Genomic DNA, 57671 nt, shown 5'->3' on the forward strand with positions numbered 1-57671 from the left:
GAAAAACCATCAATCAACACCACGGAAGTAATGGTCGGCACCACAAACATGGTGAGCACAAAAAACAAACTCCAGGTATTTTCATACTTAAAATCCTTGGTGAATTTCTCTGGCAATGCATATAATCCCAAAATAAGGCCTGCACTTACGGCCCAAATAATTCCTGCTATCATAATTTTTTCGTTTTAGTAAAGTGAATAGTTATTACCAGTCCAGCTTGAAAGTAGTCTGGCTGGTATAGGTCGTATTGGCTGGCGTGACTGCTCCTGGGGCATTTTCCAAGTTAGGCCCATTGGGGTAAGGGTGAGTTTCGCAACAAAACGCCCGAAATTTCCCAAAGCGGTCGCCATTTTCCCGTGCTAACTGGTCGGAAGTGTACATTCCTGTATAAAAAAGCATCCCCGGCTCCGTGGTAGACACGGTCAGCTTCCTACCCGAAGGTGCATGGGCAATTTCCGCCCTACGAGCCAAGTCCTTGGGCTCGCCAAAAGTAAAATAGTGCTCAAAACCATCCGGCAGATGTCTAAACACCTCATTCATAGGCACCCCATTGCTTATATCGAAAGAAAACCCTGAAACAGAAGCTACTTCCCCTACAGGCACATTAGTGGCATCTGGAACCAAATAATCTTGCGTTTGGATAGCTATCCGGTGGCCTTTGATATCTTCTTCAAAGCCTGAAAGGTTAAAATAAGTATGGTTGGTCAAGCCCAAAGGTGTATCCTTGTCAGGGGTAGCCTTATAAGTAATGGCCAGCTCCTGTTCTTCGGTCAAGTGAAAATGAACGGCAACATCTACGTTTCCAGGATAACCTTCTTCACCATCTTCTACCGCCAGCGATAACACCAGCAAATTACTGTCGGATTGGAGCTCCTTCTCTGACCATATTCTTTTATCAAAGCCCTTTACCCCACCATGAAGGTGATTGGAGCCATCATTGGTGGCTAGCTGGTAGGTCTTTCCCTCTAGGGTAAAAGCTCCATCCTTAATCCTGGAAGCATACCGGCCTACCGTGCTTCCAAAATAGGGGGAATTGGCCTTGTATTCATCACTAAAGTAACTTTCAAAGTTATCAAATCCACATGCCAGTTCTATCCTATTCTCTTCATTGGGTATGGAAATGGACGTCACCGTGGCGCCGTAAGTCATGATTTTTACTTGCATCCCACGGTTGTTTTCCAAGGTATATAGCCATACATCCTGACCTTCATATTGGCCAAATTTTTTCTTTGTGATCATTTGGGTTATTGGTTTGGTTTATAAAAATCAAAAAAAACAGCAACCCTTCTGCCCGAAAGCGTCTAGGCTGCTGACCCCTTAAACTAAATTTGTAAGGGCTTATCTCTAGCCTTAGTGACTGTACCTACCTCATAAGGTGACAGTTTACTCCAGTCAAACTCCACTCCAACCCCAGCTGCGTCTGGAGCTACGGCCATATGATTTTCAATGACCAATGGTCGCGTGGTATATTCATCAATTGGGAAACTGTGCACTTCTAGCCAACCACTGTTTTCTTGGGCTGACACTAAGCTCACATGTAGTTCCTGCATACCATGCGAGCAGGCAGGAATGTTGTAGTCCTTGGCAAGACGTGCTGCCCGTAACCAACCTGTCACTCCTCCACAATTGGATGCATCAGGCTGGATAAAACCCAGTTTTGACTGCTCCATTGCATATTCAAACTCATGAATGGTATGCAGGTTTTCCCCCATTGCCAAAGGGACGTTGGTAGCATCAGCTATCAGGCCATATCCTTTATAATCATCCGGGATGGTAGGTTCCTCAAACCAAAGGATATTGTATTGCTCAAAAGCATTGGAGGCCTTGATGGCCTTCTCCCGGCTCATCGAGTAATTGGCATCCACCATAAACGTAATATCTGGCCCAATAATCTCCCTCACGGCCTTGATCCGCTCTAGGTCTTCTTCCAGGTTTTCCCTACCTATTTTTATTTTCACTGCATTGAACCCCGCCTCCAAATAACTTTTCATATTATCAAGCAGCTTGGGAAGGGGAAACTGCAAGTCGATCCCCCCGCGATAGGCTTTGCATTTATTGTTATGGCCTCCCGCCATCTTCCACAGTGGGGATTCCGCTTGCTTTCCTTTTATATCCCAAAGGGCTATATCAATGGTAGAAATGGCAAAGGAAGCCACTCCCCCGCGGCCCACATAGTGGATATGCCACTCCATAAAATCATAGATCTTATCGATCTCCGTACCATCCATCCCCAGTAGTGCTGGCGCCAGATCATGGTCCACCATTGCTTTGATAGCGTGGCCTCCCTTGCCTCCTGTATAGCTATAGCCGGTTCCTACGCTTCCATCTTCCAGCTTGATCGTGGTGGTAATCAGCTCGAAATGGGTATGATCTCCGTGCTTGGCATCATTGAGCACTTCTGGCAGAGGTACTTGAAACAACCGACATGTAATATCTTTTATTTTACTCATCATCCTCAAACTTTGAATTTCACATAAAAGGTCTTTTTTTCCAGGTACTGCTCGAAACCGTACTTTCCATCCTCACCTCCTGTACCACTCAGTTTGTAACCATTATGGAAACCTTGGTGCTGCTCACCATGTCCCCTGTTTACATAGATTTCTCCAAACTCCAGTTCTTCGTTACATTTCATGATGGTGCTCATATCATTGGTGAAGACCATTGCTGCCAGCCCAAACTCACTGTCATTGGCATATCCCATCACTTGGTCAAAGTCCTTGAATTTTATCACCGGCAAAATAGGCCCAAATGATTCATCATGGACAATACCCATGTGCTGTTCTACATCTGTCAGCACAGTTGGCTCAAACCAATACCCCTTTTCAAACTGGGAGCCTTCTGGCCTTTTCCCCCCTAGGAGCAAGGTAGCACCTTCTGACACTGCCTCTTTCACTAGCTTCTCCATATTGGCCAATTCTTTGGCGTTCACTTTGGGACCCATCTCGGAATCGGGATCCATGGGATCACCTACCTTTATGGCCTTTACCTTATCCATAAACTTCTCCATGAAGGCGTCATAAATATTTTCATGCAAGTACAAACGCTCGTTACAGGTACAAACTTGACCACAGTTATCAAACCGTGAATGCAGCGCCGCATCCACTGCTGCATCGATGTCTGCATCTTCAAAAACGATAAACGGGGCTTTTCCACCAAGCTCCAACTGGACATGGGTAAGGTTTTCAGCAGCAGATTTGGCGATTTGCTGCCCCACGGGTGTACTTCCCGTCATGGTAACCATTTTGGTAATAGGATTGGCGACGAGGGCACCTCCCATCTCCCTTCCTGGACCGGTAATGATATTAAGGACACCAGCCGGCAAACCTACCTTGGAAGCTATATTCCCAAGCTCCAAGGTGGAAAGGGGCGTTTCGGTGGTTGGTTTTACTACGATGGTATTTCCGGCTACCAAAGCCGGCCCAATTTTCCGTCCAGCCAGTGCCAAGGGAAAATTCCAAGCCGTAATGGCCACTACCACACCTCGGGGAATCTTATGAATCCAGATGTGCTCATTCTCATTGTCCGAAGGCACCAAATCGCCTTCTATTCTACGGGCCCATTCGCAGGCATATTCTATAAATGAGGCGGTGACTTCCACTTCCATTTCTGCCACACCGATCAGCTTGCCCTGCTCCTTCACGATCAATTCAGAAAGCTCCTTTTTTCTGGCTTTTATTTCCGCAGCAAAGGCATACAGGTATTCAGCTCGCTGCCTGGCGGGGAGCTTTCGCCATGCCTTCTGCGCACTTTCAGCAGCTTCCAAAGCTCTTTGGGCGTCGTTGGCATCACCATCTTGGACAGTGGCCACCACCGTCTCATCCGATGGATTGATTACTTCGGCAGTTTTTCCAGAAGGGGTATTTACCCATTCTCCATTTATGTATAATTGATAATCTTGCATGTTATTTAGTTTAATGGTTGATTAAAAAACAACAATCACCGGCCCATCCAGCCGCCATCCACTAGCATGATACTTCCATGCATATAAGCTGCAGCTTCCGAACACAAAAATACCACTGGGCCTCCAAAATCCTCTGCTTCGCCCCACCGTCCCGCAGGTATTCTGGAGAGTATGGACTGGGACCGATCAGGGTCATTTCGTAAGGCTTCCGTATTATCGGTACTAATGTATCCAGGTGCAATGGCATTTACATTTACTCCTTTAGAGGCCCACTCATTGGCAAATGCCATGGTCAGCTGGCCGATCGCACCCTTGCTGGCAGCATAACCAGGAACAGTAATACCACCTTGAAAGGTCAGTAGTGACGCTGTGAATACCACTTTCCCGCTTCCTCTGGCCACCATTTCTCTCCCAAACTCCCTCGTCAGGATAAACTGGGCGTTCTGGTTCACTTCTATGACCTTGTCCCACATCTCATCTGGATGCTCGGCTGCTGGCTTACGCAAGATGGTTCCTGCATTGTTGATCAGTATATCTATTTGGGGATGGTCTTTTTTTACAGTTGAAATAAACTGGTAAAGGGACTCCCTATCCGAAAAATCACATTGATACGCAGAGAACTTACGTCCCCTATCTTTGATGGATTTCTCTACATTACTGCCCTCAAGTTCCAGGGAAGCACTTACGCCGACAATGTCCGCTCCGGCATCTGCCAAGGCCTCAGCCATCGCTTTGCCGATCCCTCGCTTACAGCCTGTTACCAAAGCTGTCTTCCCCTTTAGACTGAATTTATCTAAAACACTCATTCGTTCGTTGGTTTATTGGTTTATGTCAATTAGGTATTTCATCCCGGCAGGATTCTGGTCGATCTCATCGAAGATCTCCTGGATCTGTCCCAATCCTCCCACCTTGGTGATGAGTTTTTCGAATGGCACCGCTCCTGAAGCAGCGATATGAAGCGCTTCATCATAATCCTCTTCCTCATAAAGCCTGGCTCCAAGCAATTCAATTTCGGACCAGAAAAACTTAAACAGGTCAACTTCCCTTGGCCCGCCGCCATGTATGGCCACCATGACGATCCTTCCCCGGACATTGACCACTTCGGTCATCGCCTCCACGCCTGGCTTAGAGCCAGAAACCTCAAAGGCGCAGTCGATCATTTTCTCTTCTGTCAGATCAGAAATGGCTGTTTTCAGGTCTTGTTCGATTGGATTCACCACGGTAAAACCAAGCTCCCTCAGCATGCTGATTCGCTTTTCGTTTACTTCGGAAATAATTACATTGGCGCCCTTGTCTTTTAGCACATAGGCAATGAGTGTACCGATGGGACCTCCACCTATTACCAAGGTATTTTCTCCTTGCTTTACCCTACCGATTTTCACATCATGACAGGCCACTGACAAGGGCTCTATAAATGCGCCATGCTTCAAGCTAAGTCCTTCGGGAAGTTTATGAAGTGTATATGCTGGTACTACCCAGTTTTGCTGAAATGCCCCTGCACTATCTATTCCTATAAACTTCAGGTTTTTGCCGACATGCTTATGGCCTTTGTCAAATGGGTGATCTGCTCCGAATCTTAAGGGGCGTACCGCTACCTCATCACCGACCTTGATGTCCGAAACACCTTCACCAACTTCCGCCACAATCGCAGAAGCTTCATGGCCGATCACTTGGGGAGGCCCTACACGCTTGTCCATCACCCCGTGAAAGATGTGTACGTCGGTGCCGCAAACGCCACAGTACTGAACAGAAAGCCTTACTTCGCCTTTACCAGGACTATGTACTGGTGAATCTCCTAAAGTGAACTTTCCTTTTTCTTGATAAAATGCTGCTTTCATAATGTTTTCTACTCGTTCTGTTATTATAAACTAGGTTTAAATCACTCCTATCACTGCCACTGATCGCCATAATGCTAACACATATGTAGCGACACAGAGGCAAGGGAGGATATAATCAGGGATTAAAAGACTTTTTGGCATCGAAGCGCTTGATGACCTGCCAGTCTCCAGTAACGTATTCATGGGTAAGCCCCCATTTGAGCGCAGCCACTGGGCCAGTTTCGAAATCCAAGGATTGATCCAGTCCGGCAGCTTCAGGCCCACCTTTTATATGTGACTTGATTTCGAAGTTGATTCCATCAGGAGACCATTGGATGGTGTTTCGCTCTGGGCCATCTGTGATGATCAATGCCGCTACCCCTCCGTCATATTTCCAAACACACAGCTCATGTCCACTGTTGGTAATGGGATTATAGGGTGACTTGGTATAAGGGCCGGTGAGCTTGTCGGAGATGGCTACTCCCCACTTGATTTCCCTTCCACCGAAGGTTCTCTTTTCGCCCATTCTTTCCCCTTTATAATAGAGGTGAAATTTTCCTTTGTAATGTAAAAGTGTGGGATCATGTACTTTATGACTATCAAAAGACCCTTGTTTGGTCACTTTAAAGCGGGTATCCTCTTCGCCAAGCCATTCACCGTCATCACTAGGTGAGAGTATAGGTGCATCTAACTTTTCGAATGGGCCGTCAGGGCTATCAGAAATTGCCATTCCTACTTGGTTCTTGACCCTATTCACATAGGGGGCTTTTACGGTCTGGTAGACCAAGACATATTTCCCCTCGTGTACCATCACTTGTGGAGTAAATACAGAACGGTCATCATAGGCACCGTCTTCACCTCTGCCCACTGCGAGTCCTTGCTCATTCCAAGTCCAACCGTCCTTGGAGGTGGCATACCACACCTCTGATTTGTCCCATGGAAAGACTTTCTTTTCAGGGTCTCCCGTCCCAAACCCATAAGATTTCCCTGACGTTTTGGTATAATAAACATAATAGGTGTCCCCTACTTTGATCAAGTCACTGGGATCCCTTCGGGTGACACCTTCTTCATAGGCAAAATCACCCTTGAGATCCGAATGGGTAAATTCGATAAACCACTCCGGTCCTTGGGCATAGTTACGCTTTAGGGCGCGCTTGGATGCCGCACTTAGCTTATCTGTTTTGGGTATGGCCAAATAATCATAGACCGAATCCGGATAATGCTGAAGGGATTGCTCTTCTGATGACTGGTCTTGGGTGGGACTGGATGGTGTACATCCGATGACTGCTGACAATAATACTACAAGTGGCAGTACAGATTTCATTCTAAACATATTTTTGAGGTTATTAAATTGAGTTTACTTTTTATGGATACTTGGCCAAAAAACCATGTATCCATTATTTACCAATTGCTGCTATTGGCATACTGAACAGGAAACCGGAATGATTTTATTTCTTTCCTATTCACTGATCTAAAACTCGAACATTACCTCTACTATCCCATAAAAGATCACTAGACAAAAACTGGATAAACCACTATTAAATCCAAATCGGACTGGATTTTAGCTGACACTTCACTTTTTGAGTACCCAGACCCCTGTTAAAAAGCCTAATTGGTGGTGGGAACGGGGTAGTGGTCTGGCAAGCGGATACTTAAAAAAAAAACATTTGTCAAACGACCAGAAACATATCTCTCACAATTGTACAAAAGGAGTTACTTTTTTATGATTATCCCGAAATGACACCAGTAATCACAGGGAAATTAAATAGGTGCTCACAGAAAACATGGAAATCTCAGAAAAGCTTTATTTCATCCTGGGTGTTCCGTGGGAAATAAAACCTACTGGCAATAAAGCGTATAATCAAATTACTTTTTTCACCTGAAGGGAAAAAGTAACAAGGTAGCCAGGGCAAATGCGTTTAGTGTTTTGAAGGGGAACAATTTTCGTGTGCATAGCTATCATCCGTGCCGCTGGCACTCCTTCGGGAAGTTGAGGAGCGCTTAAGCTCCTGCGGATGAATCCGCAGGTTACTAAATTTATCGTGCCGCTGGCACTTTGCCCCGATTTGTACATTGGAAACCGCAGTAGCCCATCCCTCCATTCGGCAAGATAGGCTGAAAGAATGATTAGTTGATTTGGGTCGTACAAGCCGTCGCAGCTATCTGCTCATGTATTTAGCTACTTTTCATCTTTTCATTCGCCCCTCCGATGAGCTCTAAATGAGGATAATCCTGACGAAGGGTTTGTAATTCTTCGTTGCTCACTGCTGTTTTCCATAGGTAAATTTTCAGTTTTTGAGGTGTCTTTGCCAATGCGTCAAATCCTGCTTTTGAGATACCTGTGCCATATACATTGACCACCTCCAAATGGGGTAAATTGGCCAAGGTTTCCATTTGTTCATCAGACACATTGGAGTGCCGAAGGTCAATTCGGATCAGGTTTTGCATCTTGCCTATCGCTCCAACGTCTTCAGGAGACAGCTTAGCTCCAGAAAAATCCGCATACACGATATTCCGGGCCATATCTTCCAATAGGCCAGGTGCAGAGGATGTAAGCTTATTTGACGTCATCCTTAGTTCCAGTATTTGACTGTCAGGCGTAAGCCTGGACACCATCAGTCCAGTTTCATTTGCTTGTGCAATTTTTTCATCGTCCACCTCAGGTGGGAGCAATTTTTCTATAAAGGAACGGGGACTGGCATCTACCCCATAATCCCGGTCCATCACGGCTATTATTTCCTGAGGGAGCTCTTCACCTGCCAGTTTTAAGCTGTCAGTAGCCCCTTGGGATACCCACCACTTCAATAGCGCTATCTCTCCATAAGATAAGCCGTTTCCTTGTGGTGGCATGTATTTTTCATTGTCCGTAGGCAGTGTCACCCGGTGTACAAGCTCACTTTCCAAGCTCGAACTACCAGACAAAACGCTCCCTTCGTCCCCTCCTGATTGTATGGCCTCATAACTGCTCAAATCAAGCCCTCCTTTTGCTTTGGAGGGATTATGGCATCCGGTACATTTCTCTTCCAGAATTGGCTGAATGATATGGGAAAACACCAAAATAGAATCTGAATTGCCCGGCAATGTGTTTTGGCTATTTCCATTCGGAGACATCCCCGCCAATCTCTTAATGGGAGCAGGTGCATGAGCCAATAAATAATCAGACCCATGGGTCAAGTTTCCGCCCAAATGTCCTGTCAGGGAAACCAAGATAAAGGAAACCGCTACCAGCCCATAGGCAATTACTGGGCTTTTTTTATCCCACTTCTTGGACTTTGACCAATACAAAACAGCGGTCAACACCACTAAGGCAAATCCCATCCATTTATGCAATGATAAAGCGCCTGCCTCGTAGCCACCACCTTGGGCAAGCAATAGGCCGATCAGTGCACTCATCAGTGCTCCTACCGAACCGGCCAAATAAGACCAAGCAGTCACCTTCCTGAGATCAGGCTCCTTGGACTTCCTGAATACCGCGACCAATTCCAGTAATAAACCAAATAGTAAGAAACCTATCGGAAGGTGCACCACCAAAGGGTGAAACCTTCCTATAAACTGCGACCAATCCATCGTTATATCCTTTCTAGTTTAATGGGCGGCGTATGGTGGGCATTCCACTGGCACACATATAGGTTCTTGTCCTCATCCACACATACATCATGGCCATGGTTAAAAATGGGCGTCTCAGCCCTATACATTTGTTGTAGTTCTCCATTTTCATAGGATGGTGAACTGCCTCCGGGGTTGGAGACGACCCTATTTCCTTCCATCACCGTAACAAACCCCGTATCACGTACCCAACCTTTGTTTTCGTCCTTGGTCTTGCTCCAGCAAACACCTGCGTACAGGTTGTCATCATCAAAGACAGGTCGGCAAACATAAAGCCCTGGTAATTCCACCGTCTTGATATATTCTCCCTCCAAGGTAAAATACTTGAAGCAATTTTCAGTCCGCGAGGTACATACCAGCACCGGTTTCTCACCTCGGTAGTCTATGGCTATGCCATGGGCATTCTGCAGATTTTCAGTTGCATTTTCATTGTGATGGCCGCCAAAATGCCGTTTATATTGGCCTTTATGGTCATATTGAATGATATAATCTGATCCATATCCATCAGCCACGTAAATATCCCCATTGGGGCCTACAGCTATCTCGGTAGGCATAAATGGCTCGTCCTCCTTGTAGACCCCGATAGTATGCGGATCTGGTAGGTTAAAAATCAGCCTTCCATTTATATCGGTTTTCGATACAAAACCTGCCTGTCGCTGCATGGCTCCATTTCTGTCCATGAACCAGCCACAATCCGCAATATAAAGCACATCCTCTCCCCCTTCATCATGGATGGTAAGTCCGTGCCCTCCGGGGTATTGTGTCCCCCAATAATCCAGCAGTTTTCCCGACTTATCAAAAACCAAGATATTGTTATCCGTATGGTCTCCTATCATCAGGAGCCTACCTTTACTGTCAATGACCATTTCATGGCAATTGAGGAGGGAAGTTTGAGCCAAGCCTATCTTGGCCCAGTCCCGGTTTACTTTATATCTATAGTCTCCGTGTCCGACGATTTGATCTTCCAGTCGAGTGGATTTTCCCATCCCCAGACTGATATTGGGAAACATACTCGCTGCACTTAGGGCCATGGCCGTGTTTTCTATAAATTTTCTCCTTGAGTTTATCATTATGCTAAAATATCTTTTACTACATGCCCCCCTACATCGGTGAGTCTAAAACGACGGCCTTGGTGCTTGAAAATAAGTTTTTCATGGTCCACCCCTAGCAGGTGCAATAGGGTAGCATGAAAATCATGGACATGCACCGGGTTTTCAGTTACATTATAACTAAAATCATCCGTAGCTCCATAGGTAAATCCAGGCTTCACTCCCGCACCGGCCATCCACATGGTAAAGCACCGGGGATGGTGGTCTCTTCCGTAATTATCAGGCGTCAATTTTCCTTGGGAATATACCGTCCGCCCAAATTCACCTCCCCAGATCACCAAGGTATCCTCAAGCATCCCCCGTTGTTTAAGGTCCTTGATCAGGGCTGCGGTGGCCTGATCGGTATTCTTACATTGATTTCGAATGCCTCCTGGCAAATAATTATGCTGATCCCATCCTCTATGGTAAAGTTGTACGAATTTCACCCCTTTCTCCAATAGCCTTCTTGCCATGAGACAATTTGCCGCATAAGTACCGGAATCCCGACTGTCCTTTCCATACATATCAAAAATATGCTCAGGCTCGTCGGACATGTCGGTGATTTCAGGCACAGAGGTCTGCATCCTATAGGACATCTCATATTGGGCTATTCTCCCTAATATCTCCGGATCACCATAGGCACTATGTTGAATCTCATTTAATTGTTTGAGGTAATCCAACATTTTTGCCCGGTCCTCGCCATCGTAATTTTCTGGATTGTTGAGAAACAACACGGGTTCCTTACCAGACCTAAACTGGACACCTTGGTGCTGGGTCGGCAAAAAGCCATTGCCCCATAACCTGGAATAAATGGGCTGACCTCCTGCATTTTTTGAATTAAGGACAATAAATGTGGGCAGGTTTTCATTGGATGAACCTAGGCCATAGCTGACCCAAGAGCCGATGGATGGCCTGCCCGGCAACTGGTGTCCTGTCTGGAAGAAAGTAATGGCAGGGTCATGGTTAATCTGTTCGGTTTGCATTGACTTTATAAAACACAGGTCATCCACCACTTCGGCGGTATGGGGCATCAGCTCACTTACCCAAGCCCTACTTTCCCCATATTGGTCAAATTTATAGGCACTCGGCGCAATCGGCAGCGACGACTGCTGGGCACTCATCCCCGTCAACCGCTGCTCTCCCCTGACACTCGGAGGGAGTTCTTTTCCAAACATATCCGACAAGGCCGGTTTATAGTCAAATGTTTCAAACTGGGACGGCCCTCCGCTCATAAAGAGGTAAATGACACGTTTGGCTTTGGGGAGATGGTGGGGAAGCCCCGGTAATCCACCATTGCCCACCGGTGGCAAGCCACTGTTTCGGGCAAATAGCTTGTCCGCCCCAAACAGGCTTCCCAAAGCAGCTGCTCCCAGCCCTAGAGAGGTCCTGGTCAAAAACTGCCTTCTATCTATCTTTTTTTCTTCTTGTTGCATCTCCTGATCGGAGGAGCGCAAGATATCATGATGGTGACACATAGGTTATCTTTTTGTTATTGCTGCATCTGAATTAATGATTACGCTGGCCACAACTGCATTGGCGGCTATGTCCAGCAGATCCAGTTGGGGATCTACCTGGTACTCGCCTGCCTCCAGCCATCCTTTGGCTTTTTGAGGATTGTTGGCGAATTTCTCGTATTCTTTTTCCTTGAGTTCGGTAAGTAACCGAAGCTCCTCTGTTTTCGGCTCCCTACCGGTGAGTTTGATGAACGTCCGACTAATGGCGGTTTCATTTTCAGCTTCCTTGGCCATTTCTTCGCCCAGCTTTTTAGAAATCTCCACGAAAGTAGGGTCATTCAACAATACCAAGGCCTGTAGCGGCGTATTGGTCTTTTGTCTCCTTACGGTACACTCACTCCTGTTAGGCTGGTCAAATGTCGATTGGGTGGGATTGGGCACCGTTCTTTTCCATAAGGTATATAAAGACCTCCTGTAAAGTTTATCGCCGGTATCCTGCACATAGGTATCTGCATTCATGGCCCATAATCCTTCTGGCTGGTAAGGACGGACGCTTTTGCCCCCTATCTTTTCTACAAGTAAACCACTCGCCGCCAACCCATTATCACGGATCATTTCACTGCTCAGACGTACTTTTGGTCCTCTGGCAAGGTAGGTATTGTCAGGATCATTCTTTCTTATTTCCTCAGCTACTTTAGACGACTGCCTGTAAGTCGCTGACATAACGATCTGCTTGTTAAGGGCTTTCACATCCCAGCCACTTTCTCTAAAACTTATCGCCAGATAATCCAATAAGGCAGGGTGGGAAGGCAGCTCTCCTTGGTTGCCAAAGTCCTCACTGGTCTTCACAATCCCCCTACCAAAGAAATTTTGCCAATATCGGTTGACCGCCACCCTAGAGGTGAGTGGATGGTCAGGATGAAAAAGCCATTTGGCCAATCCAAGCCTGTTTTTTGGGTAATCCTCTGGCATGGGCAATATCCTTTCTGGAACATCCGGCTGGACCTCCTCTCCATGCTCACTGTACAATCCCCTTTCCAGGAGATAGGACTGACGCCTATTTTCCATCTCCTTCATGATCATGACCTCTGGTACCTGCTCAGTACTGTCCACCAAGGCCGTCCGCGTTTGCATCAACTCTTTTTCTACCTCTTGATAGGGACGATAAACCTGTTTTAGGTAATATTCGTATAATAGCTCCTTTTCTGTCCCCGATAGTTGATCGGATGTTTTTTCGAGCATCCGAGGGGGCTCTTTTCCTGCCCAAGCGAGTACCTCAAGGCCTGTCAGCTGCCTACCATATACCTGAATTTCATCCACCATTGCATTGCGGATGCCAAAGCCCCTCCATCTTCCGCCGATTTTCAGGCCGGGTTCTATTGGATCTTTATAGATTTGGTCTTCATAGTTCCCAAATATAATGTCCTTATAGAGGTTGTCGTTGACGACAGTCATCTCCATTTCTTCACCGTTCATAAATAGCTTAAGTCCTTCTGCCTGACTGCTACCATCATAAGTCATCGCTACATGGATCCACTTTTCCCTGGGGATTTCCTGCACCGAATGTTTCTCAATTGCATTATCCGGCCAGGTATGGGCCATTAGTAGCTCTAGTTTATTGTCCCTTAAATACAGGTGGTATCCTTTATAACTGTGCAGTCGGGCTCCTTTGTTTTTATGGAAGAGCACACCTTCTTTCAGTGAATCCGGAAGATGGACCCACATCCCAATACTGAAAGCTTCATTTCGCTTGTATATTCCGACAGGCTTAAGGTCAAGCCAAGCATCTCCATCAATTTTCAATGCTTTTCCTGACCGGCCTTCCACAAAAGTAGGCTGCTCACCTTTCGTGGCATTCCTGTCCATCTTTCCTGATTTTCCCGTGACGGTATTGGTCAGGTTACCGTTAAGGTCAAACCGGCCTGCCCTTCCTTCCAAATCCGAAAGGGAGATTTTCTGATATTCTTGGTTCTCTATCCATTCTTCCGCTTGTGTTTTCCCTTCTTCAGCTGCTTTTTTGAGTTTGTTCTCATCATTCTTCTCCATCTCCTCTAGGTAAGCCAAGACCTTTTCCTGCTTTTCATTGGGCCAAAGCATATTGGGGACAGGGGTATCTCCGGCATCCCATGAAATCTGCCCTGTCTCATTAAGGTTATTGAAATAGGCATAAAATTCGAAAAAGTTCTTTTGGGAAATGGGATCGTATTTGTGATCATGGCAGCGGGCACAGGCCATGGTCATCGCCATAGCTCCTTGGCCCAATACGGATGCCCGGTCAGCCACATACTCTACCCTAAACTCCTCATCCACAATACCACCTTCCATATTTTGGGGATGAAGCCGGTTAAAACCAGTAGCCAACAGCATCTCTTTGGTCGGATCAGGATATAAATCCCCTGCGATCTGCCAACTCAAGAACTGGTCATAGGACATATTTTCATTGAAAGACTCAATGACCCAAGTCCTCCACGGACTCATGTCTCGGTAACGGTCTACTTGATACCCATACGTGTCGGCATATCTGGCCACATCCATCCAGTCCATGGCCATCTTCTCACCATAGTGTGGCGACTCCAATAACCGGTCTACTTGCTTTTCATAAGCATTGGGAGACTGGTCGTTTACAAACGCCTCTATTTCGGCTGGACTTGGAGGAAGTCCGGTCAGGTCCAGCGACAAACGCCGAAGCAAAAGCGGCCTTTCCTCTTCTTCGACAAAAGACAGTCCTTTCTTCTCTAACTTTGACAGGACAAAACGATCAATATCGTTATGGACCATCTCTTCATCATCCACTTTCGGTACTTCTTTCTTTTCAGGCTTTTTAAAAGCCCAATGGGGCTCAAATTCAGCTCCATCTTTTATCCACTTTACCAATATCGCCTTTTCCCGGTCTGTTAGTGAAAGGTTGGATTCGGGACTTGGCATCACCACATTTTCATCTTGGCTCAATATGCGTCTGACGACCTCGCTTTTCCCTGGTTTCCCCGGTACGATGGCACGCTCTCCAGAATCACCTGAACCATGTGCAGTCTCTGCCATATGCAGCTGCAACCCCGCTTTTATCGTCCCCTTGTCCGGGCCATGACAGGCAAAACATTTGTCTGAAAGTATCGGTTTTACATCCGCATTAAAATCCAATTGCTCAGGAAGGTCATTATACACTTCTTCTATTTCGGGAGGAATCGGCTCCGAACACGACCAAAATATAATATTGATCAAGAAAAATATTAAACGTATATAACTTTTCATAAATGGGTTTTATTGTTTTTTATACTTTTACAAATATTCTTAATTGGAATTTAATTCTATTATAGTTATTCGATTAAAAAATATACATTTCCGATATTCAGCAACAAAACATGAAATTAAACTCCTTACAGTTACAATTGCTCCACGCCGGCAAAGCTAGGCTCGACAACAGATGGAATTTTGACAATGTGATCAGCCCTTTTTATCGCCTATATCTAATCAAAGATGGTTCGGGTATAGTAAACCATTCCAATGAAGTATTCAACCTCAAACCTGGCCATCTATACCTTATTCCTAGCTTTACTTTTGGACGGTATTTTTGTGAATATTTCCAGGTCCAATATTACTTGGGGGTCGTCGAAGACATCGGAGACGCTGGTTCTGTCTTTGACCACTTTAACTTTAGCTATGAAGTACCTGCAGTACCTGCTGACGAGTTGATTTTCAAACGAATAATAGAAATCAATCCAGGCAGAAACTTGATCAATGATGACCCTAAGGTATATGACAGGTATCCTGAGCTTGAAAGTTTCAAAGTAAAAAACCAAGAAATGCCTCCTTCTAAATCCTTAGAAACCCATGGCCTGCTACAACTCCTTTTGTCCCGGTTTATACGGCATACCAAAATATCTGAGCAGCCCTCTATTAGCGAAGGTAAAATCCAGGAATCTGCTAAATTCATCCGTAAAAACCTACACAGGGACCTTACCGTTCAGGAAGTCGCCGATGCAGTCAATTTAAGTACAGACTACTTTTCCAGTATCTTCCAAAAGACCTTTGGTATTCGGCCATTGAAATATATACAATCCCGAAAAATAGAAAGGGCCCAAGTACTGCTGGCCACCACCAATGACCCCCTGCCCATAATCGCCGAGAAAACCGGATTTGAATATGTCAGCTATATGTCCAGATTATTCAAACAACAAACAGGAAAGAGTCCAGGCCAATATCGAAAAGACCTTTTGGGTAGGCAGTAAAGGAAATTAATTCGGGATATTGCATTATGACAAGGTGTTAAAGCTGGGTATCCAGTTCAATTTTCAGGGTATTGTGTCCGGTATCTGTCCATCCGCTCCATCCCTTTTCCTTCATACTCCCTTTTTAGTTGCCATAAAGGACGCTCTAGTGAAAGCTCCCACTCGAAAAGCTCCTTGTATAGCTCACGCACCATATCGGGATGGTCATAGGCCAGGTTTTTCTCTTCTCTTTCATCTTGACGGATATTGTACAATTCCGCGGGACGGTCTGGAAAACGCAATAATTTCCAGTCTCCCTTTCGAATGGCCCCTCGATTCTCCTTTTTCCAGAATAATTTATCATGGGGCCTTTCAGCAATCTCCCCTGACAGATAAGGCAATAGATTCACTCCATCGCTTCCCTCCAACACCTCAGGATCTCCCCCCGCTGCTGCATAAAAGGTAGGCAAAAGATCCAATGTGGAAGTGGGAAATGAATAGGAGCTCCTCCCGGAAAGCCCCGCCGGGTACCTTACTAGACATGGAACCCGGATTCCCCCTTCCAAGTGATTGGCTTTAGTCCCGCTAAGGGGATAGTTATTGGCGGCACTGGCATCAGTAGGGCCACCATTATCATTGGTAAAGACCACTAGGGTATTTTCGTCCAGACCTAACTCTTTGAGCTGGTTCAGCACCTGTCCGCAAGCCCTATCCATTGCCAAGGTCATGGCAGCCATTTTTTTTCGTTTTCCTGAAAGCCCCTCTATCATGACCAAATCCTCTTCTTTGGCCTCCAGTGGTGTATGAACGGCATTAAAAGACAAGTAAAGAAAAAAAGGTTTGTCTCTATTATCACGGATAAAACGACAAGCTTCATCGGCAAATACATCTGTCAAGTACCGCTCCGGCTCTTTAAACTCCCCAAAGCCACGCTCTATTCGGTCTTCGGGTCGACTGGCTTTTTGGCCTTCATCCAAGGGCCAAAAACTTCTGGCGCCCCCACGAAACCCATAAAATTCATCAAATCCGCGGTTCAATGGATGGAATTTATCTGCATTTCCCATGTGCCACTTCCCTATGACCATGGACCGGTAGCCCAATGGCCTGAGATGATCTGCAATAGTATTTAAGCCTATGGGCAATCCCATTTCATCTCCAGTTAGTCCAGAATCACTCATAATCCCAGGGACATTATTTTCTTCAAAACCGAAGCGTTGCTGGTATTTACCTGTTAACAATCCAGCTCTAGAAGGGCCACAAACCGCAGCAGTAACATAAAATTGGTCGAGCTCAACGCTTTCATCTGCAAACTCATCCAGATAGGGTGTTGGAAAGCCACTGTTTCCTTGGAAGCCAAAATCATAATACCCTGCATCATCGCTGAACAACAGCACGATATTGGGCTTTTTTTGTTGTCCAACTACATTTGAGGCACTGCACAGTGCCGCCACCAGCACCAGAAATTTTCGGAAACAATTTATGGGTAGTATCATCAACTTCTATTTATCACCTTTCCTTACCCGTGCATTTTCTTCGGCAATTCTCTCTTGCTGTTTCGTGCTCAGACCATGTTGGTAATAAAATTCAGGCTTATAGTAGTAATTATGCTTTTTCATTTCCGGGTCATGGATATCCAAGCTCAGGTCGCAATCAAACCTTAGCAGGATAGCGTGATTATGCTCCCAATCGGTGGCATTTGTGATATGTGAAATGCCCCAAGTGATGCCTTTGCCATAATCCGTATCCGTAAAAGCATCTGGCATAAAAGGACCAGCGGCAGTCGGCATTAAATTGGTAATCGAAGCAATTTCAAAGTTCACTCCATCTTCTGCATATTGAATGGTAAAATGCTCATTTCCATCTTTTATGACCAGAGCAGCGATGCCTTCTTTGAACGGAAAAAGTGTGGTCTCATGTCCACTATTGATAACCGGATTCAATGGATGTTTTCTGAATGGACCAAGTGGGTGATCGGCTAAGGCCAGTCCTTGCATCCTTACCAAATTAGGATCACCATCAAAATCAGACTTGTAGTATAAGTAAATTTTACCATCATGCACAATAGGTTGTGGGTCGTGAATGGAAAACTGATCCCATTCTCCTTCTCCTCCATTGGGAATGACGATTTCATTGTACGGCGTCCAAGGACCGTCAGGCGAGTCGGCATAGGAAACGGCCACTGGACAGTCATCTCCCCGCTTGCCACTTGCCTCCATAAAGCCTTGATAGTACAGGTAGTATTTTCCTTCCCATTCCAATATATCCGTAGTCGTCACTGAGCGCCATCCCACTTGTGGCTTAGGAGGTCTCGGCACTGCTACGCCCTGTTCTTCCCAATGGACACCGTCCTTACTGGTAGCATACCAAATCTCCGAGAGGTCCCAATCTGACGACGGAATGGTGTCATTGGACTTTTCGGCACCCTGGGGAGGTACAGGTGTATTTCTGTATGTATACCAAACGTAATATTGGCCATTCGCAAAAATCACTTTAGAAGGATCCCTTCTTGAAATGGTCCCGTCGTGGCCGTTATAATCGAAGCCCTTTAATTCTGTATATTTAAACTGGCTGTACAGTTCATTGTCTTCTGGCCTGGGCGCGGGGTAGGCATCGTAATTTCTTTCCAACGCTGCACTGAGTTCGATATCCGGCTTTTCTTTAGGTAAGACAAATGGAAACGCTTTGGATGACTGCTCTTGGGCAAAGACATTCATGGTAATTGTCAGCCCTCCTACTAGCGCCATGGTTAATTTTCTGTTCATCGTATTTTAAGGTTATTTCAAGTTATTTAAATCATTAAATAGCCGTCAGGCAATAAATCTGTTCCCCTAAAATGATGGTAAATCCATAAACCACGGCAATACTCCTCCTAGACAAAAACTGTACAGTACAATAAAACCCTAAACATCCTTATTTAAATTACTGGACAATTCTATAAATTTAAAACTTACTTACTAACAAAAAATTAATCCATATTCCGAATTGACCATTAAAATTTTAGAAAAATACAATAGTAAAGAGACATATGACCATCCAAAAAAAACATACCAGCTACTAGACTATTTCCAAAGCTGTCTAACTTACATCTGACAATCTACTAGATTAATTAACATGAACCCAATCCATTTAATCTCCAGTAAATTTCAAGATATACGGCCAATAAACCTTTTAATGGCCTTATTATCTTTGTTGGTACTCGCTGAACCAATCACTGCCAAGCAGTTTCCTCCTCAAGGGATTTATAAAAAAGGCCGGTGTATCGAAGGGGATAGTTTAAAAACCATTGATCCGGAAGCCTCCTTAAAGCTCTTCCAGCAATGTAAATCCGACCTACTCCGTAAAGGCGACACCCTCGGCGCCATCGACATCATCAACCGTATCTCCAATATCCATGGAAACCACGCTCGCTATAAAATGGCTTACGATGGATACTGGGAAGCGCTCGACTTGGCGACGAAGGCCAACTTAGAATATGCCAGAGGAACCATCTACTATAAAATCGGCCAAACCTACGGGTACTATAAAAAGATCAACAAATCACTCAATTACCTGAACATTGCCCTTGATATCAACAAGAAACTTATCGAGGCCGGTGAGATCCATAAAAATGAACTGATCAACAACTACCTGGGAATGGTGGCCCTTTACCGACAAAACCAAATGCCCTTTGAGGCCAAAAAGTACTTGGACAGTTGCTTTCAGATACTGCCCCCTACCGTTACGCCTGTAGAATCCCCTTATATTTTCTTTGAAAAAGGCTATGTCCTGTCAGAAACCGGAGACCCCGAAAAAGCCATTTCCATATCGAAAGAAATCATACCTTGGTTTCAAAAAAACACACCGAGCTATCTCGTGCTGGTATATGCTTATTTGGCAGACTATTACAAAGTACAAAAGGACTTTCAAGCAAGTGAAAATTATTACTTGCAGTCCATAGAAACATCAGCCAAATACCATAGCCACATCGATTTCTCTTCCCTGGTACACAAAAAACTATCTGATCTATATGCACAAATAGGGGATTTCAAAAATGCCTATATCAGCTTGGGAGAAGCCAAAAGCTTGGATGATCAGTTTTTTGACAGCAGAAGCCCCAGCAATACCGGTTTGTTGGAAATACAGGACCTCTTTCGCTTAGAAAAGGAAAAGCAGGAAGAACTCCTCCAGCAACAACGGCTCGAAACCTTGGAGCATAAAGACCGCGTGTCCTTTCTTCAAAAGGTGATATTGGCCATTATCATTGTATTTGGTGCATTTATCGGCGGAGTATATATCCGTAATCGAACCAAAAAATTCAAAGCTGAAAAAGAATACCTTAAGAAAAAGCAATCCTTGGATGTCCAAAAAGCCCAAGAGGTATTAGAAATCAAGAACAAGGAGCTTATCGCCAGTACGGTGCAATTGATCGAAAAGGATCAGCTGCTAATGGACATCAAGACACAGCTCAAGGAACTTAAAAAAGATGACCAAAAGACGCCTGTCAACACATTGATAAAAAATATCGACTTTCATTCTACCCGAAATTGGGATGAGTTCGAAAAGCGGTTTATCCAGATTAACACTGGATTCTATGAGCGATTGAAGGCCAAATTCCCAAAACTCAACCATAATGACCACAGACTGTGCGCCTTGATCAAATTGAATATGTCAAGTAAGGAAATGGCAAGTTTACTGGCCATCTCTGTAGAGTCCGTGCACACGAATAGGTACCGCCTAAGAAAAAAACTACAACTGGATAGAAGTGTCAACCTGGAAGACTATATAGGGAATATATAAACCGCTATTCTGAGCATCACTTTCTTTTCACTTTATCGTCAGTTTCAATCATTTCACCTCTTGTCCATATGTTTCATATCCGATAACATTTGGACAATCTTCCTCATTTTTATTCTTTCGAAAAAACACACTAACACCATAAAAAAGGCTGTAACAAGCCATTACGCACTGTTTTCCATCGTTGTCTAGTTTATATCGAGGCACAATAATTGGTTTAAGGGCAGGAATTCAACTTTTTGCTAGGGTCAATTAAAGTTAATAACCCAAACCCTATTCTTATGCAAAACTATACATAGCCCTAAAGTGCCCGATCTACTCGGACACTTATTCCCACAGCACTACAAGTATTCACTTGTTAGATCTCATTTTTAACTTAAAGTTATACATTATGAAACCCAGAATTTCAATTAAGCCCCAGCATTTATTGGGGGTGTTAATGATTTTGTCTGCCTTTTTCTGGTCTATGGCCGAGTCAATGGCACAAAATCCAACGATTACCGGTACCGTTATAGACGAAAACGGAGAGACCCTTCCAGGAGTAAACATTCTATTGAAGGGAAGCAGCACGGGAACCATCACGGATATTGAAGGGAACTACACCATTGATGCCCCAGCAGAAGGAACATTGGTCTTCAGCTTTATAGGCTACCAAAGCCAAGAGATTTCTATCTCAGGAAGGTCAAAAATAGACATCACCCTATCTTCAGATCTTGAAAACCTCGACGAAGTGGTCGTCATTGGTTATGGAACCCGATCCAAAGGGGAACTGACTGGTGCAGTGGCCACAGTGGACAAGGACTTTCTTGATCAGCAGCCAACGGGCAACGTCAGTAAAGCCCTCCAAGGTAGTACTTCGGGGATTACCGTGGTCAATTCCGCTACTCCTGGCGGCCAATCCGAAATCAGGATCCGTGGTATGGGAACGATCAACAACAATGGCCCCCTGTGGGTAGTGGACGGAGTGTACGGAGCCACTCCTCCCCCTCCAAATCAAATCGAATCCATTCAGGTGCTAAAAGACGCCGCATCCACGGCGATATACGGAGCAAGAGGTGCAAACGGGGTGATTTTGGTCACCACCAAATCCGGTAAGGCCGGTCAGCCAGCCCAAGTATCAGTCAGTATGCGTACCGGGTTCAATAAGCCCAATGCAAAATTCGATATTATGACCAATCCACAAGAACTTGGTGAACTTATGTGGATGGAACTGGAAAACGATGGGCTACCCACCTCCAATGTACATTACGGAAGTGGTGATAATCCTGTTTTAAATGATTATCTATTTCCCAATGGCGGATCTTTCGGTGATCCTTCTACCAATATAGACTTATACGATAAGTTCAATTATCCTATTACGGAATCCAATAAAGCCGGTACAGATTGGATGGATGTGGTTTACCAGGACGGTTCTATTCAAGATTTCAACCTATCCGTAACAGGAGGTGGTAAGAAGACAAACTATGCCTTCCAGGGAAACTATCTTAAGGAAAATGGTATATTCAAAAACACTTCCTACGAAAGGATTTCTTTACGGTCCAATGTAGATGCGGAAATAAATGACTGGCTAAAAATCGGTGAGCGTCTCGGCGTCATGTTCAGCCAAAACAAGGGTTACAACGGAAACAATGCCCATGAAAGCCTCTTAAATGAGCTATACACGATTAACCCAATATTACCGGTATATGATATAGCTGGAAACTATGCCGGCGGGGTAGTTGGTGGTAATGTATATGACGGGCCTAATCCATTAGGTCTTCTTGAAAGGTCCGGCGACAGTAAAAACACCACTTATAATCTTACCGGAAACATCTATGCAGAGCTTAGCCCGATCAAAGACCTAAAGTTCAAGACACTTTTCGGGTACAATATCAACTTATCCCAAAATTTCAATCCAAGATTTCCGGATCCAGAAAACACCAACGGAACCGACGGTACCACGCTCAATGAAGGAAGTGCTGTCAATATGGCTTGGAACTGGAGTAATACCTTAAGCTATACCAAGACCATCAACCAGGATCATAACATCGATCTTTTGGCAGGCACAGAGGCTGTCAAAAGCAATTATAGAAATATATATGCCTCAAGACAGGATTATTTTAGCACAGACCTGAATTTCATGGTGTTGGACGCCGGGGCAAGTAACCAATTAAATGGAGGAAATGCCTCTGCATGGTCGCTATTTTCCTATTTTGGAAGAGCCCACTATGACTTCAAGAAAAAGTATATCGCCGATGTGACCATCAGAAGGGACGGTTCTTCACGGTTTGGCGTAAACAATAGATTTGGAGTATTCCCTGCGGTTTCTCTCGGCTGGGTACTATCAGAAGAAAATTTCATGTCCGGAGTAGATGGATGGCTGGATTTCCTAAAACTCCGTACCAGCTGGGGACAATCTGGAAATGACCAAATCGGTAATTACAATAGCTATTCCATTTACAACAGCAACCCAGGCAACTCTTATTACGCCATAGGGGGAGGTGACAATACCATTGTGGTAGGTTACCAATCTGCAACTCGTGGTAATCCAAATGCCAAGTGGGAAACTACCACCTCCACAAACATCGCCTTGGACGCTACATTTTTCGGAAATCTTGATGTAACCATGGATTTTTGGCAAAAAAACACCAAGGACATGTTATTTCCCATTGCCATCCCTCTTGTAGCTGGAAGCGCAACGCCACCCTCTGTAAATATCGGATCCATGTCCAACAAAGGAGTGGATATTACCTTGGATTATCGCGGAGAATTTTGTGCCAGCGGAGTGACCTATTCCCTATCAGGCAATTTCACCCATTATAAAAATGAGGTTACCAAACTTTCCAATAATGCCAATGAGTTTATCCAAGGGTTTCCAGTCAGACAATCTGTGTATACCCGAACAGAGCCAGGCAGGTCCTTTCCTGAATTTTATGGCTATGTAGTTGATGGTATCTTCCAGACCCAAGAAGAGGCCGATAACCATCCGACCAACGGCACCTACAATGCTCCTGGTAACCTTAAAATAAAAGATGTAAATGGAGATGGTGTCATCTCCCCTGAAGACAGGACATATATTGGCAATCCACATCCGGACTTCACTACCGGTCTACGACTGGGCCTTGGATACAAGGGGTTTGATTTCGCTGCCACCCTATATGCTTCTGTTGGAAATGACATTGCCAACTATACCAGCAGATTTATCCGTTATGGCCTCTTCCAAGGCCCCAACAGCCCTGATAGGCTATATAAATCGTGGGGATCTCCCTATTTAGAGGATAATGCCGACGCTACCTTACCCAAGGCATCCAACAGCACTTCCTTTGAGCAAAATCCTTCTTCGGTATATATAGAAGACGGCTCCTACCTTAGATTACAAAACCTCCAAATAGGGTACAACTTCCCAGATCATATTCTGGACCGACTAAAAATCAATAATCTTAGACTGTATTTCATGGGCTCAAACCTGTTTACCATCACTGGATACTCAGGTCTAAACCCAGAGATCCCTGCCAAAAGGGACAACGGCATCGCAAGGGAAATTGACCGAGGGGTAGATACCGGCGCATGGCCTGTTTCCCGGCAGTTGATGTTCGGTCTTAATCTTAGTCTTTAACCCAAAATCACATGATCATGAAAAAACCAATTTTAATAATAAGTGTGTTTCTCAGCCTGTTCCTACTGCATGGTTGCAGCGAGGAGTTTTTGGACGAAAAACCTTACGGTGCTATCAATCAATCCCTACTTAACAACGAAGAAGGTGTAAATAGCTTATTAATTTCTGCTTACGCCATGTTGGATGGATATGCCGCAGGTGAAAACCCAAGCGGTAACCAAGGAGAAGCATCGGTCATGAACTGGATATGGGGGGATGTTCCATCTGATGACATGCACCGTGGTGACCAAACTGGAGGATGGAATCAAATCAATGACGTAGAACGATATGAAGTCCGCTCGGACAATGAGTGGCTAAACGGTGCCTGGGGCGTAAATTACGAAGCCATATCCAGGGCCAATGATGCCCTTTTGGCGCTCTATGATTCGGAAGACATTCCTGAAAACAGGTATAAACAACTGGAAGCAGAGGCTAAATTCCTAAGGGCTTGGTTTCATTTTCAGCTGAGAATGGTATTTGAACGTATCCCATATATCGTGGAAGGGGTGGATGCCACCCAAGTCAAAAACGACGTGGAAGTATGGGACCAGATAGAAGGCGACCTTCAATTTGCCATAGATAATCTAACCCCTGAACCAAGTGATATCGGTAGGGCATCCATGTGGGCCGCCATGGCCTTTAAAGCTCGAGTCCACCTTTTTCAACAGGAATTTACTGAAGCAAAGCCTCTATTGGATGATATCATCATCGATGGGCCATTCCAATTGGAGTCACATTTTTACAATAATTTTGACGAAGAAAAACAAAACAATGGAGAGAGTATTTTTGAAATTCAATATTCGGTAAATGACGGAGCAGGCGTGGCCAATTCCGGTATTGACCACCAAACGCTTTACCCTCGCGGCCCGGATGTAGGTCTTTGTTGTGCGTACAGTGCTCCATCATTTGATCTCTTCAACGCGTTCAAGGTAGATGAAAACGGCCTGCCTCTTTTGGATGAATTCCAAGAAGGGCTTTTGATAGAGGATTATGGAATATTAACCACCGAATCCTTCACGCCAACCGAACATCTTTTGGATCCTCGAGTGGACTGGACAATTGGAAGACGGGGAATCCCGTTCCTTGACTGGGGACCAATGAGTGGTAGTGACTGGATGCTTGACCAACTGAACATGGGACCATTTCTTAATAAGAAAATCATGTGGTACAAAAGAAACAGGGGAGAAATATCCACCGAATCCAGCTACTGGGCCTCTGGTGTAAACGGGAACAACTTCCGGGTACTGCGGCTTGGGCACGTCCTGCTATGGAGAGCAGAGGTAGCAGTGGAGGAAAACGACCTAAGTACGGCCTTGTCTTTAGTTAATCTCATCCGGAACCGGGCGGCCGATGATATGGTAATGGGAAAAGTACTCAACGATTCATTTGGACCTAACGATCAAATCGAAATCGATGAGACCCAACCTGCCGCAAATTACAAACTGGAGCCATACCCTTCTTTTCCAAGTCAAGAATATGCACGTAAAGCAGTCAGACATGAAATCCGGATGGAGTTTGCTTTAGAAGGAATGCGTTACTTTGACCTAAGAAGATGGGGTATCGCGGAAGAAACCCTAAACTCTTACCTCGACAGCGAACTTGATGGCGGAAGGTTACCGTGGCTAAATGGAGCCAATTACGGTACTGAAGATGATTACTGGCCTATCCCCCAAGTCCAGTTGGACCTTCAAAATGGCATTTTGCAACAGGATCCGGATCATTAATCCGAGAAAATTATAAGAAAAGCCAAGAACGGAAGGTCTTCCGTTCTTGGCTTCATTTTTTTTAAACTGATAATCCTCATATGCCTTTAATTCACTTTTAATAAACCTTGATTAATTTTTAGCTGATCAATAGGTATAGCTACTATTGCCCTCGATCAAGTCCACTTTATTGATGTAATTGGTGATGGTGCAGAACGCATTATCGGACCTAGTGGCAATCCGCTGCTCATTGGTATTCAACAGCCCCATGTCCGTGTCCATATTCAACCATTGGAGTGAACTGCTGAGCCGGCCGTCCAAATAGGTCTTGGTTACTGTAAATTAGTGTGAAAAGGAACTACTGTCTTTAGCTTTGCCTTCACACAGTCAACAAAATAATTCAGTGACCAATGGTGGCTTAGGCTAGAGTAAATTTTGAAACCCGAATGTGCATATTTTGAATATACTCAGCTTGAAGAATCAATCGCACGATTGTTCTATACACCATTGATGTTGTATTTTTAAAGGTTGTCCCGCAAAAACCTTCCACCAAGAGGTGGGATTGAGCTCTATCCCTGATCCCGGCACGATAGATTTTCCGGATCCCACATTAGCGTAAATGCGCTTGAGGCAGGTGTCATGATAGATGGTGTTTACCCTACTTACAAGGTTTTTAATATCACTGTAAAAGACCGTGGGATAAACATAATTATCACCAAAATCCTTGACCAGCATGCTGTCTGAAAGGGAGTACAATGGCTGGTTGACAGCTCTAATGGATTCGCCTCGGTTTGATCTACTACGCCACATTTTATGCCTGATTGGGCCATTTTTTACCCAATCAGGCATAAAATTAAAAGTGTTAAAACCATCTTATTCATTGAAGTGCTTATTTCATGTAAAACAACTCAACGTTAGATGGATTTTACGGAAAAAACCATCCAGGAATGGTTGCATTATCCCACCGCCCTTGACCGATAGCCCAAAGGAGTTAGGGTGGTTTGCCCTTTAAAGAATTTCACAAAGTTGGAAGAATCTGTGAAGTTGAGTTCAAACGCAATTTCGGAGACGTTCCTGTTGGTATGCGTTAATAAATTTTTTGCTTCAATAAGTATTCTTTCCTTGATCACTTCCCTTGCAGTAGCGTTTACGGCACTTTTACAAATCTCATTGAGTTTCTTGACCGAAAGATGGAGCATATCGGCATATGGCTCTACATTTTTGATTTCTGTAAAATGCTCATTGAGCAATTGTTTGAATGCGGCAAACTCCTTGGTAATCCTTGGAGCGTTGATTTTATTTCTTTTGGCAAAAGGACTGCTTTTGATGATCACCAAGTTTAGGTAAGCGGTGAGAAAATCCAAATCATTATTTCCCTTAAACGCTGTGAAAAACGTATCCAATAAGTGAAAAAAAACGCTATCAACCGCAATGTTGAATTGCTTTGGGAATTCAAACAGGCAACTTTGTGCCTTGGGGTAAAGAGAGAGAACCTCTTCTTTGAACAGGATAACGTAACCTTCCGGAATTTTGGAAAAATCCCAACAGTGGACCTGCCCTGGCATAAGGTAAAAACCCGTTGGTGGAACAACTTCATAAGTATCGTCACCGATGGTGTGTAATCCAGCTCCCTTGGAAAGAAAGATCAATTCATGATATCCCGAGTGTTTATGTGGTTTAGTTGGTTTGATAACGGGCTTCATACGTGAAACCTTTAATATCAGTTCATCTTCTAACTTTTTCTTTAAACCAATTTCCATGTATATCAAATTATTTATCCGACGAAAGGTAAGGGGTGGTCACCCACGATGCACTTATTTTGAATTTTTCAGTGGTCTTACTTTAAGTCCAGCGCTCCACTAGTCACACTATTTTCTCCTACCAGTCTTTCATAATCCTCTTTAAGTTCTCTCAATTTTTTCTCGTTCGATCTCGCTAAGTTGTTTTTTTGACCAATATCATTCTTAAGGTTATAAAGCTGATAATCATTATAGTTCCCCAATTCGATATTTACTTGCATGTTTTTCGCAGGGCCTTGATAAGGGGGGATCAACAGCCAGTCTTTCTTCCGGAGTGCTGTTCTCGAGGTTGCTTCCAATACAAGGGATTGACGACCATAAGACGACTTGCCCATAAACACATCCATCATGGCTTCACCATCCTTGGTCATTTCATCACCTCCCAAAAAGCTGGACAAAGAATTGAGAATATCCATTTGGCTTACTAGTGCATCAGAAACCATTGGTTCGATTTTTCCATTCCAGTACGTAAAGAAAGGTACACGGGTTCCCGCTTCGAACAGGGAATATTTGCCACCGCGGAGGGGGCCTGCAGGAGTATGATCACCGAGCTTTTCTACTGCGTCATCGTAATAACCGTCATTCAGCACGGGGCCATTGTCGCTCGAAAATATGATCAGCGTATTATCCAGCACACCTTCATTTTCCAATGTTTCCACAAACTGTCCAATACACCAATCAGCTTCCAAGATCACATCCCCCCTGGGTCCCAATCCCGATTTTCCGGCAAACCTTGGGTGGGGAGTGCGAGGGACATGTGGCTGCTGAAGGGCATAATAGAGAAAGAAAGGCTCGTCTTTATGCGTTTTTACATAGGCAGTGGCTTTTTCCAAGAAGTGATCGGCCATTTCTTCATCCTTCCATTTGGCAGCTTCACCTCCTTTCATATAACCGATTCGGGGAATGCCATTTACAATCGAATTGTTATGTCCATGATGCCATTTCATTTTTAGCATATCGGGATTCTCCTTCCCTGTTGGTTCACCAGGAAAGTTGTTTTTATAATCCACTTGAATGGGATCATTGGGATCAAGATTGGCCACCTTTCCATTTTCGATATACACCGTTGGCACCCTATCCTGAGTAGCCGCCATGATATAGCTATAGTCAAAACCCACTTCATTTGGCCCTGGACTAATCGGTTCATTCCAGTTCACATCACCTTCTCCCAAGCCCAAATGCCATTTGCCGACAATACCGGTATGGTAGCCGAGGCTGTTAAGCATCTTGGGTATGGTGAGTTGGTCTGTTCCTATTAGCAAGGGAGCTGTACCGGGCAATATTCTTGCATTCTTATTTCTCCAAGGATAAGATCCGGTAAGTAGCCCATAACGGCTCGGCGTACACGTAGCGGAAGTAGCATAACCATTGGTAAAGCGCACACCACCATTTGCGAGCTTATCCATATTGGGTGTGCTTAGGGCAGTGGCTCCATAAGCACTCATATCACCATATCCAAGATCATCCATATAGATGATCACTACATTGGGCTTCTGGCGGTCGTCCGCTTTATTGGATTCGGCGAGCCCTTTTGATTCTTTGCCGGAGCAGCTTACAAGTTGTGTCAATATGAGTACACCAACTGCTATTATATTATATTTCATACTTATTATGATTGTAGGTTTTTAGATCGATTAAACCCGAAATATGCATTAGCCTATCTACGCCACGCACAGGTATTACTGCCTGATCCACCGTGGAGGACCAAATCAGTCGCTACGCTGCTGTTTACTATTCTATCTGGCCGCTAGACAGGTTCACCATCCGCCCTTTTGGCGGATGCCTCAATCTCCAAACGACCTGATTTATTCCCGTTTCAACCCTTCCCAATAGCTATCGGAACAGGCGATAACAATTCCTAATGCATAAAACGGGTTAAAGTGTTACCATTGCTTTGATGACCTTATTGGCGGGATCCAGCCAGCTGGCAAAATCCTCCTTTACTTGATCAAAGCCTACTCGATGGGTGATATAAGATTCCGCTTTCACCTTTTGTTCTTTCAGGGCTTTCAGTACCGTATCAAAATCTTCCCTAGTGGCATTTCTGCTGCTCATCAGTGTGGACTCACGTTTGTGAAATTCAGGATGGTTGATCTCAATCGGACCTTTTTGAAGACCTACAAGTACATACCTGCCACCATGAGCCATGAGACCGAAGCCATTATGGATGGCTATCGAGCTACCCGTGGCATCAATGACCGCTTCAGCAAAATTCCCTCCGGTAATTTTCTCGATCTCCTTCCTGAAATCACCTTTGGCATTGACGGTATATTCCACCCCAAAGGTTTCACGACAAAAAGCCAACCTGTCCTCGTTGATATCCATGGCAATCACCTTCCCTCCTGCTATCCGGGCAAATTCCATAACACCCAATCCAATAGGTCCTGCTCCCATCACCACCACAAACTCGCCTGGTTTCACGTCTGCTCTTCTTACTCCATGTGCACCGATGGCCAATGGTTCTGCCAAAGCCAACTGGTCCAAACTAAGTCCACCCCCTTTTACCAAAGCTGAAGGGGGTACCGAAATGTATTCTTTCATCCCACCATCCTCATGGACACCAAATACACTGATGCTGGCGCAGCAATTTGGCTTCTGAGCGAGACACGCTACGCATTGGCCGCAGTTAAAGTAAGGAATGATCGTAACCAGGTCCCCAACAGAACAACCCTCTGCTCCCCCTGTTTCTATGAGCTCACCTGACAGCTCATGTCCCAGTACCCTTGGGTAACTGAAATAGGGCTGGGTACCTTCATAAGCATGGAGGTCTGTACCACATATGCCGATACGTTTGATCTTGATCAGTGCCTTTCCTGGGCTTGGAGCAGGTTTCTCTCCCTCTATATACTCAAAATGCCCCGGTTCCTTACAGGTCAATATTTTCATTGTTATATATTTTTTATTGTTGTAACTATTTTTTATTTAAAAAGAAAAACCATTGCCTTAAAAAGAACAATGGTTTCTATAACTAATAAACCCCTAATTAAAATGAACTCTGGAAAAAATGGTTACAGTTGATTGCACATAACATCAGGTTTTCCATCACTTTAATTAATCAAAGATGTCAAATAATACCTGTTTTCTCCACCTCATATGTTTATAATCACAGGACAATTGTTTATTTCTTACGCTTAGCGTCCATATTTTTACGAAAAACTACAAATTGACCTCAATCATCCCAGTGAGCATCGATTACCTGCTGAATATGGGGATAGTTTTCGTCTGTTTCGTTTAGCTCTTCCCGTAATCTTTTGAGTTCTATCTTTAGCTCATCTATCTTCTCTTGGTACTTGGGATCATCATAACGATTATCCATTTCGTTTGGATCTTCTTTTAGATCATAAAACTCCCAGGCGACAGGTGTATGACGGGTAAAGTCATTGCCCCAGGAGGCTTTGTTCCATTCAGCATTGGGGTCATCGGTATCTACCCAATACCTACCATAATAAAAGATCAGCTTGTACCTTTTGGTCCTGACGCCAAAATGGGCGGGATTTCCATGCCTATGTGCCAAATGCATCCAGTACCTATAATAGGTGGATTTTTGCCAATCTGCTGGCTCTTCATTGGTTTTCAAAATAGACGCAAAGCTCTTTCCTTGCATGTATTCAGGCACACTTCCTCCAGCCAGATCTATTAGCGTAGGTGCAAAGTCAGTGTTATTGATGATGGCATCTGTCCGGGTGTCGGCTTGGATTTTTTCTGGATACCTGATTAAAAATGGCATGCGCATCGATTCATCATACATCCATCTTTTATCTATATAATCATGCTCGCCCAGCATAAACCCTTGGTCACTGGTGTACACAATGATGGTGTTTTCCAACAATCCCTTTTCCTTTAAATAGGCCAGAAACCTTTTCACATTATCATCGACCCCTTTGACACATCGGAGGTATTTCTTTAGATAACTCTGGTAAACCTTGGAAGTATAGGCTTTTTCTTCAGCATCCATATTCCACTTTACCAGTTCTTCTGGACGGATATCCGCTGCATTCCTATAATTTTTATAATTTTCGCCTTTCCAGATATTCATCGCTTGGTTTCGGATCAGGTTTCTATGGGATACCGATGAACCGATAATTCTGGTAAGGCTATCATTTTTTCCCCTGGTAGCGACCGAGCCATTATTGCCATTGTCGTAGAGGCTTGCTGGCTCAGGGATAAACGTGTCATCCAAATACGATTCGTACCTAGGAGCATTTTCAAAATCATCATGGGGCGCCTTGAAATGATACATCATGAAAAATGGCTGATCCTCTTTTCGTTCATTTTCAAACCAGTCAATTACCTGGTCGGTAATAATATCGGAACTATGTCCTTGGTAGCTTACCGTATTGTTGGGCCAGGGCTTTTCTCCCTTCACCCTGAAATCCGGATCGAAGTATTTGCCCTGCACAGGAAGTACTTTATAGTAGTCAAATGCTGCAGGCTCCTCGTGCAGGTGCCACTTTCCTACTATAGCAGTTTGGTACCCTAATTTTTTCAGCTCTGTGGGCAAATATTGCTTTTCTGGTGGCAATTTCCCCTCTAAGTCAATCACCCCATTGGTCTGTGCTCGCTGCCCAGTCAATACCGCCGCCCTGCTGGGCACGCATATGGAATTATTGACAAAGCAGTTATCAAATATCATCCCTTCTCTGGCCAGACTGTCCAATGTAGGCGTGGGATTCAGGTCTGCCAAACGACTACCGTAGATCCCAAATGCTTGACTGGTATGGTCATCTGCCATGATATAGATAATATTTGGGGGCCGCTCTTCGGAAGTTTTTTCTTTCTTTGACGGGGAACATGCCATAGCCAAAGCCACCATACAGGCCGTTAATGACCTCCCAAGTATTTTAGGTGTTAACTTCTGTATTTTATAGGTCATAATCTTCTTTGTTTAATACCAATTGATCCCCCAACCTTCGCTGTTCTGCTTGGAGAGCGGCAAACATTGAGGCTATTCTTTCACGTTGTGCTTTATTGCCTGACAAATCATCCATTTCATGGGGGTCTTGGGCAAGGTCATACAGTAGGATTTTACTTGCTGATGGATAGACGATCAATTTATAGCCATCTTGCTTGATCATCCGTTGATAGTTGATGTATGCGCCGTATACCTTATCCATCCCTTGGGTTGGATCACCTTTTGCCAAGTCCAAAATACTGTTAAAGGCCACGTAATCTGGCTTTTTCACACCTGCTATCGCTAGACTCGTCGCCATTGCATCTTGCAAATAGATGTTTTCATCCAGCCGTTTTCCTTCTGGTATTCCCGGTCCGACAATGATAAAGGGTGCTGCCACACTATGTTCATACATGTTTTGCTTTCCCAATAATCCATGTTTCCCCATTGCTAGCCCATGATCTGCGGTAAAGATGATATAGGTATTTTCTCTAGCGCCAATAGCTGCTAGTTTGTCCATGATTTCCCCAATTTGAGCGTCCATATGACTGAGCAAGGCATAATACTCCTGAAGGTGCTTTTTAATGGCGTAAGGGGTTCGGGGAAATGGCGCCAGTGCTTCGTCTCTCAGTGAAGGGCCATTGCCAATGGCATCCTTATGCGGATATAAGGGCATATAACTCTTGGGAAGTTTTAGTTCATCCACCTTATACTGATCCAAAAAAGATCTCGGAGATTGGCGCGGGTCATGGACAGCATTAAAAGCTAGGTACATAAAGAATGGTTTTTCTTGTCCCTGGGCATGGTCCATAAATGCCAATGCATCATCTCTCAAAACCTCACTCCAATGTTTTCCACCTTCCCAGTACCCTCCCTGACTTTGATCTGCTGGATCCCAAGAAGTATCATTTGGATTTTTGGGACGGTCATAGCCTAACGGCATGATGGACGAAGGATCGGCCTTTTCCTGCTTTGCCAGAGAATCAAATTTATGCACCATCGTAGCATGGTCCCAGTGGTCTCCCGGCATCCCGCCCCTGATATGGGCTGTATGGTCAAAAATCTCACTGGGATGGACATCTACATGCCACTTTCCAGTCATGTAGGTTTCATATCCGGCTGCTTTCATCAGCCTTGGCCAAGTCTGGTCCAACCTCTCCCCTTTCTTCCAGTTTTCCTTAAACTTCTGGGCCTCCCATACTGACCTTCCTGAAATCATCATGGTCCTGGATGCGGTACATACCGCCCCTGTCCAAGATCCCATATTATAGGCTTTGGTAAAGGAGGTCCCTTCTGCCATTAATTTATTGAGATTTGGAGTATGGACCGCATTGGGCTCTAAGCCACCTAAAGCGGTAAATGTCAAGTCATCTGCAAATACAAACAGGACATTGGGTTTTGTGATTTTCTCCTGACTCGTTGATTGGCTACAGGCGGAGATCAATATCACCCCCGCCGTTGCCAATGCTCCTATTAGTTTATTCATTGCTGAAATTTCCTGTATTCGTACCCCATCATGGAGTTGGCTTCTTTGTCCTTTTTGAATTTCTCTTTCCTGGGATTCCAGTCCAATGGCCTGTTTAGTCGATAGGCAATATTGGCAATATTACAGATAGTGGCTGATCGGTGTCCGATTTCCACATCACAGATTGGTTTTTCACGGCTTTGCATACAATCAAGCCAATTCTTATGGTGCCCCCCATCAGTATTGTACAATTTCACATCTGTGGGTTTCAGTTCGATATCCTTAAGGTGAGCGGGGGTGGGCTCAAAGTAATTTCTGCTGATATCCATCTTGCCTTCTGTCCCGATAAAACGTACGCCATAACCTCTGCCAAAATCATGATGCACCATCTCCACGCCATTATCATAAATCATCTTCAAGCCCGTCTGTGGACTGGTCTCGCCTGCGGGTGGAACGTACTGTACTGGACCGCTGCTGTCCATACCCAAGGCCCACTGGGCGATATCAAACATATGTGCTCCCCAATCACAAAGAATACCTCCACCAGTTTCATCAAACAGCCTCCAATCAGGCCAAAATTTCACGTCATTGTCAGGTGGAGCCAACCGATGATTATAGGCCAACATCGGTGCTGGACCGCACCATTGGTTCCAATCCACCTCTGAAGGTAGAGGCTCTTTTTGTAGATCGTAGGGTCTGGATGGTGATCCCACTTGCACCAGGACTTGTTTAATCTCGCCCAAATAACCATTTCTCACCAATTCACAGGCTTTTCGAAAACTGTCCCACGAACGTTGCATACTTCCGGTCTGGACAATGCTGTCGTATTTTTTGGCCATATCCACCATTTCCTTGCCTTCATTAATGGTCAATGTCAGCGGCTTCTCGCAATACACATCCTTTCCTGCCTTCATCGCATCGATGGCATTGAGCGCATGCCAATGGTCGGGGGTCGCAATGACCACCCCGTCAATGGAATCACTGGCCAACAACTCCCTATAATCTGAGTAGGTCTGTAGAGCATTAGCGGAGATTTCTCTTCCGGCATTTTTATAGGATGCAGATGCATGTTGTTTGAACCAATCCATTTTTGTGGTCCACACATCTGATCCTGCTACGATCTGCGCATTTTCCTGCTTTGCAAACGCCCCTATCAATCCACGGCTTTGCTTACCAAGCCCAATAAACCCTAAGTTGATTTTGTCACTGGGAGCTACATACCCCTTGCCCAATACATGCCGGGGCACAATGGCTATTCCCCCGAGGGCTATCAATGATGATTTTAAAAAATCTCTTCTTCCGGCATTTTTGGTCCGGATTTCCGCTTTATTGTCTTTCATTTTCAGGTTAATTTTAGATTTATTTACAATGCAATATGTCAATTTTTACTAAATAGATGTAGAACATATGTTTACTAATATGGCACATATCTGCACTGGTTTGGGGGCTTTCGATCATTTGGTCTATTTTTGACGAAACAAAACAGTGTACATAACCATGGACAGTTCACACCTATTTTTAGAACATACTTGCGAACTTGGTGAAGGAATATTCTATGACGGCCCCACAGCGTCGCTGTTCTGGGTAGACATAGACGGACAAATGGTCTATCGGTATTCCTTTGCCGCCTCGCAGACCAGCAATTGGCACCTACCTGGAAAAGTCGGCACCATTGCTCCATATCCGCCGGATAGCTTATTGGTATCCTTGGACAAGGAAATCGGATATTTAAATCTCTCTGATGGTGAATACACCCAGCTCATCGAGCTTGAAACAACACTCCACGCCAATCGCTTCAATGATGGAAAATGCGACCCGCATGGAAACTTTTGGTTTGGAAGCATGCACCTGCCCGAAAGACTACCGACAGGACATCTCTATTGCCTAGATCGGAAAGGCATGGTAAGAAAACAGTTATCAGACATAACGGTTTCCAATGGCCTGACTTGGGACCAAAGAAAAAACAAATTCTATTTTATAGATTCCCCCACACGTTCCATTTTTTCATTTGACTATCATGATGGTGCTACTTCCCTCCACAATAGGCAAACGGTCATCAAGGTTCCTAGCCAGATGGGCTTCCCTGATGGAATGACCATTGATGAAAACGGACTGCTCTATATTGCCTTATGGGGAGGCTATGGAGTAGGCATTTGGGATCCCGAGAATGGCCAACTGGTGGATAAAATCCCTGTCGATGCCCCTTTGGTGACCAGCTGTGCATTTGGGGATAAGGACCAGAAAGGACTCTATATCAGCACCGCGCGTAAGGGTCTAGGCCAAGACGTATTGGCCAAATACCCACTCAGCGGCGGTATCTTTTACGCCCGATGTGAGACCAAAGGAATGCCTGCATTCCCTTATCTTCGAGATGCCAGCATTCCCAATGACCACCCACCAACTTATGAGAACGGATAAGCACTTTTTATGGTCCTTTAACCCGGAATATGCATTAGCCTATCTGCTGCGACCTGAAACTGCTTCAAAATCAGTCGTTTCACTTTAGTTTTCGGCATAACCGTAGCGGTGCTACGCTAATGCCTCCAAACTAACTGATTTTCTTGCAATTTCAGCTCTCACTACGATTCCCAACGCATAATCCGGGTTTAACTCATAATCCGTTCATATACTCTAGTCTCCTGATAATATTGCTGTCATCTGCCACAGAAGCCGCCAGCTTGTCCTCTTCTACGGAGGTGGTATATCCATAAGGACCATCCGCCAGCTGAACCAAAATATTCAATATCAACAACGCTTCATGTGGATCCTCAGTCGAATACAGGGCCATCTCAATATCCTTCATGGGGTTTGATACCCCACAGATTCCTAGGAATTGGCTTGCCCTAACCCTGTTTATCCTGACTGGGTCATCCTTGGATATTTCGTTAACCGCATCCTCCAGCGTTTTGGCCTCATTTCCAAAGCTGGACAAAGCACATAAGGCCCAGTATCTCACCCACGGATCATCGTCTTGCAATTTACGGTGGAGTACTTTCTCCACCTCATAAAAATCCTTTATAGCAAGATTGATGGTCGCATAATATTTTTTGATATCCTTCTTATGACCTTGTCCAAAGGCCACGGGATCATCAAAGGCCTCCTCTATCAGGTAATACTCCGGATAAAAAGAAAGGTCCGGCATGGACAACAACCAATCCCCCAGCTCTTTTCTCATTGCCAGTAATTGCTTCTTATATGCTGGATCCTCCGCCAAGTTGTTTATCTCATAGGGATCTTTTTCTATATCAAACAGCATCTCTACTGGCTTTACTTCAAAAAATTGACGTTGGTCCTTATTGAGTTTACCAGATCTATACAAATTGACCCATTCTTGATAAGCCATCTGCTTGTACCGGTAATTGTTCCAGAGACCGTCAAAATTAAACGGATGAAAATTCCTGATGTACTTATACTTCCCCTTTCTTACCGACCTGACAAAATCATATTTTTCATCAAAACGATCCGCATAACCGTATGCCACAACATTAGGGGACTTATTTTTTTTTCGCAAAAAAGGCTCCCCGTCCATCTGCTTAGGCACTTTTACCCCTGCCAGGTGAAGTACCGTAGGGCCAAAATCCACAAAACTCACGAATTCCTGCACCCTTGTCCCTGTTTTATAGGAAACCCTTTCTTTGTATTTTTCGGGGACATGGATGACCAACGGCACATGCAGTCCCGTTTCATATAAATACCCTTTACTCCCAGGCAAAACGCCTCCATGATCACCAAAGTAAAACACAAAAGTGTTTTCCAGAAGTCCATCTGCTTCCAATTGACCGATCAGCTCTCCTACTTGCCTATCCATCTCCGCTATCCTGTCCAGATAATACGCTCTGGTATATTCAAACAATGCCGTTTGAGGATGGTTTGGCTGCAAATTCCCGCTTGGAGGCAAAGTAGATACAGGCGTTTCCTCCATCTTTTCCGGCCCAAAGTGGAGCTGACCTTCATGGGAAACGGAGAAGTTATGAACATAAAAGAATGGCTGGTCTTCCTTCCTGTTTTTATAACTTGCCTTATTGGAAGATTCATCCCACACCTTATCTCCATTGTCCAGATTATAATCTTCTTTGGCATTATTGGCCGTATAATACCCTGCTTCACGCAAATAAAACGGAAACATCTCCAAATTATCCGGCATGGGCACCGTCTTCATTTTTCGGTGATATTGTGCCCCAATGCGCGGAGCATAGGATCCTGTGATCAAGGTGGACCGTGCCACACTACATACTGGCCCATTGGAAAAAGCATGGTCAAACACCAGCCCTGTCTGCGAAAGCTGTTCGATATGGGGAGTTTCCACTCCATCCGAATCGTACAATTTCATATAATGCTTGGAGTTATCCTCCGAAGTGATCCAAATAATATTGGGACGCTCCTGTGCCATGGATCCGTGGGAGAACAGGCAAACTATTATCAACAGGAATAATTTCGTCCACCTATCCTTGATTGTACTTTGAAACATGCTTGTTCTTGTCATTTTAATTTTCTGATCGCTGAAGCCAAATTGCCCAGTCCTTCCCGACACTCATCGGCGCATCGCCCAATTCTACATTTTGTCCTCCTGAGACAGTAAGCGTTTTGCCTTCTTGCAATGGCCCACCACTACGCGGATCGTACCATTTCACATCAAACCGTCCGTCGAGACTACCAAGGTCTATCTCTGCAGCTTGAGCATCTTTCAAGTACACTACCACTTGGTCCTTTCCATCACTCAACACGTATCCTTCACCTTTTACCAACCACTCATCTCTGTTTTCCATCTTCCAATAAGGGATGTTTTGGCCAGTGAAGAAATCAAGACATATCCTTCCCTGATCCCAAAACTTGTCCCTGGACCTAAAGTCCTGACAAGTAAGGTCCGAATGGGCATGTTTATAGCCAAAGTACCACTCTGTACCCCATGCTCCCGCCATCATCGCTCCCCAAAGTCCATTTTGACGGGCGTCATCATGTAAGGGGTCCTCTTCGTCGGGAAGCAACGAGTGCTGTGCATCTCCTGGCTCATCGCAAGCTACAGCCCACTGCTTACCTGCTTCCTTGCTGTCCTTAAGGATCTTGAGAACGTTTTTATGTACATTGGCAAAATCCTTCCTATTGGTCTGTAAAGAGGCTCCGGTGAGCGGGGTATCTCCATAAAGCGGATCAAACCATCTACCGTTATGGATCACAATGTGGTGGTCATAGGGATCTACAGTCCGAACATAATCCGCCAACATCAGCCAATCCCTAGGTTCTAATGGAAAAGTCCGTGGGGTCTTCACCCAGTCTCCTTGTTCCTCACAAAGATTCCAGTTTAGCGCCAAATGGTGACCAAAACGTGCAATTAATTCCCGGTAATACAATTTGGTAAACATGCCTATTCCTCCATTGTCCAACAGTCCTTGGTTTTCGACTTCCAAGGTCTTGAAATGCAAAAACATGCCCAACTTGTCGGCATGCTCAAAGACCATCTCCCACTGATCGAGTTTAGAGACATCGTACCTGTCCCAAGTATCATAATCCACAAAAGGAAATACATTCTGGTCATCACCGGAAACGTTCATCGTCAGAAATGAAAAAGCATTGGCACCTTTCCCGTGAAGGTAATTGATCGCACCTATCAGGCCCTTCCCCTTTCCATTCTTCCATGTAGGGTCTCCGCTTTTCCAGTCTCCCACATGGGCCTGGTAGGTCTTCACCAAATCATCCTTATGGCCATCTTCGGCAAAATCCCCATCAAAGTCCGCAAATGCCAACAGGTTTTCTGGTGCGTCTGAACCGAATTTCAAGAAATATTCTCCAGATCCCTTAAATTGAAGGTAACGCTCTCCAACGTAATCAAGCCGTCCCTTGCTTCTAAAATCCCTTCCTTCCTTATCGCTGGGAGCTATAATAAATTCCCCTTGTAAGCCATTGATTGAAGAAACGGGGCTGAGTTTGGAAGTATCCCTGAGTGCGGCCCATTTTCCTTCAAAGAAAAGGACCTTATAATTCCATTCCCCTGTTTCATCCGGTGCAAAATGCGCCCTCCAGACATTACCTTCGGTGGCACCGGATTCTCCTGCTTGTCCGTCAGCGGCAAAATAACCGGGAACCAAATACCTTTTTCCAGAGGCCTCATGGCGAAACTCCACATCAAATTTATATTGGAGAAAGGGGTTATCCTCATCCATTTCGCCCGCTTGGGGGCCTTCTACATCAAGGGTGACTTTATGCCATTTTTGCAGCTCTCCATGAAGACGCTGTCCATGTACAGCATAAGTTGCTAACAGTAGAAGAAATCCTACCAAGGCATTTTTATAGTATATCATAATGTAAAATTGGGTTATTATTGTTTTTTTTATTTTGAATGCGATGACTTTAGCTGACCTGATGCGGCTTCATAGGAAGCGTTTTGGTCCATTTCATAAATTCTCTCCATCAATTGCCATTTTTGATCCGCCGTTGCTGATTTATCGGATTGTTGAAACTCGGCAACATAGCTTTCCCATTCCTTTTGCCGAGGCAACTTGGAAAGCCTTTCCATGGCCTTATCATGGTCAAAGTCAGCTACCGTGTCCATGATCATAAACAAGGTGGTATTATAAATATAAATTTCCATATCCAAAATCCCTACTTCTTTCATACCAGCGGTTATTTCTGGCCATGCCTTCCCCATACCATGTACTTCTTTATACCGAGCTATCAGTGCTGGATCATTTTTTAGCCTAAGCTGTTTACAGTATCTTTTATATTTCATGTGTTTATGTTGCTTTCTAAGGTCACTTGGAATCTAGCATGATTTATAACCATCCCAGTGTGTGAGGTATTCACCATGTTCGATTTTATATAGCCTTTTGATTTTTATCGGAAACTAAAAAAAGCAGGAAGGTAACCTTCCTACTTATTTCAATTAAACCCTATTAATCAATCAAGTTATCCACTAATTAAGTTTGATTTTGAACACATAGGCAAAATCCCCGGGCTTAGTGTCCGGTAGGTCTATAAGGAGGTGCTCCTCTCCCTGTTTCCAAGTCAACTGGCCTTCATGCCCAAGTAAGGTTACTTCCTTTATTTCCTGGTCCAGTAGGTCACTTCCAGCCCTGAAGGATTCGATCTCCGCTTTACCTGAATCCGGCCAGTCCATTGCTATTGCATAGATGTTTCCGTCTTTTTGGGTAAACCTAAAATCTTTGCCTGTAAGGTCTTTGTTCTTGCCTTCGGTATGGTGTCCGGTAGCCACCTCTGTCGGTCCTTCCCCGAAGGTTTTCCAGTGGGTGGTCCCATAAATGGCTTCCCCATTTTGGTCAAGCCACTTACCAATGGCCAACAGTACTTCTTTTTGGTCTTCAGGAATGGTACCATCGGCTTTAGGCCCCACGTTCAGTAGCAGGCAACCGTTCTTACTGACGATATCAATCAAATCGTCCACAATGGTATTGGGAGTTTTGGATATCCAATTGGACACATAGCCCCAAGAATTAGCACCGATAGAAGTATCGGTTTGCCAGGGATACTCGTGGATGTCCGACATTTTACCCCGCTCTAAGTCAAGCACATTGGTTCCCGGAGGATAGGATTCAAAATCATGGAAGTTTTTATTTTGCAAGACGACCTCTTTGCCCCAATCGAGTCCTTTATTATAGTAATAAGCGGCAAGTTTGGGATGGTAAGGTCTATATTCTTCCCGATCAAGGACAAAGTCAAACCAAAGCACATCAGGCTGGTAATTATCGATGATTTCCTTGGTTCGTTTCCACCAAAGTTCGAGAAACTGCTCGTCCGCTGGCACATACGGAGAATGGGACCTTCCATATAAATCACTGAAAGTTTGATCTGCGGCATCACCAGTTTTGTTGAAGTAATCCCAGTTGAATGCAAAATGGGACGAGGCACCTACCTTGAGCCCATGCTCTCGTCCTTCTTTGACCAGCTCGCCCAAAATATCCTGCTTTGGCCCCATCTCTACGGCATCCCACTTCGTGTGACTGGACTGGTACATCGCAAATCCATCATGGTGCTCCGCTACTGGAACAATGTATTTTGCCCCTGCCTTTTTGAACAAGTCGATCCACTCCTTGGCATCGAAATTCTCTGCGGTAAACATAGGGATGAAGTCCTTGTACCCAAATTCATCTAGCTCTCCCCAGTTTTCGACATGATGGTCATAAATTTCCGAAGGTTTCTCACTGACGATTTCCCCTTTTGGATTCCAAACTACCGAATCCATGTACATCAGTCTGGGATACCATTCTGATCCATAAGCAGGTACAGCATATGGTCCCCAATGGATAAAAATCCCCAATTTGGCATCCTTAAACCATTCAGGAACTTCATATTGCTTTAAGGAGTCCCAATTCTCCTCAAATCTAGGCTCTTCACTGGCCTTTTGTTCTTTGCCATCGCTGGCACACCCACTTCCTCCCATGGACCACGCAACAGCCAAGGCGGAAAGGATCATGCTTGTTCGTTTTTTCATTACTTATTTATTAATATCTCTGTGCTTATAAAAACCCTATAGGTAGATCAGGCACCGCCTCCCACCTATAGGGTTACCTCATTGATTATGGTCTGACTTCTTTTTCCATAACCCAAAAATCATCAAAATAGAAAGTACCATTTCCCGGTATTTGGAGCATAAATCGTCTATTGGCATCACCTTGTATCGCCTCATATTCGGTGGTCACTTCCACCCACTCTCCACGTGGTTTGTCCGCTGCGGACTCCCAAAACTGCTTCCAGTTCGGCAATAACCATAGACTTACACTTGGAGCCGTCGTGCCCTCCTCTACATATATTTTATACTTGAACAAGTAGGTTTTTCCAGGCTCTAAACTAAATGGAGCATTGATGCTATGAATTTTGCCACCAGCATGCTCTTCATTTTTCACCACTTTTAGGCTATAGTCTCCTGTAGCCGCCAAATCCGTGGTGAAAGTAACTTCCGAGTCATTGTCCCACATGGCCTCCCAGCCAGCACCGCCGTCCTCAAAACCATATGCAGTGTTATCCAACAGGTTAGCCGAATGCATGACAACGGGGATATCCGTAAATGCTTGAGGTGTTCGTTCATCTACAGAGGCAAGTTCACCTCCCGCAAAACTCACGGTCACCACATCGGGACGGTAAATTTCCTGTGCCAATTTGATATCCAGCTTGGTAGGATTGGCCGCATAAGGCTGTACGGAAGTGATATCAAAAACTTCACCATTTACCTTTACCGTAAATAATTCCACTCCTCCAGAGAAAGGTTTAAATTCTCCATTAAAAGACATTCGCAGGGTTTGATCTTCCAGCTCGACGATGTCTTCTGTCAATTCAAAAGGTTTACTGGAAGGGATGACCTTAATCGGATTTGGAATGGTGTCCCTGCCAGTTCCCGGAGGTATGGTTTGGCCAGTCCTTGAAGCGGTTAGTGTTGCCCTATAAACTCCAAGCTTATTGAAAGGGATCAACGCTACAGAATCAGCACTGTTGTTCACGATTTCTTCCGTGGCCACATTTCGGATTTGCCAGTTTCGTGCATTTGGGCGTCCTTGGGTAGACCTATCGATAAACGCCACCTCAGTACCAGCCTCAACAAACAAGGTATCCTCACCTCTGGCAATGGTTTCTTCCAGGTACTTCATTTCTGCTTCTGCCCTGATCGAGTCATAAACATCCACCATAAAAGCAGTGTCCATCACCCAAAATTCTCCATCCCACTTGGTGCTGACGGTATCCAAACCTCTGAAGGCCACCGAATCCCTGAACTTATTGACCAACCGGACATACTGGATACCAGGATTTTGAAACAGTACGTGAATGGTTTTCTCTGTGGAGACCGTATCACCTTCATTGATGATAAAATCGGTAAGTATGGTGTCATTTCGACTTATCGGTCCTTCCAAAAAGAAATTGCCACTATCAATAGACCAAGTATGCTCTACAGCACCCTGGGACAGATCCGAAAAACTCTCAAACTGTCCCACACTGGTCACATAGGCAGGCTCCCTAAGAAAACTGGTGTACCATCCCACATCCGAAAATTCGGTGGGAGCGGTATACTCATCCTCTACACAGGAATGAAGCCCTGCGATAAAAACAAACACTAATAATATATATCTTCTTTTCATGATCAGGTTCTTTTTGGGGTTAGTTTACTCTTCTCCTCCTATTTGAGGATTGGCTACGATCTCTGAATTTGGTATGGGCCAATAGGCATGCTCAGAAGCAATATAGTTGGAGGCCGCTTGCTGGTAATCGATCAGGACATCCGACTCCATTTCCTCTGTCGTCAACACCGATGCCCACCTGGTCACGCTTTGTCCATTACTATTGACGAATTCAAAATTATCCGTATAATACTTTCTTTGTGAAAGCTCTTCAAAGCGATCTTTGGTTATGCCCCATCTGCGCAAATCTATGGTTCTGATCGCATTGCCCTCCAAGGACAATTCAAGCGGTCTTTCCACATACATCAAGTGATCCATTAGCGATTGGACATCATAGGTTTGGTTGTCATGTGCGGCAGCGGGATATTCACCCGTTCCATCCATGCCCAACAATTGGAGGGCAGACCTGTGCCTTACCCTATTAATGTAGGTCATCGCTTCTTCTACATTTCCATCTCCCATCAATAAGGCCTCTGCATACATCAAGTACACATCAGCGAGCCGAATTACCCGAACATTGACACCTGAACGTAAGTTTGGCACGATGTCCTTCTCGTCCTCTACGATTTCCCAATTCGAATATTTCCTGAAATAGCCTGTTTCCTTATTATTAAAGGCGGTAGCTTCAGCGGTGCTGGTACCATAATATTCCAAATCCGTATCATCTACTAATGCAATGGAGTAGGAAGTCCTCAACGAATACTTTCTTAACCGTGTAGATCCATCTTCGTCCACTACATAATTTCTAGGATCATTAATGTCCACAGGATCCTCCTTATAGGCCATGATCAGCCAGCAGCTTGGATAAAGGGATCTCCATCCGCCTACGGGACTTACAGTAAAGTTCAGGTTATTGGAAACCTGCTCCTCTGCCCAAGCAGAAATTTCCGATTTATAGGCAAGGGAATAATTGATCTCCAAGATACTTTCACTATTTAGCTCATTGGTCGTGGTGAAGTTATCACCGATATTTTCGGTCAATGCGTACCCGTAGGCTGGATTTTCCATCACGTCTTCGAAGTACACCTTAGCCTGCGTATAATTTTCATTATACAGATGGCTCTTCCCCAGTACCGCAGCGGCAGCCCCCGCTGTCACCCTGCCTTGGTCAATATCCCTGCTATAGGAAGGTGGTAAATGCTCATGGGCGTATTCAAGATCGGCCAAGTAAAAAGCCATTACCTCTTCCTTGGGTTTCACTGGTTGGTAGAATTCCTCTTCATTTTGCGGAACAAAATCGAAGATCGGTACATTTCCTTCATTAAACCCTGTGGTCAAATAGAAGTAAAACAGCCCTCTGAAAAACCTCGCTTGGGCAAGTATGGTACTGGCTCTTTCCTGACTGCTTTCATCTTTTAGGGTAGGAATCAGTTCTTCTGAGGCAACGATGACCTGATTGGCCCTGAAGATCCCTTTGTACAAGGCATCCCATTTGTTATTGGGCGTACTGGATGATTCATTGAATTCCTGTAAGTAATACTGGTTGCTGGTATTGGGTCTACCCCATCCAGGCCAAGTCATATCGCTTCGGTTATATTCATCAGGAATGGCCAATAGGTTTTGATTTTTGAAAGCATTGTAAACGGCTATCAATCCGGCATCCAAGTCATCTACGGTTTTCCAAAAACTCTCCGTGGACATTTCATTTGGATTTACTTCTTCCAGAAAATCACTGCATCCCGTGCCCATGCCTAGTACAGGCAGAGCACATAACATTATTTTATATAGGTTATTTTTAAGTTTCATACCTTGTTCATTTTAAAAGTCAAACTGTATACCTGCTCTGTACTGGGCCGAAATCGGATAGTTTCCTTTATCTATCCCTCTCGTGTTCAGCCCATCATTGCCCACTTCTGGGTCAAATCCATCATAGGATGAAATGGTAAGTGGATTTTGGGCGGCGATATATACGCGGAAATTCCTTACACCAACCTTTTTGGTTATTCCCGATGGGATGGTATAGCCCAGTGCCACATTACGCAACCTGATAAAGGTGCCGTCCTCTATCCAGAAGTCCGTATATCCGCGGTAGTTTTCATGGTCACGTCCTCTAAATGCCGGAATTTCGGAAGTAGGGTTTTGGGGCGACCATTGGTAAAGAATATCCAAATGTGTTCCCTGCTTGTAAGCATAGGCCTTACTACCATTGATAATTTCGCCTCCAAAAGCACCGTACCACTGCATGGAAAAGTCAAAACCTTTGTAATCCGCATTGAGGTTTAATCCCATCTCAAACTCCGGCATGCCGCTACCTGCATACACCCGATCATCATTATTGATAAGGCCATCACCTGCATCAGGCACGCCATCACCATCGGTATCCACAGTCAGGGCATCCACGTATTTCAGGTCGCCCATCTTGGCAGTGGGCATGATTTCACGGTATTCTTGTAGTTCTTCCTCAGAGGTAATCAGACCATCTGTCTTGAGCACAAAAAATGCCCCTGCTTCATAACCTTCCTTCAGCACGGTCACCAAGTCTTCATTGGGAAGTCCGCTGGTCACGGTACTTCCGGATAGATAGGCAATTTTATTGGCCCCGCTCATCTTGGTGATCTTGTTATTGTTCTTACCGAAAGTGAGCCCTGCCGACCAAGAGAACTTCCCTTTGTGGCGGTAATTTGCCGTAAACTCCATCCCCCGGTTATTCATATTCCCTACATTCAGGATGACAGTAGCATTACTCCCTGCACCTGTGGTGGGAGGAAGCAGTAGTGGGAAAAGCATGTCCTTTTTATTGGTATTATAAAAATCACCGGAAAAGGTAAACTTGTTCTCAAAAAAAGCAAGATCAAATCCCAAATTGGCCTGTTCGGTAGTTTCCCACTTAACATTTTCATTGGCAAATGCTGTTTGAATAGCTCCGAGAACCAAATGATCACTTCCCTCAGGACCGAATACATAATCTTTTGCCAGGCTGATCGTGGCAGCATTACTGTAGTCCAAAAAGCTTTGGTTTCCTGTAGTGCCATAACTACCGCGGATTTTAAAACTATTGGCCACAGGGGCTATGGATTGCCAAAAATCCTCGTCTGATACATTCCAGCCAGCAGATACAGATGGGAAAACTCCCCACCTATAATCTTTCGAAAACCTGCTCGATCCATCTCTTCTTGCACTGACGCTAAGTAGGTACTTGCCTTTATAATCGTACTGTGCCCTGCCCAAAAAGCCGATAAGGGAATTGACACGGTCTTGTCCCCAACCGCTTCCTGAACCGACATTTGGATCCAGGGTGGCGCCGTTTAGCACTAGTACATCATTACTGATCAGGTCAAATTTTTCTGCAAAGAAAGAAGTATATTCATACCGTTCCATGGAGAAAAGTCCCAACAGCTTTAAATTATGCTCTCCAAACTTTTTATGGTAATTCAGTGTGGTCTCAGAAGTAAAACTCTTGGACCGGTCACTGAAGTTATAGATGCCCGATCTTACGGTAGTGGGCAGAAGCTCCCCTAACTCATTGTACACCTTAAACAGGGGATTTACCCGTACACGTGTATTGTTTGTGATACTTCCGCCCATGCGGCTCATGATGTTAAGGGACTTTGAGATATTGTACCGGGCCTGGAAAAACCCATTGAAGTGGTCGCCACTCCTGTTATCTGTCTGCTTCATTCTAGCGGCCATATAGCTTAGGTTCAATGCATCATTCGTAGAGCCACTGGCATCTGAAATGGTGGAAGCATTCGGGTCGATTTCTTGCTGATAGGGCTTTTGCTTATAGGCATCCAGCAGAAAATTCCAAGGAGCATATTCCTGCTCTTCCAGCCTGATGCCAAGCCCCGTATTGATCACCCATTTACCTTTGGTGTAACCCGTATTTGCCCGGATGTTAAACCGCTCAAACCCCGAATTAATGATTACACCTTCTTGGTTAAAGTAAGTGCCCGTGATATTGTAATTTAATCCTTCTTTGCCTCCAGAGATGTTCAAACTGTGATTTTGTATAGTCGCATTGTCATTCTGAATAATACCTGCCCAATCGGTATCATTGGTAAAGCTATAGAGGTTATTTTCCAATGGTGTCCATGAATTCCCGTAATTGGTTCCGTTTTGGTTGTATTTGCTCAAGAACTCCGAATACATGTACTGGTCAAAATCCATTAGCGGCACATCCGAAGTGATTTTTTGAACCCCATAATAACTATCAAGCCCCACTTTCATCACCCCAGCTTTACCTTGCTTGGTAGTAATGAGGATGACACCTCCCGCACCTCGCGTACCGTAAATGGCAGCGGAAGCGGCATCTTTGAGAATATCTATGGATTCGATCTCATTCATACTGAGCTTTGGGTCACCATTATAGGGAATACCATCTACCACGTATAGTGGAGCGCTGTTTCCGGTGACAGAACTAAGTCCCCGGATGACGATGTTGGAGCTTGAACCGGGCTCTCCAGAAGAGGCGGTGACATTTACACCTGCCACCTGTCCTTGCAGGGCTGTACCTAGATCGGCTGTGGCAGATTTGGTCAGCGTCTCACCATCCACATTTCCTACCGCACCAGTGACTTCCTTTTTTTTCTGCGTTCCGTATCCGATCACAACCACTTCTTCCAGTGATTCGATATTCACATCCATGACCAGATCCAGTGATGTCTCGTCGGTCACCACCACCTTTTGGGTGAGATATCCTATAGAGGAAAATACCAAGGTGGTTTCCTTATTGGGAACCATTAATTTATAGTTTCCGTCAATGTCCGTGACGGTCCCTTGGCCGGTGCCTTCTATGATGATATTGACCCCGGGAAGGGTGGTGCCATCATCACTAGAGGTGATCGTACCCGTTAACTCTCTTTTTTGCCCTTGGGCAATGGTCGAATGAAGGGATAGTAGCAGTAATAAGCCTATCATAAAAAATCCTTTGACAGAACTGCTACCCTTTGAGGGTAAGTTTTTTTTCATAACGGTTTGGTTAATTGGGTTATCAATTGCAAAACTGCCCATTGGACAGTTTTTGCTTTATCACTTATCAAACCTAATAAAAGTAAATGTTCCACCTTACAACAGATGTTGAACAGAATAGTACATATGTATAAAGCCCACCATAAAACCTCCCAAACACGTTTTTAACCAACCAATTACTCCATTTACTGTTTATATTATTTTTGAAATTTTTTAAAATAAAACCAAAGCATGGTCTGTCTAGTTATTTTCAAGGCACTTAAACCCGCATTATGCATTAGCCTATCTATTGCGACCTGATCCGCCGCGGCGGACAAAATCAATCGCTTCGCTGCTGTTTTCGATTTTACCATCCGCCGCGGCGGATGATTCAATCTCCAAACAGCCTGATTTTCTTGTAGTTTCAGCTCTCATAACGATTCCTAATGCACAAAGCGGGTTAAAAAAAATGGCCAGCCTTTAGAATTGACTGACCATCAAAAACAACATTTCCCCGTTCCCTAGGTCAATAATCTGGGTTTTGCTCCAGTAGAGGGTTTCTGTCCAAAGCCTCCTGAGGCAAAGGCCACTTATAGTGTTTGTCCTTAAACACCCGGTCATAAACAGGATCTCCATCAAATCCATCCAATTCTTGTACGGCCAAGCCCCAACGCTTAAGATCAAAGTAACGGCTGTTTTCCATGAGAAACTCCACTCTTCTTTCATACCGAAGTTCTTCTCTTAATGCCGTTTGATCCATCGTAGATACAGCAGGATACTGCTGGGTTTCCAGGAAATTGACCCCGTAGGCACGAGCTCTTACCCGATTGATGGCATCCAGTACAGACTGGTCTATATCATTGGATTCAATTTTAGCTTCAGCATACATAAGTAATACATCTGCATACCTCAGGTGGATAAAATCTGTACCATCATTAATTGGTTTTTCGAGGGTCTCTCTCACTACAGGGCTGATACCCTTGATAAAAGTAAATCCAGTCTCGGATTTAATTTCCGAAAATGGATTCCATTCACCTTGATAGATGGACATCCCCATCCTAGGATCCCTGTTTTCCATTGGGTTTTCTGAATCATATAAGGGTGACTCACTAATGGAAAGGCCATCGATGCACTGATAGCTATGCACTAAATCAAGGGTAGGATGCATGGTTCCCCAAAACCCTATCATCTCCTGCACTGATCTTTGATGGGCTTCTTCTGGTACATTGGCGTACTGGATAGAAAAGATGACTTCCTGGTTATTTTCCTGCTCTCCATCATAGAACAACGTCGTGTAGTCGTTTGCCAACGCATAATTACCCGTTTCCATAACCGATTTTGCTGCCGATGCAGCTTCTCCAAGGTTCTTCCCATTGTAAAGCAATACCTTTGCTTTCAGTGCTTGTGCTGCGGCTTTTTTCACATGGCCATCATATCCTCCTTGAGGGAGATAGTCTATAGCTATATTGAGGTCATTTAGGATATGTAAAAACACCTCGGATTGGGGTTTTTTAGCACTATATTGGTTCTCCACAGTGCTGGGAGCTGTCCTGATGGGGACATCTCCATAAGTCGCTGCCAAGTAATAGTAATAATAGGACCTGATAAATAACACCTCGCCTTTCCAGGCATTCAACTGGGCTTCGGATACCCCGGTGACGTTGTCAATGTTCGCCAAAAACTCATTGCAGCTAGCTATACCGTTAAAACTTACGGCATATACCGATATGAGTGCATCTTCGGGCCTTCCATTGTTGCTATAGGTACCATCCAAGATGGAGTGGAAGCCAGCCCCTCTACTTAAATAACCATTGTCCGTTATCCCATCCCAAATAGGGTGCGGCTTCGGGCCAGCATTCCAGTTGGCAAACGAAGTAATCCCGTAGAAATTGGTCTGCAGGTCACTATACACTCCTGCAAGCCCGATCAATGCATCATTTTCATTTTGCCAAAAAGTAGTACTGCTGATAACATCCGATGGTTGTTGATCCAAAAGTTCTTGGTTACATCCATTTAAACTCAAGGCTGCCAAGAAGATTCCTTTATATATATGATTTTTCATGATATTCATTTTATTGCTAGTAATTTTGTACAAAAAACTTACTGATACTTTTCCATTGGACACGTTTACCTATAGCGTCACTGAGACACCAAAAGTGTAGCTTTTATTAAGCGGATAAGTATAGGAAGTGAGCACTTCTGGATCCAGCTGGAACAGGTCATTGTCAGAAAAAGTGACCAGATTGTCACCTGAAAAATAAAGCCTTAATTTTGTCAACTTCAGCCTTTCTGTCAACGTCTCTGGGAACGTATATCCTAATGAGACGTTTTTCATTCTTAGATAAGACGTATTTCTCAACCAAAACGAATTGGCGTAGCTTCTTGCGTCATAATTACTCAGTGTTTCATTGTACACGGTGGGCAAAGGTGCATTGACATTGTCCCTAGTCCAAGACTGGTTTAACCAAACACTTGGTGCATTCCCGTCCTGCACAAATGGCTCCACGCCGTGATTATTTCGGTAGGTTTTTTGTCCCGCCACACCCTGCCAAAACATGGAAAAATCGAATTGCTTAAAGCTCGCAGAAACATTGGCACCATAGGTGAAGGCTGGATGCTGGCCATCCAAATGGATCCGGTCGTCGGTATCCACTACGCCATCTCCATTCTGGTCTTTTAAGCGGATTCCGCCTAAGTACGCCGGCAAGGGCTGGGTGGGAGCATTGTCAATATCTTCCTGAGACCTAAACAGACCATCAGATTCCCACATATAGAATCCATTGAGGGGGTATCCTTCCTCATTGGCTGTATATCCATAAATCTCCCTGGCACCATAATTTAGGATCTCGTTATTATAGAAAGCTATATTACCGGATAGGTTATAGGACCAGTCTCCTATATTATTCCGGTGACCTAGAACAAAATCCATCCCCCGGTTACGCATTTTTCCTTGGTTTATCTGAGGACCTGAAGCTCCTGCCTCAATGGACACTTGTAATTCCCTTAAAATGTCATCGGTCACTTTATCGAAATAATCTACCCCTGCGGTAAGTTTTCCACTCCACAATGATATATCCAATCCGATGTTTGCGATAGTAGTCGTCTCCCAAGTAATATTTGGATCTGTGAATTTTTCCAACACCACACCGGGGGCAATACCTATACCGAATGGATAGCCATGAGAACCTGTAGCCCTTGTCTGAACATAATTATTCAGTTCATAATTACCAAAGGAGTATTGGGCCTGATAGGGGTAATCAATGTCTCCGTCATTGCCCAACTGCCCCCATGAAGCGCGTAATTTCAACTGATCAATAAAGGTGGCATTGTATAGAAAGGGCTCATTTTCCAATCTCCATCCCACACTAAAGGAAGGAAAAATCCCCATCCTACTTCCCTCCGCAAACCTTGAGCTTACATCTGACCTAATATTACTTTCGATCAGGTACTTTTCATTAAACACGTAGTTAATCCTTGCAAAAAAACTCCGAACTGCGCTCTGGGTATTGGTCCCTCCCACTAGCTGGTTATCTGTACCTGCTCCATCCAACTCAGTAATGGTAGGGGTCGGCACACCGTATCTAGAACCAACCGTATTTTCTCTTTTCCTAAACTCTTGGCTGTATCCACCCATAAAAGTGAAATCATGAATTTCGTTTACGATTTTATCGTAAGTTAAGGTAGAGTAAAAGGTAGTAACTGTGCTAAACACATTGTTGGCATCTATCTTTGCTGGATCGGTCGTTCGCCGTAAAAATTCTCCGGTTCTATAATTGTATTCATCAAACCGTAGCTGTTGAAACTTTGATTTCATATAATCAAATTTCATTGCACCTTTCATTGAAAGCCGTAGGTTTGGCAGTATATCAATATTAGCGTATAAATTTCCGTTAAAATTATACTTTTCGTCAGAATAGCCTTTCTGCCCATATAACCTAGCTATAGGGTTCTCTCTCGTAAAACCTTCATCGAATAGAAAATCAGGATCTTCGGTACTTCCAGAGAAAGCTTTGGCAGCATAATGGCCCGTACCGTCCAAGGTATATGGCCCCCAGGTAGGCCTCACAGACCAAGCTGATGTCAGTGGATTGGTCCAATCAGAGTTTGGCCCTTGGCGCTTTGAGTACATCCCCATGATATTACCACCGACAGTGATCCGATCAGTAATATCAGAATTGATACTGACAAAGATATTGTTCTTGTCATATTCTGAAGTGGACATAATGCCTTTTTGCTTCCAATTGCCCAAGGTGATATTATAAGAAGTGGTTCCTGAAGTCCCATCCACCCCTAAGGTATTTCTCCATACAGATCCGGTCTGTGTCACCAAATCGGTCCAATCAGTATTGGGGTAATAAGGGTCATTGTTCGCTGTACGGTAAGCCTCGATGATCTCCTCAGGGTAATAGTTCCCTCCATCCCCTGGCGCATTGTCCAGCGCTCGGTTATACAAGGTCATATAATCTGCCGAATTGCTGATCATTTCGGGAATCACCGTGGGGGTATTAATAGCATAACTTCCCTCATATTTCACGCGTACTCCTTCCTTATACCCTTTCTTGGTTTCTACCATAATCACCCCATTGGCCGCTTTTAGGCCATATATGGCAGCTGATGATGCGTCCTTCAATACCGATACGGACTTGATGACCGATGGATCCAGGTCGTTAAGGTTTCCTTCCACGCCATTGATCAATACCAATGGCGAGTTACTACTCCCAAAACTGTTCAGTCCGCGTATGGTTACATTTACTCCCTCCGCTCCAGGGTTACCGTTATTCTGTGAGATGTTTAGTCCAGGCACTTGTCCTTGTAGCGCCTGGAACGCATTCTGTACAGGCCTTCTTTCCAGGACCTCTTCTCCCACAGATGCCACGGCACCCGTTAGGTTGGCTTTTTTCTGTACCCCATAACCAACGACCACCACTTCGTCCAATCCTATATCTTCTGAGTCCAGAGAAACATTCAATGATCCCGGTGTGGCCTCCAGCACCTTACTTTGCATGCCAATAAAACTAAAATGCAATTGTGCCCCCTCCGATACTTCTATCGAATACTTTCCGTCGATATCTGTTACCGTTCCATTATTGGTTCCCATCTCCATGATGGTGGCTCCTATAATCGGCGCACCGTTACCTGCTTCGGTAACGGTCCCTTTTACCATAATTCCCTGTCCTAAAACCGGCTGCCAACACAGCCATAGAAAACAGGCCAATACTGTAATAATCCGTTGCTTGGTTAATAAAATACTGTCCATATATTTTGGGTTTGGTTAATAAAATATTTCAAAATTCACCTGAACAATACGATTTCCCCAACCATAGGCTGTTAACTATAGTCCTATAGAATTTTTGAATGAATTTGGTAGAGCTTAGATTTAAACAATTCTTAATGTGGAGAGTGAGTATGTATTGTTCGATTAAAATGGCTGTTCCGGTAGTGAATAATTCATTCTCAACGATCACGTTAAAAGTACAGCCCTTAAAAAAAATACTATATCATATATGTTCTTGTTGACCCTACATATGTCCCGCAAAAAAAGATTAGCCAATTTCATTTAATGACAAATACACCATTATCCCGTATTCGCCCCATCCATTCAGGCCATCACACGGCTTTAAGGCCCTGTTTTAGCCTAGACGCCAAGCCATCAAAAAAAATTACGCAAAACAGCCATCTTACTTAACATCCACATTGGGCAAATTAGGGCACTCCATTTGTCTAAAGCCAGGAACCACTAATACATGAATTTTGCTGTTCGGGATTTGTCATCCAGGACTTAGATAACGGGGATTTGAATCCCCATTTTCTAATCCCGGAATCGCTTCAAAAGCTAGCTTAGGCTCTTCTTACTTGTATTGATTTCACTGCTTAAATGTCACTTTAAAAGCGTGGGCATAATTTCCATGTTTGGCATTGGGCAATTGTATCATCAGGGCTTCATCCGTTCTTTGCCAACTAAGCTGCTGGTTATCGCCCAATAGCTGTATAGAACTGATTTGCTGATCCAAATAGCCTTCAGCCTTGCCCAAACTCCGGACCGTAAGGCTATCACTTGGCCAGCCCAAAACAGTTATGTACAAATGGTTGTCTTTTGTCGTAAACCGGATATCTTTTGATGTAGCCGGAGGATTTTTATGCTCTGATAAATGCCCTTCGGTAATTTCCTGTGGACCCTCTCCATATATTTTCCATGGCCGCGTACCGTATATGGCTTCTCCATTTACGGTTAGCCATTCTCCCAATTCAAGCAATCGGCTCTCTACTGCTTCGGGAATTTTCCCATCTGGTGTCGGAGGAATATTCAGCAACAAAGAACCGTTTTTGCTCACGACATCCACCAAAAAATCGACGATTCTGTTGGCAGACTTATACCTTGGATTCGCAATATAGGACCACGCTTCCCAGTCAATCGAATCATCCGTAAGCCAAGGAAAATCCTTTTTCTCACTCATTCTGGCCCGCTCCAGATCAAGAACCGCACTACCTTCTTCCATATCTTCTGATTTATAAGTACATACCACTTCTTGATCCCATTCCAAGGCCTTGTTATAATAATTAGCCAAAAACTGTTTTCTGTACTCCTCTCCAATAATGTCCATTTTATTATCAAACCAGATCATGTCCGGCTGGTAGTTATCCATCAATTCATCCAACCTGTCCAACCACTCTTGGTTAAATGCGTCGTCCGGTAACGGATCAGTTGGGGTATTCGCCATTACGAAGGTGCCTTTGGGTACTTTTGGTCCATAGAGGCCTTCCCATTTGGGGTTACCTGCATCCACCTGCGTGTCCCAAGTAGGAAACCAACTGTACAGCCAATGTCGGTGGTAGGTAATGATGAATTTCATTTCCTCTTCACGAATAGCCTTTTCCATTTCACCCACTATATCACGACGGGGGCCCATGTCCATGGCATCCCATTTCGTGAGCTTACTGTCCCACATCGCAAATCCATCGGCATGCTCAGCCACCGGCCCGGCAAATTGGGCACCGGCCTTCCTAAACAGTTTCGCCCAAGCACCCGCATCAAAGTTCTCCGCTGTAAACATGGGGATGAAGTCCTTGTACCCAAATTCATCCAAAGGGCCATAGGTCTGTTCATGGTATTTCCTGATAGGATTTCCTTCGATGTACATATGATGGCTGTACCATTCCGTTTTATGGGCAGGTACGGAATAGGGTCCCCAATGAAAATAAATACCAAACTTAGCATCCTCAAACCACTCAGGAACGGGATGTTTCTGTAGGGATGACCACTCAGGCTGGTATTTTTTCTCCTCCTGTTGGGAAGACTTACAGCCCAAGAGCACCATTATGTACCCCACTGCTATTACGAATCTTTTAACATTTGTCATCTTTATCATTGTATTCCACCTTATCATTTTTTACCTAGGTTTTCAAAACCTTATACTGACGCCCTTCTCTCCACATAGGGAATTTTTAGTATTTAGAAAACCACTCAGACAACTGGAACCCATTTAGCCAGATACCTTTACCTTCATGACCATTGATATAGACCACGGACTCCCTTCCTTCTTCTACCTTAATATAAACCGTGGCTATCCCAGGTTTGGCATCTTGCATGTTCTTTCCTTCCGTTACTTTCACTACTTCCTCGGATTGGTCACTTTTGACCGTCAATGAACGATCATGGGGAATATCCAAGATCCTGATATGCTTTAATTTCTCTTTGTTCGGATCCATTTCATCAGAGTTGCTTTGAGGCGCATGATGCCAAGTCTTTAACTGGTAAGTACCAGCAGGCAAGCCTGAAAAAGTAAGCTGAATGCCCTTATCATCGATACCAAGAAGACCGTCTCCATAGACAAATCCATATTTGCCAATGACATTCATTTCTCCAAGCCATCTGATGATGCCGTCCTCACTGGCAGTAGCGACCCTGACAGAAGCTTCTGGAAATTCCGGAATTTCATATTGTGAAGTTTCATCTTCCTTCCCCAACCAATACTTCCATCCAAACTGAACCAATTGGTCGTTGGCTCCTATGTCCACATTTGTAGAAGTAAAATCATATATCGGTTTGGCTTGTGATATAATCCAATTCGGGTCGTTGGGCACTAGCTGTACACTGGCCATCCCTGACTCGAGTCCTTTTGCTGAGGCTTTGATGGTGACAGTACCCGGTACCTTCCCGGCCCTGACCAGTGCAGGAGCCACCCCATACTCGGTAAACATCGGATTGGCATTAATATCCTTGCTGTCTCCGATTATTGAAGCATCGCCTTCCACAGAAAACCGCACTTTGCCATCATAATCCCTGACCACAGTACCGTTTTCATCGACCACCTTTGCATAGGTCATCAATA

Annotated in this window: 37 protein-coding genes (2 of these 37 running past the window's edge); 5 read left to right on the forward strand and 32 right to left on the reverse strand. The window is 44.6% G+C overall.

Going from position 1 to position 57671, the window contains the following annotated elements:
• From FDP09_RS15905 to FDP09_RS15955, 11 genes are all read right to left on the reverse strand, one after another.
• A protein-coding gene (locus FDP09_RS15905; RefSeq protein WP_137403613.1) for an L-rhamnose/proton symporter RhaT crosses the window boundary here: on the reverse strand, positions 1 to 173 show its 5' portion. It extends 841 nt beyond the left edge of the window; the window shows 173 of its 1014 coding nt (coding positions 1-173); its start codon is at positions 171 to 173; its stop codon lies beyond the left edge, outside the window.
• Positions 174 to 204: 31 nt separating this feature from the next.
• On the reverse strand, positions 205 to 1239 hold the full coding sequence (locus FDP09_RS15910; protein WP_137403614.1) for an aldose epimerase family protein: 1035 nt from the start codon (positions 1237 to 1239) through the stop codon (positions 205 to 207).
• A gap of 83 nt (positions 1240 to 1322) precedes the next feature.
• Entirely contained in the window at positions 1323 to 2453 is a 1131-nt protein-coding gene (locus FDP09_RS15915; protein WP_137403615.1) for a mandelate racemase/muconate lactonizing enzyme family protein, read from the reverse strand.
• Positions 2454 to 2455: 2 nt separating this feature from the next.
• Positions 2456 to 3901 carry an aldehyde dehydrogenase gene (gene aldA, locus FDP09_RS15920; RefSeq protein WP_137403616.1) on the reverse strand — a complete coding sequence of 482 codons (1446 nt, stop codon included), beginning with the start codon at positions 3899 to 3901 and terminating at the stop codon, positions 2456 to 2458.
• Between the two features lie 35 nt (positions 3902 to 3936).
• Positions 3937 to 4707 (reverse strand): SDR family NAD(P)-dependent oxidoreductase, encoded by a 771-nt coding sequence (locus tag FDP09_RS15925; RefSeq protein ID WP_137403617.1) that lies wholly within the window; start codon positions 4705 to 4707, stop codon positions 3937 to 3939.
• Positions 4708 to 4719: 12 nt separating this feature from the next.
• Entirely contained in the window at positions 4720 to 5739 is a 1020-nt protein-coding gene (locus tag FDP09_RS15930) for a zinc-dependent alcohol dehydrogenase (protein WP_137403618.1), read from the reverse strand.
• A 115-nt stretch (positions 5740 to 5854) separates the two neighbouring features.
• Positions 5855 to 7051, reverse strand: a complete 1197-nt coding sequence (locus FDP09_RS15935; protein WP_229683417.1) for a glycoside hydrolase family 117 protein — start codon at positions 7049 to 7051, stop codon at positions 5855 to 5857.
• A gap of 842 nt (positions 7052 to 7893) precedes the next feature.
• Positions 7894 to 9285: a DUF2231 domain-containing protein gene (locus FDP09_RS15940; protein ID WP_137403619.1), complete on the reverse strand. Its 1392-nt coding sequence runs from the start codon at positions 9283 to 9285 to the stop codon at positions 7894 to 7896.
• A 2-nt stretch (positions 9286 to 9287) separates the two neighbouring features.
• Positions 9288 to 10394, reverse strand: coding sequence for an NHL repeat-containing protein (locus FDP09_RS15945; RefSeq protein WP_308421149.1), 1107 nt, complete (start codon positions 10392 to 10394; stop codon positions 9288 to 9290).
• On the reverse strand, positions 10394 to 11887 hold the full coding sequence (locus FDP09_RS15950; RefSeq protein ID WP_137403620.1) for a DUF1501 domain-containing protein: 1494 nt from the start codon (positions 11885 to 11887) through the stop codon (positions 10394 to 10396). Before FDP09_RS15950 ends, FDP09_RS15945 begins: the two co-directional genes overlap by 1 nt.
• Before the next feature lie 3 nt (positions 11888 to 11890).
• Positions 11891 to 15115 (reverse strand): DUF1553 domain-containing protein, encoded by a 3225-nt coding sequence (locus FDP09_RS15955; RefSeq protein ID WP_137403621.1) that lies wholly within the window; start codon positions 15113 to 15115, stop codon positions 11891 to 11893.
• 110 nt (positions 15116 to 15225) lie between these two features.
• Here FDP09_RS15955 and FDP09_RS15960 point away from each other — a divergent pair, with 110 nt between their 5' ends.
• Positions 15226 to 16092, forward strand: coding sequence for an AraC family transcriptional regulator (locus FDP09_RS15960; protein WP_137403622.1), 867 nt, complete (start codon positions 15226 to 15228; stop codon positions 16090 to 16092).
• Positions 16093 to 16148: 56 nt separating this feature from the next.
• Here FDP09_RS15960 and FDP09_RS15965 read toward each other — a convergent pair whose 3' ends face one another.
• Together FDP09_RS15965 and FDP09_RS15970 are read right to left on the reverse strand one after the other, a co-directional pair.
• Positions 16149 to 17564 (reverse strand): sulfatase-like hydrolase/transferase, encoded by a 1416-nt coding sequence (locus tag FDP09_RS15965; RefSeq protein WP_137403623.1) that lies wholly within the window; start codon positions 17562 to 17564, stop codon positions 16149 to 16151.
• A gap of 6 nt (positions 17565 to 17570) precedes the next feature.
• Positions 17571 to 18833 (reverse strand): glycoside hydrolase family 117 protein, encoded by a 1263-nt coding sequence (locus FDP09_RS15970; protein ID WP_137403624.1) that lies wholly within the window; start codon positions 18831 to 18833, stop codon positions 17571 to 17573.
• 409 nt (positions 18834 to 19242) lie between these two features.
• Here FDP09_RS15970 and FDP09_RS15975 point away from each other — a divergent pair, with 409 nt between their 5' ends.
• From FDP09_RS15975 to FDP09_RS15985, 3 genes are all read left to right on the forward strand, one after another.
• Positions 19243 to 20847 carry a guanine nucleotide exchange factor domain-containing protein gene (locus FDP09_RS15975; protein WP_137403625.1) on the forward strand — a complete coding sequence of 535 codons (1605 nt, stop codon included), beginning with the start codon at positions 19243 to 19245 and terminating at the stop codon, positions 20845 to 20847.
• A 388-nt stretch (positions 20848 to 21235) separates the two neighbouring features.
• Complete coding sequence (locus FDP09_RS15980; protein ID WP_137403626.1) at positions 21236 to 24439, forward strand: SusC/RagA family TonB-linked outer membrane protein; 3204 nt, start codon at positions 21236 to 21238, stop codon at positions 24437 to 24439.
• Positions 24440 to 24456: 17 nt separating this feature from the next.
• Positions 24457 to 26202 carry a RagB/SusD family nutrient uptake outer membrane protein gene (locus FDP09_RS15985; RefSeq protein WP_137403627.1) on the forward strand — a complete coding sequence of 582 codons (1746 nt, stop codon included), beginning with the start codon at positions 24457 to 24459 and terminating at the stop codon, positions 26200 to 26202.
• Positions 26203 to 26328: 126 nt separating this feature from the next.
• Here the strand turns inward: FDP09_RS15985 and FDP09_RS23835 are convergent, their stop codons facing one another.
• From FDP09_RS23835 to FDP09_RS16020, 8 genes are all read right to left on the reverse strand, one after another.
• Positions 26329 to 26502, reverse strand: a complete 174-nt coding sequence (locus tag FDP09_RS23835) for a hypothetical protein (RefSeq protein WP_187328692.1) — start codon at positions 26500 to 26502, stop codon at positions 26329 to 26331.
• A gap of 159 nt (positions 26503 to 26661) precedes the next feature.
• A complete protein-coding gene (locus tag FDP09_RS15990; RefSeq protein WP_137403628.1) occupies positions 26662 to 26991 on the reverse strand; it encodes a TonB-dependent receptor in 330 nt (109 codons plus the stop codon).
• A gap of 146 nt (positions 26992 to 27137) precedes the next feature.
• On the reverse strand, positions 27138 to 27884 hold the full coding sequence (locus FDP09_RS15995) for a helix-turn-helix domain-containing protein (RefSeq protein WP_244940513.1): 747 nt from the start codon (positions 27882 to 27884) through the stop codon (positions 27138 to 27140).
• A gap of 134 nt (positions 27885 to 28018) precedes the next feature.
• On the reverse strand, positions 28019 to 29584 hold the full coding sequence (locus FDP09_RS16000; RefSeq protein ID WP_137403630.1) for a sulfatase family protein: 1566 nt from the start codon (positions 29582 to 29584) through the stop codon (positions 28019 to 28021).
• Positions 29585 to 29855: 271 nt separating this feature from the next.
• Positions 29856 to 30866, reverse strand: coding sequence for a zinc-binding alcohol dehydrogenase family protein (locus FDP09_RS16005; protein WP_137403631.1), 1011 nt, complete (start codon positions 30864 to 30866; stop codon positions 29856 to 29858).
• Positions 30867 to 31149: 283 nt separating this feature from the next.
• Positions 31150 to 32853, reverse strand: a complete 1704-nt coding sequence (locus tag FDP09_RS16010; protein ID WP_229683416.1) for a sulfatase family protein — start codon at positions 32851 to 32853, stop codon at positions 31150 to 31152.
• Positions 32843 to 34357, reverse strand: a complete 1515-nt coding sequence (locus FDP09_RS16015) for a sulfatase-like hydrolase/transferase (protein WP_137403632.1) — start codon at positions 34355 to 34357, stop codon at positions 32843 to 32845. Before FDP09_RS16015 ends, FDP09_RS16010 begins: the two co-directional genes overlap by 11 nt.
• Positions 34354 to 35676: a Gfo/Idh/MocA family protein gene (locus tag FDP09_RS16020; RefSeq protein WP_137403633.1), complete on the reverse strand. Its 1323-nt coding sequence runs from the start codon at positions 35674 to 35676 to the stop codon at positions 34354 to 34356. Before FDP09_RS16020 ends, FDP09_RS16015 begins: the two co-directional genes overlap by 4 nt.
• Positions 35677 to 35833: 157 nt before the next feature.
• Here FDP09_RS16020 and FDP09_RS16025 point away from each other — a divergent pair, with 157 nt between their 5' ends.
• A complete protein-coding gene (locus FDP09_RS16025; protein ID WP_137403634.1) occupies positions 35834 to 36754 on the forward strand; it encodes an SMP-30/gluconolactonase/LRE family protein in 921 nt (306 codons plus the stop codon).
• Positions 36755 to 36947: 193 nt separating this feature from the next.
• On the opposite strand, the gene FDP09_RS16030 is transcribed toward FDP09_RS16025, so the two are convergent.
• From FDP09_RS16030 to FDP09_RS16080, 11 genes are all read right to left on the reverse strand, one after another.
• The gene (locus tag FDP09_RS16030; RefSeq protein ID WP_137403635.1) at positions 36948 to 38804 is read right to left on the reverse strand and encodes a sulfatase-like hydrolase/transferase; all 1857 of its coding nucleotides are present in this window, start codon (positions 38802 to 38804) and stop codon (positions 36948 to 36950) included.
• 16 nt (positions 38805 to 38820) lie between these two features.
• Positions 38821 to 40632, reverse strand: a complete 1812-nt coding sequence (locus FDP09_RS16035; protein WP_137403636.1) for a DUF5060 domain-containing protein — start codon at positions 40630 to 40632, stop codon at positions 38821 to 38823.
• A 29-nt stretch (positions 40633 to 40661) separates the two neighbouring features.
• Entirely contained in the window at positions 40662 to 41060 is a 399-nt protein-coding gene (locus FDP09_RS16040; protein ID WP_137403637.1) for an L-rhamnose mutarotase, read from the reverse strand.
• 183 nt (positions 41061 to 41243) lie between these two features.
• A complete protein-coding gene (locus FDP09_RS16045; protein WP_137403638.1) occupies positions 41244 to 42779 on the reverse strand; it encodes an alpha-L-fucosidase in 1536 nt (511 codons plus the stop codon).
• A gap of 85 nt (positions 42780 to 42864) precedes the next feature.
• Positions 42865 to 44415, reverse strand: a complete 1551-nt coding sequence (locus tag FDP09_RS16050) for a carbohydrate binding domain-containing protein (protein ID WP_137403639.1) — start codon at positions 44413 to 44415, stop codon at positions 42865 to 42867.
• Between the two features lie 24 nt (positions 44416 to 44439).
• Complete coding sequence (locus FDP09_RS16055; protein ID WP_137403640.1) at positions 44440 to 46200, reverse strand: RagB/SusD family nutrient uptake outer membrane protein; 1761 nt, start codon at positions 46198 to 46200, stop codon at positions 44440 to 44442.
• 12 nt (positions 46201 to 46212) lie between these two features.
• On the reverse strand, positions 46213 to 49362 hold the full coding sequence (locus tag FDP09_RS16060) for a SusC/RagA family TonB-linked outer membrane protein (RefSeq protein WP_229683415.1): 3150 nt from the start codon (positions 49360 to 49362) through the stop codon (positions 46213 to 46215).
• A gap of 505 nt (positions 49363 to 49867) precedes the next feature.
• Positions 49868 to 51403, reverse strand: a complete 1536-nt coding sequence (locus tag FDP09_RS16065) for a RagB/SusD family nutrient uptake outer membrane protein (RefSeq protein ID WP_187328693.1) — start codon at positions 51401 to 51403, stop codon at positions 49868 to 49870.
• Positions 51404 to 51472: 69 nt separating this feature from the next.
• Entirely contained in the window at positions 51473 to 54598 is a 3126-nt protein-coding gene (locus tag FDP09_RS16070) for a SusC/RagA family TonB-linked outer membrane protein (protein ID WP_137403642.1), read from the reverse strand.
• Between the two features lie 607 nt (positions 54599 to 55205).
• Entirely contained in the window at positions 55206 to 56699 is a 1494-nt protein-coding gene (locus FDP09_RS16075) for an alpha-L-fucosidase (RefSeq protein WP_187328694.1), read from the reverse strand.
• An 85-nt stretch (positions 56700 to 56784) separates the two neighbouring features.
• Positions 56785 to 57671, reverse strand: the 3' portion of a protein-coding gene (locus FDP09_RS16080; RefSeq protein ID WP_229683414.1) for a glycoside hydrolase family 2 protein. It continues 2041 nt past the right edge of the window; 887 of the gene's 2928 nt are visible here — the last part of the coding sequence; the start codon falls outside the window, past its right edge; the stop codon is at positions 56785 to 56787.

The sequence above is a fragment of the Echinicola rosea genome (assembly GCF_005281475.1).
Lineage (GTDB): Bacteria > Bacteroidota > Bacteroidia > Cytophagales > Cyclobacteriaceae > Echinicola > Echinicola rosea.

Excerpts from the sequence above, each read along its gene's own strand:
- FDP09_RS15910 (WP_137403614.1), bottom strand. The coding sequence starts at position 1,239 with ATGATCACAAAGAAAAAATTTGGCCAATATGAAGGTCAGGATGTATGG.
- FDP09_RS15915 (WP_137403615.1), bottom strand. The coding sequence starts at position 2,453 with ATGATGAGTAAAATAAAAGATATTACATGTCGGTTGTTTCAAGTACCT.
- aldA (WP_137403616.1), bottom strand. The coding sequence starts at position 3,901 with ATGCAAGATTATCAATTATACATAAATGGAGAATGGGTAAATACCCCT.
- FDP09_RS15925 (WP_137403617.1), bottom strand. The coding sequence starts at position 4,707 with ATGAGTGTTTTAGATAAATTCAGTCTAAAGGGGAAGACAGCTTTGGTA.
- FDP09_RS15930 (WP_137403618.1), bottom strand. The coding sequence starts at position 5,739 with ATGAAAGCAGCATTTTATCAAGAAAAAGGAAAGTTCACTTTAGGAGAT.
- FDP09_RS15935 (WP_229683417.1), bottom strand. The coding sequence starts at position 7,051 with ATGTTTAGAATGAAATCTGTACTGCCACTTGTAGTATTATTGTCAGCA.
- FDP09_RS15940 (WP_137403619.1), bottom strand. The coding sequence starts at position 9,285 with ATGGATTGGTCGCAGTTTATAGGAAGGTTTCACCCTTTGGTGGTGCAC.
- FDP09_RS15945 (WP_308421149.1), bottom strand. The coding sequence starts at position 10,394 with ATGATAAACTCAAGGAGAAAATTTATAGAAAACACGGCCATGGCCCTA.
- FDP09_RS15950 (WP_137403620.1), bottom strand. The coding sequence starts at position 11,887 with ATGTGTCACCATCATGATATCTTGCGCTCCTCCGATCAGGAGATGCAA.
- FDP09_RS15955 (WP_137403621.1), bottom strand. The coding sequence starts at position 15,115 with ATGAAAAGTTATATACGTTTAATATTTTTCTTGATCAATATTATATTT.
- FDP09_RS15960 (WP_137403622.1), top strand. The coding sequence starts at position 15,226 with ATGAAATTAAACTCCTTACAGTTACAATTGCTCCACGCCGGCAAAGCT.
- FDP09_RS15965 (WP_137403623.1), bottom strand. The coding sequence starts at position 17,564 with ATGATACTACCCATAAATTGTTTCCGAAAATTTCTGGTGCTGGTGGCG.
- FDP09_RS15970 (WP_137403624.1), bottom strand. The coding sequence starts at position 18,833 with ATGAACAGAAAATTAACCATGGCGCTAGTAGGAGGGCTGACAATTACC.
- FDP09_RS15975 (WP_137403625.1), top strand. The coding sequence starts at position 19,243 with ATGGCCTTATTATCTTTGTTGGTACTCGCTGAACCAATCACTGCCAAG.
- FDP09_RS15980 (WP_137403626.1), top strand. The coding sequence starts at position 21,236 with ATGAAACCCAGAATTTCAATTAAGCCCCAGCATTTATTGGGGGTGTTA.
- FDP09_RS15985 (WP_137403627.1), top strand. The coding sequence starts at position 24,457 with ATGAAAAAACCAATTTTAATAATAAGTGTGTTTCTCAGCCTGTTCCTA.
- FDP09_RS15990 (WP_137403628.1), bottom strand. The coding sequence starts at position 26,991 with ATGTGGCGTAGTAGATCAAACCGAGGCGAATCCATTAGAGCTGTCAAC.
- FDP09_RS15995 (WP_244940513.1), bottom strand. The coding sequence starts at position 27,884 with ATGAAGCCCGTTATCAAACCAACTAAACCACATAAACACTCGGGATAT.
- FDP09_RS16000 (WP_137403630.1), bottom strand. The coding sequence starts at position 29,584 with ATGAAATATAATATAATAGCAGTTGGTGTACTCATATTGACACAACTT.
- FDP09_RS16005 (WP_137403631.1), bottom strand. The coding sequence starts at position 30,866 with ATGAAAATATTGACCTGTAAGGAACCGGGGCATTTTGAGTATATAGAG.
- FDP09_RS16010 (WP_229683416.1), bottom strand. The coding sequence starts at position 32,853 with ATGACCTATAAAATACAGAAGTTAACACCTAAAATACTTGGGAGGTCA.
- FDP09_RS16015 (WP_137403632.1), bottom strand. The coding sequence starts at position 34,357 with ATGAATAAACTAATAGGAGCATTGGCAACGGCGGGGGTGATATTGATC.
- FDP09_RS16020 (WP_137403633.1), bottom strand. The coding sequence starts at position 35,676 with ATGAAAGACAATAAAGCGGAAATCCGGACCAAAAATGCCGGAAGAAGA.
- FDP09_RS16025 (WP_137403634.1), top strand. The coding sequence starts at position 35,834 with ATGGACAGTTCACACCTATTTTTAGAACATACTTGCGAACTTGGTGAA.
- FDP09_RS16030 (WP_137403635.1), bottom strand. The coding sequence starts at position 38,804 with ATGTTTCAAAGTACAATCAAGGATAGGTGGACGAAATTATTCCTGTTG.
- FDP09_RS16035 (WP_137403636.1), bottom strand. The coding sequence starts at position 40,632 with ATGATATACTATAAAAATGCCTTGGTAGGATTTCTTCTACTGTTAGCA.
- FDP09_RS16040 (WP_137403637.1), bottom strand. The coding sequence starts at position 41,060 with ATGAAATATAAAAGATACTGTAAACAGCTTAGGCTAAAAAATGATCCA.
- FDP09_RS16045 (WP_137403638.1), bottom strand. The coding sequence starts at position 42,779 with ATGAAAAAACGAACAAGCATGATCCTTTCCGCCTTGGCTGTTGCGTGG.
- FDP09_RS16050 (WP_137403639.1), bottom strand. The coding sequence starts at position 44,415 with ATGAAAAGAAGATATATATTATTAGTGTTTGTTTTTATCGCAGGGCTT.
- FDP09_RS16055 (WP_137403640.1), bottom strand. The coding sequence starts at position 46,200 with ATGAAACTTAAAAATAACCTATATAAAATAATGTTATGTGCTCTGCCT.
- FDP09_RS16060 (WP_229683415.1), bottom strand. The coding sequence starts at position 49,362 with ATGAAAAAAAACTTACCCTCAAAGGGTAGCAGTTCTGTCAAAGGATTT.
- FDP09_RS16065 (WP_187328693.1), bottom strand. The coding sequence starts at position 51,403 with ATGAAAAATCATATATATAAAGGAATCTTCTTGGCAGCCTTGAGTTTA.
- FDP09_RS16070 (WP_137403642.1), bottom strand. The coding sequence starts at position 54,598 with ATGGACAGTATTTTATTAACCAAGCAACGGATTATTACAGTATTGGCC.
- FDP09_RS16075 (WP_187328694.1), bottom strand. The coding sequence starts at position 56,699 with ATGACAAATGTTAAAAGATTCGTAATAGCAGTGGGGTACATAATGGTG.